This window comes from Plantibacter sp. MMLR14_011 (assembly GCF_001865025.1).
GTDB lineage: Bacteria > Actinomycetota > Actinomycetes > Actinomycetales > Microbacteriaceae > Plantibacter > Plantibacter flavus_A.
This window is the reverse complement of sequence record NZ_MJGW01000094.1, coordinates 97,712-155,382: the sequence shown is the minus strand read 5'-3', so window position 1 is coordinate 155,382 and position 57,671 is coordinate 97,712. Positions and strand designations below refer to the sequence as shown.

Genomic DNA, 57,671 nt, shown 5'->3' with positions numbered 1-57,671 from the left:
GACGTCATCCCCGCGATGCGCGAGCACATCGGCGTGGTCGGAGCCTTCGCAGCCTTCGCCGTCCTCATCGTCGTCGCCGCCTGGGTCGGTGGTCGACGTGTCGGCATTCTGGCGGGCTGCATCCTCCCGGTCATGCTCGTCGTGCCGGCGATCGTGGTCGCGAACGAGTGGTGGCCGCAGTCGCCCCCGGAGACGGTCTACCCGACCACGGCGACACACCGGTTCCTGGAGCGCGGACTCGGGGAGAGCCGGTACGCGTCCGTAGACCAGACGATGCTCCCGGGGACGAACACGATCGACCGGCTCCGCTCCGTCGGCGGGCACGCGTTCCACACGACCGAGTGGCAGGATCTCCTGGAGGCGGTCGAGCCGGACGCGTTCTTCAGCCGGACGTACTCCGCTCTGCGTTCCGGGGATCTCGCGACCTCGATCCGCTCACCGATCCTGGACCGGCTCGCCGTCAAATACGTCGTCGACAATCCGGAGGCCACGGTACTCGGCCAACCGGAAGGCACGATCGACCGCACCGGCCGGGTGCAGGTCGCCGACGGGGACCGAGTCCGTTCCGCGGTGCAGTCCGGCCCGGTGCGAGGCGTCGTGTTCGCGTTGCCGGACAGCGTCGTGGGGCAGGACGACCCCGACGGAGTGACCGTCACCCTCGACATCCGCGACGCGGTGACCGATGAACGGATCGCGACGACGTCGACCTGGTTTCCCGCGCTGACCGCCGACCAGTCGGTCGCGGTGGAAGGCGAGGACATTCCAGCCGACCGAGCCTGGGTGGCAGAGCTGCGGTTCGACGGCATCGGCATTCCGGCTCCGGTCGCAGCCGATCCCTCCGGTCGATTGGGGATCTCGCTCGTCCGTCCCGCCGACGACGGGCTCCGCGTCGCGCACACGGGCGACGCCACCGTCTATGAACGGACGACGGCACTCGATCGGATCAGATGGGCGTCGACCGCCATGACGGAGACTGACCCTGCCGAGCAGGTGGCGACGATGGCGGACGGCTCCCTTCCGAGCACGGCCGTCCTGCTGGAGCGTCCGGAGGATGCTCGGGAGGTCGCGAGCGACCGAGCGGCCTCGACCGCCGCGGTCACGGTCCTTCCCAGCGACACCAGTCGCATGGAGGTCGAGGTGGTCGCCGATGGAGCAGGCTGGGTCGTGGTCGCGGACTCGCTTCGCCGACCGGGCTGGGCGGCGACGGTTGACGGGAAGCCCGTCGAGCTGCTGCCGGCCGAGCATGCCGGCGCGGCCATCGCGGTCCCGACCGGCGAGCACCGTGTCGTCCTGCAGTACACGGTCCCCGGGCAGCAAGTCGGTCTGGGGGTGACCGCGGCGTCGTCGCTCGTCGTCGTGGTCCTCGTCGTCGTGGACGCGTTCCTCGTCCGCCGCCGCCGGCGATCGCTCCTGAGTGGTGACCCAGGACTTCTAGGTTAGATTGGTCAGCATGTCTTCACGCCCGACCCCCGGGGTGCGATGAGCTACGTCAAGGAGATCCTCGGATCCCGCGAGCTCCTCGCGAACCTCACCCTCCGCGACATCCGCGGCCAGTACAAGCGAACCATCTTCGGCCAGCTGTGGTCCTTGGCGAACCCGCTGGCGCAGATGCTCATCTACACCTTCGTGTTCTCGTTCATCTTCCAGGTTCCGCTGCAGACGGGCGACCCGAGTGGGCTGCACATCTTCGCGCTCTGGCTCCTCTGCGGGCTCCTGCCCTGGATGTTCTTCTCGAACGTGGTGAACACCGGCATGGGCTCGCTCATCGCGAACACCGGACTGATCCAGAAGGTGTACTTCTCGCGCATCGTGCTCCCGATCTCCGCGGTCGGTGCCATCGGCTTCAACTGGTTGTTCGAGATGGCCGTGCTCTGCATCGCGCTGAGCCTGCTCGGTGCGTTCGTCCTGCCGTGGCTGCCGCTCGTCGTGCTCACCATGGTCCTCCTGGCGATCTTCGCCGCGGGCCTCGCACTGATGCTGTCCATCGCCAACGTCTACTTCCGCGACACGCAGTACTTCATGGGCATCATCATGCAGATCTGGATGTACGCGACGCCGATCATCTACCCGATCTCGCTCGTGCAAGCGCAGTCCGACAAGTACGGCCCGCTGTTCGGGACGCCGATCACGATCATCGACATCTACCGCATCAACCCGCTCGAGCACTTCGTGGCCGTGTTCCGGAACCTCCTTTACGACAACCGGTTCCCCGACCCCGCCGACCTGCTCACCATCGCCGCCTGGGCGCTCGTGTCCTTCACCGTGGGCCTGCTCGTCTTCCGCCGGCACGAGAAGAGATTGGCGGAGGCCCTGTGAGCACCGCAGCAGTCGTCGTGGACGACGTCAGCAAGAAGTTCCGGCTCTACCACGAGCGCAACCAGAGCATCAAGTCGGCCATCATGCGCCGACGTCGTTCCGTCCACGAGGACTTCTGGGCCCTCAAGAACGTCGGGTTCGAGGTGCCTGAAGGATCGACCTTCGGTCTCATCGGGTCGAACGGCTCGGGCAAGTCGACGCTGCTCAAGTGCCTCGCCAAGATCTACTATCCCGAGCAGGGGTCGATCACCGCGCGCGGCAAGCTCGCCGCGCTGCTCGAGGTCGGCTCGGGATTCCACCCGGAACTCTCCGGGCGGGACAACATCTTCCTGAACGGGTCGATCCTCGGGATGTCGCGGAAGGAGATCGAGCGCAAACTCGACACGATCATCGACTTCTCCGGCGTCGAGCAGTTCATCGACCAGCCGGTGAAGAACTACTCGTCCGGCATGTACGTGCGTCTGGGCTTCTCCGTCGCGATCAACGTCGACCCCGACGTCCTCGTCGTCGATGAGGTTCTCGCGGTCGGTGACGCGGAGTTCCAAGAGAAGTGCCGTCAGAAGTTCGTCGAGTACAAGCAGCAGGGCAAGACGGTGATCCTGGTGAGCCACTCGATGGACACGGTGCAGCAGATGTGCGATCACGCGGCCTGGTTGCGGCACGGCGAACTCGTGGAGAGCGGTGAGGCCGCTCCGACGATCGCCGCCTACCTCAACAGCCTCGGTGAGAACGCCGGCTGAGTGGAGCGAGCGGCGGTCCGAACCGCCGCTCAGGTGCGGAACGATACACTCGGCAGGTCTGTCGAGGACAGGATATGTCGAGGAGCAAGAGTGAAGAACACACGTAAGAGACGTCCGGGCGTCGTATCCGTCATCCTGGTGAACTACCGCGGATCCGCGGACACGATCCAGTGCGTGCGGACGCTCCGCGAAATCGACTTCCCGCAGGACCGCCTCGAGATCATCGTGGTCGAGAACGGCTCCGGCGACGACAGCCTCGAGCAGCTCGCCACCCTGGGGGACCTCGCAACGATCGTGCCCTCCAAGGTCAACGGCGGCTTCACCGGTGGTTGCAACCTCGGCGTCTCGAAGTCGAGCGGTGAATTCGTCGCCTTCCTCAACAACGATGCACGCCCCGACGACCAGTGGATCAACGCGGCGATGGACACCTTCGCCGAGAGCAAGGACATCGGCGCCGTCGCGAGCAAGGTGCTCGACTGGGAAGGTGAACGCGTCGACTATGTCGGCTCGGCGCTCACGTGGTACGGCATGGGGTACAAACCGCACGCCGGTGAACACGACCGACCCGAATGGAGCGTCGAGAAGGACGTCCTGTTCGGCACCGGCGCGGCGATGTTCGTCCGGGCCGAGCTCTTCGAGCAGCTCGGAGGGTTCGACGACCGCTACTTCATGTTCTACGAGGACGTCGACCTCGGCTGGCGCTTGAACCTCCTCGGCTACCGGTTCCGGTTCCAGCCGAAATCGCTGGCGTTCCACAAGCACCACGCGTCGATGGAGAAGTTCGGCAACTACTTCGAGACCTACCTGCTCGAGCGCAACGCCCTCTACACGCTCTACAAGAACCTCGACGACGAGGCCCTCAGCCGCTCGTTCGCCGCGGCGGTGCTGCTGGCGACGCGTCGCGCCACGGGTCGGGCGAAGCTCGACACCACGGCGCTCGATCTGCGCAAGTCGAAGGACGACGACGGCAGTCCGGCATCGATGCTCTCGAAGCAGCTCCTCGCCGGCGTCAACGCCATCGACCAGGTTGTGGAGAACCTCCCGGAACTCGCGAAGGACCGCGAGCTGGTGCAGGCGACCCGTACCCGGTCCGATCGCCAGCTGCGGCTCCTGCTCGGCAACATCGACGAGCCCGCATATCCGATCGAGAGCTATCTCGAGGGGTACGACAAGATCGTCTCATCACTGAACGTCCTCGACGAGCCGCTTCGACGCCGCGTGCTGATCATCACCGGCGATCCGATCGGTGCCAAGATGGCCGGTCCGGCGATCCGTGCTTGGAACATGGCCGACACGCTCGCCGACGAGCACGACGTGCGCCTCGTGAGCATGACCGGCGTCTCGATCGAGAGCGAGCGGTTCGAGCTCGACGTCGTGTCGCACCACCGGCCCGCGAGCATGAAGCCGCACGAGAAGTGGGCCGACGTCATCATCCTGCAGGGGCACGCACTCGCACTGTTCCCGGCGCTCGAGACGACGACCAAGGTGCTCGTCATCGACGTGTACGACCCGCTCCACCTCGAACAGCTCGAGCAGGGCAAGAGCGACAACCTCGTCACCTGGGGCGATCAGGTCTCCGACGCCACCGACGTGCTCAACCACCAGCTGGCCCGCGGAGACTTCTTCCTGTGCGCGAGCGAGCGCCAGCGACACTTCTGGCTCGGCCAGATGGCCGCGCTCGGCCGGATCAACCCCTACACCTACACGCGCGACGAGGACCTCGAGACCCTCATCGCGATCGCTCCGTTCGGCATTCCGGCCGGCCGTCCCGAGCACACCCGTCCCGCATTGCGCGGTGTCGTCCCGGGCATCGGTGTCGACGACAAGGTCATCATCTGGGGTGGCGGCATCTACGACTGGTTCGACCCGGGAATCGTGATCCGTGCGGTCGGCGAGCTCGCCAAGCAGCACCCGGACCTGCGGTTGTTCTTCATGGGTACGAAGCACCCGAACCCCTCCGTCCCCGAGATGCCCGCTGTGGTGGCAGCCCGTGCGCTGAGCGACGAACTGGGCCTCACGGGGACCCACGTGTTCTTCAATGACTCGTGGGTCGCATACGACGACCGCCACAACTACCTCCTCGAGGCGGACCTCGGGATCTCGACCCACTTCCAGCACGTCGAGACCACGTTCTCCTTCCGCACCCGCATCCTCGACTACCTGTGGGCCGGACTGCCGATCGTGACGACCGAGGGCGACTCGTTCGGTGACCTCGTCCGCGAGGAGACACTGGGCGTTTCCGTTCCGGAGCGCGACCAGCGCGCGCTCATGGACGCGATCGAGCACGTGCTCTTCGACGATGCGTCCCGCGAGGCGGCGAGGGCGAACGTGCAGCTCGTCCGCGAGCGGTTCGTCTGGTCGAGCGCGCTCGCCCCGCTCGTCGAGTTCGTCCGGAACCCCCGGCTCGCCGCGGACAAGGCCCCCGCCGAGGCCGGTGCGAAACCGGTCGTCCTGTCGTCCTCGCGTCAGCAGCAGACGCCGCCGCGGCGCACCGGCATGCGGCGTGACGTCGACCGGGTGGCGTACTACCTCAAGAACGGCGGCCCGAAGGTCGTCGTCGAGCGGTTCGCCGCGCGTCAGCAACGTAAGCGCGACGCCGACAACGTGTAGATATCGGCGTCGTGACGGCGTCGCTCAGGAAGGTTGCATGGACATGGTTGACGAGACGGAACACGAGGCGGGGACCGCGGACGACGGCGCCCTGTGGGTGCAGCCCGCTGGGCGGAGCACTGAGGAGCTCGTGGCGCAGGTCAAGGCGCTCCAACATCGCGTGCTGCTCGACGCCGACCGCCTCGTCGGTCTGGCGGCGGAGCGCGACACCCTGCGTGCTGAGGTCGATCGGTTCGCCGAGACCGAGCTCGCCGTCGCCTTCGCGCGGGTGGACCAGCTCGAGGACGAACGCGAGGGGCTCGTGCACGAGGTGCACAAGCTGCTGCGAGACCACCGTCTCGCGCTCGAACTGCGCGACGAGCGGACCCGTACCGAGGTCGACCAGATCCTGGCGTCGACCACCTGGAAGCTGGGCTCCGCCGTCATCAAGCCCATCAGTGGCATCCGCTCGGTGGTGCGCCGCTCGTGACCGCTCCACTGTTCAGCGTCGTCACCCCGGTCTACAATCCTCCGATCGACATGCTGCGGCAGATGGTCGAATCGGTCCGGCGGCAGGCGTTCCGCGACTGGGAGTTCATCCTCGTCGACGACGTCTCGCCGGATCCCCGGGTCCTCGAGGCACTTCGCGGCTTCGCGGCGGAGGACGACCGGATCGTCGTCGTCACCCGTGAATCGAACGGCGGAATCTCCGCTGCATCGAACGACGGCGTCGCCGCGGCGACCGGGCGGTTCCTGGTCCTGCTCGACCACGACGACCTCCTCGGCCACGGGGCGCTCGCGCAGGTCGCGCAGGCGATCGCCGCGGACGATCGGATCGATTACGTGTACACCGACGAGGACAAGGTGGACCTCGACGGGTACCACTACGACGTCTTCAAGAAGCCGGACTGGTCGCCCGAGCGGCTCCGCTCGCACATGTACCTCGGGCACCTGTCGGTCATGCGTCTTGACCTCGTCCGAGCGGTCGGTGGATTCGACAGCACCTACGACGGATCGCAGGACCACGACCTCGCGCTGAAGGTCACCGAACGCGCACGGGTGGTGCACCACATCCCCGAGGTCCTGTACCACTGGAGGGCCCTTCCTGAGTCGACCGCCTCGTCGAGCGGGGCGAAACCATACACCTGGGATGCGGGTGTCCGTGCGGTCGATGCGCATCTCCAACGGGTCGGTATCGACGCGACCGCCGAGCGTGGTGACTGGCCGAACACCGCTCGCGTCCGCCGCGCGCTGGACCCGGCGACCTCGGTCAGCGTGATCATCCCCACGCGCGGCAGTTCGGGAGTCATCGACGACGTCGAGCGCGTGTTCGTCATCGGTGCCGTCCGGTCCGTGCTCGAGCATGCCGGAGACGTCGATCTCGAGATCGTCGTGGTCTACGACCTGACGACGCCGGCGACCGTCCTCGACCTCCTGCGCGAGATCGGCGGCGATCGGCTCACCCTGGTGCCGTTCGACCGGCCGTTCAACTACGGGGAGAAGTGCAACGTCGGGTTCGTCGAGAGCCGCGGCGAGATGATCGTCCTGCTCAACGATGACGTCGAGGTCATCTCGGACGACTTCCTGGTCGAGCTGGTCGCACCGTTGCTCCAAGCGGACGTCGGAATGACCGGCGCGCAGCTCGTGTACGAGGACGGGCTCATCCAGCACGCCGGTCACCGTTACGCGAATCGAGGGTTCTCGCATCCGCTCACCGCCTACCGCTTCGGTGATTCGGCGCCGCACGCCGCTCTCAAGATCGACCGCGAGGTTTCGGGCGTGACCGCCGCGTGCGCCGCGCTGCGCCGCGACACCTACGCTCGCGTCGGCGGCGTCACTGAGTCGCTGCCGTTGAACTTCAACGACGTCGACCTGTCCCTGAAAGTGCGCTCCCTGGGACTTCGTATCCTGTATCTCGCTCGGGTGCACCTCTACCACTACGAGTCGAAGACCCGGATCGCGATCGTGCACGAGTGGGAACTGAGGACGGTACGTGCTCGCTGGGGCGTGATCTACCGTGACCCGTACCTTCCCGAACACCCGGACGACGCCTACCACCCGTACGCTTCCCGACGTTCGCGATCGCGCTCGTGGACGCCCGATTCGGCCTGAGCACCATCGACGCGCCGACATTCAGGTCATCGACAGCTGTTTCGAACCCGGTACCCTGAAAGGGGCACATCCGGCGTGCCGAGGAGGACTGATGACCGAGTGGCGCATACGCCCAGCGGCCTGCGTGGTGACGGCTCTGCTCGTCGGCGTCGGTCTGACCGGCTGCTTCGGCGGTGATCCGGCCGAGTCGAGCGCAAGCCCGACCCCGAGCCAGACCCTGCTTCCAGGCGTCGAACCCACCTTCAAAACGGAGGATCCGGAACCGATCCCGCTCGACGCGGTCATGGTGTTCGCCGGTGTCGACCCCGACGGAACGACGGTCTCGGCATCCGGCTACATCGCCGGCGTCATCGAGAACGGCGGGACCTGCACGTTCACGTTCTCCGGCTCGGGCCCGGACGTGGTCGTCACCAGCGAGGGACTCGCCGACTCGAAGACCACCTCGTGCGGCACCGTTCAAACCCAGATCAGCGACTTCACCAGCGGGACGTGGACGGCCGTCCTCTCCTACCAATCGGACAAGACCGGAGCGCTCACCTCTGAGCCGCTGACGGTGGAGGTACCATGACGCGCCGCAGCCCACTCATCGTCATCGCGACGGTCTTCGCGCTCCTCGTCGGCGTGTTGACGGTCGCACCGGCCGTCGCCCCGAGCGCCGAGGCCGCCAACGGGTCCGACTTCCGAGCCGGTTCGATCATCAGCGACCAGCTCTTCTACGATGGCGGCGCCATGAGCGCGCCTGCGGTCCAGGACTTCCTGAATCGAGCTGTGCCGAGCTGTCGTGCCGGTTACACCTGCCTCAAGGACTACGCTCAGGCGACTCCTTCCCGGGCCGCTGTCTCCGGTCGCTGTGCCGCCTATGCGGGTTCCGGTCGGGAATCGGCGGCGAGCATCATCTCCAAGGTGGGAGCGGCCTGCGGGATCAGCCAGAAGGCCATGATCGTCCTCATCGAGAAGGAACAGGGACTGATCACCGACACCTGGCCGAGCGATCGGCAGTACCGCAGTGCAACCGGTTACGGCTGCCCGGACACAGCCGACTGTGACACGACCTACTACGGGTTCTTCAACCAGGTGTACGCGGCCGCACTGCAGTTCAAGAACTACCAGGCGAACCCGACCCGGTGGAACCATGTTCCCGGGCGCGTCAACGCCGTCCGGTTCTCGCCGACCGCCTCGTGCGGGTCCAGCAACGTCTTCATCGAGAACGCCGCGACCGCAGGGTTGTACAACTACACGCCGTACCAGCCGAACGCCGCGGCGCTCGCGAACCTCTACGGCACGGGCGACGGCTGCAGTGCGTACGGCAACCGGAACTTCTTCCGCATCTACACCGACTGGTTCGGACCGACCAACGGGGTGTTGAACCCTGCAGGCGCCTACGACGCGTTGAGCGTCAACGTCGGGGCGAATGATGCGACCATCTCCCTGTCGGGCTGGACCCTGGACCTCAACCGCACCTCCGCATCGCTTGAGGCGCATGTGTACTTGACCTACCCTGACGGCTCGACCAAAGGGTCGGTCATGCAGGCGAACAAGTCCAGACCGGATGTCGCGCGCGCGTACCCGGGCGCCGGTGAGGCCCACGGCTACAGCACCAACATCACCGTCACCCGTGGGGGGACCTACACCGCTTGCGTATACGGGATCGGTTTGAGCGCCAACCGGTTGCTCGGATGCAAGTCGGTGAGCGTGCCGCAGGATGCGCCGATCGGTTCACTCGACGCGGTCCGGGTTACCGGAAGCGGTTCGACGACGGCGCTCTACGTCGCGGGGTGGGCGATGGATCCTGACGCCAAGTCGGTTTCGAACGACGTGCACATCTACGTGAGGCAACCCGACGGGCAACGTCCGGGAACCGCCATGACGGCGTCCGCATCACGCCCCGATGTCGCCAACGTGTACCCTGGGGCGGGCGCTGCCCACGGGTTCAGCCAGAGCTTCCCGGTGTCTGCAGGCGGGCGGTATGAGGTCTGTGCTTACAGCATCGCCAAGTTCTGGCAGAACGTCGGAGTGAACACGGAGCTCGGCTGTGTGGCGGTCGACCTCGTGAAGGACTTCCCGGCCGGCAGCTTGGATCTCGTCGACGTCAGTCAGTCAGCCACAGGCGCGTCGATCAACGTGGGTGGATGGACGCTTGATCGTGGCGCACTCGGAACAGCGATCCCGGTACACGTCTACATCACCGATCCGACCGGGAAGCGCTCCGGCTATGTGCGCGGGTCCGGCGGCCAGCGTGATGACGTGAATCGTGTCTACGGGGCCACCGGACCGCATGGTTTCTCCGAGTCCTTCCCCGTCACGGCTCCCGGCGACTACCAGGTGTGCGCCTACGGCATCGCGGTGTCGCCGCTCAGCGTCGGGATGAACTCCACGATCGGGTGCCGCACCGTGACCGTGGGGACGAGTTACCCGGTCGGGTCGTTCGACGGAGCCCAGGTGTCCGGTTCGACGACGGCCGGGAACGCCTCGCTGTCCGTCTCCGGGTGGACGGTCGACGCACAGCTTCCGAAGACGCCGATCCAGATGCACGTCTATGTCACGGCGCCCGACGGGACGGTGAAGGGGTACGCGTTCCAGGCTGACAAGGTGCGTTCGGACATTGCACGGATCTATCCCGCCTACGGCGGTGCGCACGGGCTCAGCGAGTCCATACCGGTGACGGCCGCTGGTGATTACAAGGTCTGTGGCTACGGGATCGGGACCGCGGTGTTCAACACCGGCAAGAACGTGCTCTTCGGTTGCACCACGGTCCGCGTGAACTGACCACGCCGATGCGACGACGAAGGCGCCGACACTCTCCAGGGTGTCGGCGCCTTCGTCGTCCGCAGCGGGGGAGGGGTGTCAGCGAACGGTCACGAGCTCGTCCTCGGCCCGCGCGCGCAAGGCGAGTCGTGCTGCTCCGAAGCAGGCCGCTCCGATCGTGAGGACGCCGACGGCGAGCCAGAGCGTCATGCCGCCCGGCGGCGCCCACTCCGGCCGGGTGATCATCGCGAGCCAGCTCCCGCCGGTGTCGCCGATGCTGTAGCGGCGGAGCGCCCCGATGTAGCTGAGGAACTGCGCGAACCCGAGCGCGGCGATCAAGATCACGACGAGTCGCCGCTGGATCGAGCGGCCGAGCGCCGAGCCGTGCTCGGCGAGCAGTGCGCCGATGGTGAGGAGCATGAGCGCGAACAACGGCAACGTGTACCGGCCCTGCCAGATGATCCCACCCGAGGTCACCCACACGCCCTGGAGGAGCGCGGGGACGAAGACGACGGCGGCCATGAGGAGGACGGCGACGACCAGTCGACGCCCGCGGAGGAGGACACCGGCACCGAGGAGCAGCAGGCCGATGACGGCCGGCCAGATGAAGAACACCGCGTCGGGGGCGGGCGTGTCGAGCCAGCCGAACTCGCCGATCATCTGCGCACCGTAGTAGAAGGTGAGGTCGAGGATGACCGCGACCCCGACGATGGGCGCGTCACCGACGTGCGGGTACGGGGGAGGCGGCGCATTGGGGTCGACCGCCATGGCGAGCGAGTTCGAGCCGAGCAACCATGCGGCGGCGGCGGCGGTGCCGAGCGCGACGAGGACGATTGTCACCTGCACCGAACGGCGCTTCAACAGCGCGAGGAGGTCCCGACCGGGTAGCAGCACGAGTGCCGCCGCGATGGCCATCGCGAGCCACAAGGGAGACAGACCACGCGTGTTGGCTGCAAAGACGCCGCCGACCACGAGAGCGCTCAAGGGGAGCCACAGCGGGGCCGCGGACTGTCTCGTCGTGATCGTCAGCAGTCCGACGACGGCCGCCATCATCGCGGTGACCTCGAGGCCGTTCGGGTTGATCGTCCCCGCCAGGAACAGGGTGACCGGTGTCGCCGCGGTCAGGAAGGCGATGATGGGCAGGGCACGGTGGCGCCAGGTGGCGATGAGCGCGAAGCCGACGGCGAGGAAGAACGAGCAGACCAGTGCGCTCATGAGCCGCATGGCGAAGATGCCCGTGGAGTCGTCGAAGACGAGCGACGGCCACCCCACGAGGACGTAGTACAGCGGGTTGTAGAGTCCGGCCGTGGTGGTGATGTCGACGAGGGTGGTCGGGTCGCCCGGCACCTGCGTGACACAGTCGGCCGTGACCGTCTCGGTGAAGGCGGTGCAGGTCTGATTGTTGGTCCAGGCGATGTACGACGGCACCTGCACCACGTTGCCCTTCGGCGTCGAGGGTCCGACGAGCTGCCCGCGAGCCACCGAAGCGGCCTTGACGATGTGCGCCGGCTCGTCGGGTGCTGCCGCGAGCGGGGTCGTCAGCGCCCAGGCGCTCGTGATCGCCGTGCAGACGATCCACGCGAACGCGAACACGATGAGGAAGCGGCGGACGAGGCCATGAGCCTGGCGTGCCCCCCGTTCCCGGTCGTCGATCGGTGGGACGGAAGGGGCTGAGGCCATGGGCGGCTGGTCCAATCAGGGAGCACACGCTGCATCTGGCCGCGCGTTCGGTCTGGTCTGCTGCGTCAGTCTACCCGCCGACCTGGGCGGCGGCCGGTGCGGCGGTACCATCGAATGTCGTCCGTCCCAAGCGAAGGATCCCGCTCCGTGCCTCTCGTTCTGCACCCTCCCGTCGAGGACCGGCGTGTCGGCTCCCGGTAGCGCCACGCCCGCCGACGCCGCGCGTCGCGGACCCAACGGCGCCGTCCTCATCCTCGTGGCTACGGCTGTCGGAGGTGGCGCGGGCTACCTGTTGCAGATCGTGACCGGGGCGGCGCTCGGAACGGCGGCGTACGCGCCGTTCTCCGTCTTCTGGTCCGCGCTCTACCTCCTGGTCAGCGCCCTCTCCGGGGTGCAGCAGGAGGTGGCCCGCGCGACGCACCCGGATCCCGTCACGGTCGAGACGTCGACGCGCGCGCCGGTCGTGCGGAACTTCGCCCTCGCCGCGTCCGCGGTCGCTGCCGTGCTCGTCGCCGCGACCGCCTGGCTGTGGGTCGGGGCGGTCTTCCCCGACGCGGGGTGGGCACTGGTCCCGCAGCTCGTCGTCGGACTCGCCGCCTACGTGATCGTGGCTGCGACGGCCGGCGTCCTGTACGGCCTCTCGCTCTGGACCTCGGTTGCGGCACTGACGATCGTCGACGGGCTCCTGCGGTTCGCGATCGTCGGTGGCCTCCTCCTGGTGACCGACGACACGACGCTGCTCGCCTGGGGTGTCGCCGCGCCGTTCGTGCTGACACCGCTCATCCTGTGGCCCTTCGTCCGCCGCGGGGTGGTCGGCCGGTTCGGCATCGACGTCGGTCCGACGGCCCTCAGCTGGAACGTGCTGCGGACGGTGGTCGCCTCCGCGGCGACGGGCGTGATGGTGAGTGGGCTGCCCCTCGTCATCCAGGCCACGGGCGACACCGTCTCGCCGAACGCCTTCGGATCGCTCACCTACGCCATCACGCTGACCCGGGCGCCCATCGTCATCGTCGTCTTGGCGCTGCAGAGTTACCTCGTCATCGTGTTCCGTTCCCACGCGGACGCCGTGCTCGGGTGGGTCCTCCGGATGGTCGTCCTCGTCATCGTGGTGGCAGGGGTGCTGGGCCTGCTCGCGTGGTGGCTCGGTCCGTGGGCGCTCTCCATCGTGTTCGGGCGCTCCGATGTCCTCGCGGGAGGGACCATCGGGCTGCTCGTCGCGACGGCCGGGCTCGTCGGCGCACTGTGCGTGACCGGGTCCGCGACGCTCTCACGATCGCAGCACACCGCTTTCGCGGCGGGATGGATCGTCGCCGCGCTCGCGATGGTCGCCACCCTGCTGCTTCCGCTCGGCCTCCACGAGCGCACGCTCCTGGCGCTCACGGTCGGACCGGTCGCCGGGCTCGTCGTGCACGTGGTCGGACTCCTGCGCGGACGCCCGGTCGCTTCCTGAGGGGCGCTCAGGCGCTGCCGGCGTCAGGCGGTGCCGTTGCCCTCGTCCGGTGCGCCGTCGGCGAGTCGGCGTTCAAGCTCGGTGATGCGCAGGTCCTGCAGAGCGCTCTCCTCGGCGAGCGTCCGACTCCGCTGCTCGAGTGTGGTCAGTTCCGAACTGTGCTGGATGCTCACGAGGAACAGGACGAGGATGCTCACGAAGAACACGAGGTTCGTCGGGATCTCCACGCCGATCGCGACGGCGACACCGGCGAGCACCTGGGGGAAGACACCGATGATGAGCGCGAGGCAGCCGGCGACGAGCCACCACACGGCGTGGCGCTCGCGCATCCTGCGGCGTCGGAGCATCTCGATGACGACCCCGAGCGTGAACAGGGCGGCGACGATGCCCAGGATGTAGGTGCCGAGGGGCATCATGCGGTCACCACCTCTCCTTGGAGCGCGACCGGCGGTCGGATGAGTGCGAACACGAGCGCGAGGCCGGCGCGCGCCAGGTAGGTCGCGGCTTTGAACGGGTTGTGCGACGGGGTGCCGCCAGCGCGGGGCCGCATGGCCACGGGCACCTGGCGGATGACGCAACCGGCGCGCGCGGCGATCACGAGCGACTCGATCGTGTCACCGAGGTATTCGGCAGGGTAGTGCTCGGCGAAGAGCCGGACCGCCCGAGGTCCCGTCGCGCGGAAACCACTCGTCGTGTCGGTGAGCTTCGTCCGTGCGACGCGGCTGAGGACGCCGGAGAGCACGACCATCGCCCACTTGCGGGGTCCTCGCACCTCGTAGTTGCCCGCACCCGCGAACCGTGCGCCGAGGACGAGGTCGGCGGTCGCCAGTTCATCGAGGAGCTGCAGCACGCCGGCCGGGTCGTGCTGTCCGTCCGAATCGACCTGCACGACGTTGCGGTACCCATGCTCGAGCGCGTACTTGAAGCCGACCCGCATCGCACCGCCGACCCCGAGGTTGAACGGGAGCTCGGCCACGACGGCGCCCGCAGACCTCGCCTGGACGGTCGTGTCGTCGGTCGAGCCGTCGTTCACGACGAGGATCGCGACACCCGGCAGCTTGTCCTGGACCTCACGCACCACGGCGGCGACGGACGCCTCCTCGTTGAGCGCCGGCATGACGATGAGCGTGCGTTCGAGCTGGTGCGGCATGAGGCAATCCTACTCAGGGAGAGCCTGGTCGATCCGTGCGACGGGCTGATCAGACGAAGGTGTGCCGGAGCAGGATGCGCAGTCCCGCGGTGTCGCGGGCGAGCGCCGCCTTCGGGAGTTGCAGGGCCGCGTTCAGCCGCGAGGTGACGTGCGCGCGGGCGACGCGAGAAGCCCGGTTCCAACCGAGTGCCGCCTGTCGGGCGGCCTCCTCGGCGAACACCGTGCGCTCCTGTTGGAAGCGCTTGCCGTCCACGGCGGTGTAGGAGGACACACTCCCGCCGTGTCGGCGATACCGGAAGACCGTGGTGTCGTCGAGCACGAGCGTGCCGCCGCCGCGGAAGATCTCCATCATCAGGGCGAGATCCTGGACCACGTGGAGGTCGGCCCGGAACCCGAAGCGCCGAACCGAATCGACGCGCCAGCACACGGACGGGAAGTACGCCCAGTTGCCGCGGAGCAGGCTGGCCGTGAGTCGCTCGCCGGCGAGCCGGACCGGCTCGGGTGCGGCCGGTCGGAGGATCGCCTTGATCCGGTCGCCCAGTGGTCGGACGACCTGCCCGGCCTCGTCGATCACTTCCACACCGGGCTGGATGAGGTCGACGTCGGGGAATCTCGCCGCGATGGTCGCCATCCGCGCCACGTACTCCGGGAGGAGCTCGTCGTCGCACCCCATGAGGACACACCGTTCCGCGGTCACGAGTTCGATGCAGCGGTCGAAGTTGCCGCTCACCCCGAGGTTCCGTTCGTTGCGGAGGTACACGATGCGATCGTCGCCGAGCGACTGCAGCCACTCGCCCGGCGCCGTGTCCGGATACACGTCATCGACGACGACCAACCGCCAGTCCGGATCGGTCTGCGCGAGCACACTCAGCACCGCCGTGCGGAAGTGGTCGAAGCGGCCGTAGAAAGGCATCATGATGTCGAGCGTCACCCCGGTACGGTAGCAAGCTTCCGGAGCGGGAGGGCCGCCCGAAGGAGACCACGGCCCGGGTAGAGTGGTCTTCCATGACTGAGACATCAGCCCCGGCGGCCCCGGCCACGACAGGCGTCACCACCAAGAAGGCCGTCATCACCGGTATCACCGGCCAGGACGGCAGCTACCTCGCAGAACTCCTGCTGTCGAAGGGGTACGAGGTGCACGGTTTCGTGCGTCGCGCGTCGACCTTCAACACCGGGCGGATCGACCACATCTACGACCCCGAGGCGACCCACGACGGTTCGCCCAGGCTCCAGTTGCACTTCGCCGACCTGGCCGACGGCTCGCGCCTCGCGACACTGCTCGCGGAGATCCAGCCCGACGAGGTGTACAACCTCGCCGCGCAGTCGCACGTACGGGTCAGCTTCGACGAGCCGGAGTACACCGGCGACACGACCGGCATCGGGACGGTCCGGCTCCTCGAGGCCATCCGCCAGATCGGTCTCCACTGCCGCTTCTACCAGGCGTCCAGTTCCGAGATGTTCGGGGCGACGCCGCCGCCGCAGAACGAGGAGACCCCGTTCTACCCGCGTTCGCCCTACGGCGTCGCGAAGGTCTACTCCTACTGGATCACCCGCAACTACCGCGAGGCCTACGGGATGTTCGCGGTCAACGGCATCCTGTTCAACCACGAGTCGCCGCGACGCGGTGGCACCTTCGTGACCCGCAAGATCACCCGCGCCGCCGCGCGCATCGCCGCCGGCCAGCAGGACTTCCTGTACATGGGCAACCTCGACGCCGTCCGCGACTGGGGTTACGCGCCCGACTACGTCGAGGGCATGTGGCGGATGCTGCAGGCCGACGAACCGACCGACTTCGTGCTCGCCACCAACACCGCGTACACCGTCAAGGACTTCCTGCAGTTCTCCTTTGAGCGACTCGACCTCGACTGGGAGAAGTACGTCAAGTTCGACGAGCGCTACCTCCGTCCCACCGAGGTCGACGCGCTCATCGGTGACTACGCGAAGGCCGAGTCCGTCCTCGGCTGGACCCCGAAGGTGCTCCCGCCGCGCCTCGCGCAGATCATGGTCGACTCCGACGTCGCCGAGCTCGAGGCGTCGGGCAAGCCCTACATCGACACCGCGGAGGTCTAGGCGCGGTGCGCGTCCTCCTCACCGGTGGTGCCGGCATGCTCGGTTCGAGCATCGCCGCGGTCTGGCCCACGCTCCGCGCCGCCGACGAGCTGATCGTGGCGACGCGTGCGGACGCCGACCTCACCGATCGAGCCGCCGTCGCAGCCCTTATCGGCCGGACGGCGCCGGACGCGATCGTGCACGCCGCCGCCAAGGTCGCCGGCATCCAGGCGAAGCTGCAGCGTCCCACCGACTTCCTGCTCGACAACCTCCTGATCGACACCTCGGTCATCCGAGGCGCGATCGACGCCGGTGTCCCCGAGCTGCTCTACGTGTCGAGCGCGGCGATCTACCCCGAGGGGCTCCCACAGCCGATCGGTGAGGGCGCTCTCCTCAGCGGCATGCTGGAGGGCGCGAACGAGGGGTATGCGCTCGCGAAGATCGCCGGGACGAAGCTCTGCGAGTACGCGAGTCGGCAGTACGGGTTCGCCTATCGCGCAGCAGTGCCGTCGAACCTCTACGGCCCGGGCGACGACTACACCCACGGTCAGGCGCACCTCATCGCCGCCGCCCTCGGCAAGGTCCACGCCGCCGTGGCGAGCGGCTCCGACGAGGTCGAGGTCTGGGGCGACGGCACCGCCCGACGCGAGTTCACCTACACGCCCGACCTCGCGGCGTGGCTCGTCACGCAGCTCGGCTCACTCGACGCGTGGCCCGTCACGCTCAACCTCGGGCCGGGTGTCGACCACAGCATCACCGAGTACTACGAAGCAGCCGGTCGCGCCGCCGGCTTCACCGGTCGCTTCCGGTACGACGCCACCAAGCCTTCCGGCGTGCACCAGCGCCTGCTCGACTCAGCCGCAGCCCGTGCGCTCGGCTGGAACCCCACCACCCCGCTCGCGGCCGGCGTCGCCGCGAGCTACCACGCCTACCTCGCAGCTCAGGAGCCCCAGACAGCATGACCGACGACACCTTCGACTCCGGTTTCCCCCTCGCGACCTCCTCCTGGGACGCCGCGGAGTACGCCGCCATCCAGCGCGTCGTCGACAGCGGCCGCTTCACCATGGGGCCGCTGGTCGCGCAGTTCGAGCGCGATTTCGCCAGTGCGTTCGGCGCCGGCTTCGGCGTCATGGTCAACTCCGGTTCGAGCGCGAACCTCCTCGCGATCGCCGCTGCCGTCCTCGACGACCGGGTCGACCTGCAGGCGGGGGACGAGGTCCTGGTCCCCGCCGTGTCCTGGGCCACCACCTACTACCCGCTCCAGCAGTACGGCCTCATCCCGAGCTTCGTCGACATCGACGTCGACACCCTCAACATGGACCTGTCGCTCGCCGAGGCCGCCATCACCCCGCGCACCAAGGCGATCTTCGCGGTCAACCTCCTCGGCAACCCGAACGACTTCGCGGCGCTCACGGCACTCGCCGAACGTCACGGTCTCCTCCTGCTGGAGGACAACTGCGAGTCCCTCGGCGCGAAGGACGACGGTCGGTTCGCCGGCACGGTCGGTGCGATGGGGACGTTCAGCGCCTTCTTCTCCCACCACATCTCGACGATGGAGGGCGGGATGATCCTGACGGACGACGAGGCCACGGCGCAGATGCTCATCTCGCTGCGGGCTCACGGCTGGACCCGCGGACTCCCCGAGAAGAACGCCGTCCACGACAAGTCGGGCGACGAGTGGGACGACCTCTTCCGTTTCGTCCTTCCCGGGTACAACGTCCGCCCGCTCGAGATGTCCGGCGCGATCGGCATCGAGCAGATCCAGAAGGTCCCACAGCTCATCGCCGGCCGTCGGGAGAACGCCGTGTACTGGACGGAACGCTTCGCCGACCTCGATTCCGTGCGCATCCAGCGCGAGCAGGGCGAGAGCAGCTGGTTCGGCTTCTCCCTCGTGCTCGAGGGCGCGCTCGCCGGCCGCCGCAAGGAGGTCGTGCAGGCGTTCGCCGCCGCGGGGATCGAGTCACGGCCCATCGTGGCGGGCAACTTCACGAAGAACCCGGTCATGAAGTACCTCGACGCGAAGGTCCCGGCGGAACTCCCCGCCGCCGACAAGATCCACGAGGACGGGCTGTTCGTCGGCAACCACCACTTCCCGGTCCACGCCGGTATCGACCGCGTGTACGACGTGGTGGCCAAACTCTCCTAGGCTGGGTCTGCGCGGCCGCCCCACCGGTCCGCAGCAGCTTCCGTTCCACTGTCCACCTCTTCCCCCAAACCGACGAGGACCGTGCACCGTGACCCAGCCGATCAACGCGCCATCGAACGACGTCCTGACCCTCGACGAGGCGGCCGCGCGGCTCCTCGGCTGCCGGGCGGTGCTGTTCGACCTCGACGGCGTCATCACCCCGACCGCCGAGATCCATATGCACGCCTGGGCGAAGCTCTTCACCGACGAGCTCCTCGCCCACGGGATCACCGAGCCGTACACCGACGCCGACTACTTCCAGTACATCGACGGCAAGCCGCGGTACGACGGGGTGCGCGCGATGCTCGCGTCACGCGGCATCACGCTCCCTGAGGGTTCACCGACCGACGCGCCTGAGCTGGAGACCGTGTGCGGTCTCGGCAACCGGAAGAACTCGGTGTTCACGGCCGTCCTGGAAGCGGACGGCATCGCCGCGTACCCGGGATCGTTGACCTTCCTCGACACGGTCGAGCAGGCAGGGCTCGAGGTCGCCGTGGTGTCGAGTTCCAAGAACGCCGAGGTCGTCCTCCGAGCGGCAGGGCTCCGTGAGCGGTTCCCGGTCGTGATGGACGGCGTCGTCGCTGCGCGCGAGGGGATCGCCGGCAAGCCCGCACCGGACACCTACGTCGAGGCCGGTCGCCTGCTCGGCTACGCTCCGTCGGAGTGCGTCGTCGTCGAGGACGCGCACTCCGGGGTCGAGGCCGGCCGCCGCGGCGACTTCGGTCTCGTGCTCGGCGTCGACCGCGGTATCGGACACCAGGCGCTCATCGATGCGGGTGCGGACATCGTGGTCGATGACCTCGCCGAGCTCGTCGACCCACTGCGGTCGGCCTCGCGAACAGCCGGGCCGGACGCGCCGGCCGACTCACAGACCCCCACGGCACCCCACGACTTCTCCGAGGACCAGGCATGAACCACATCACCAGCGACCCGCTCGACCGTCACCGGTTCCCGCTCGACGACTGGGCGCTCGTCGAGACGCACGTCGACGCGGACGACGAGGGCACGACCGAGACCCTGTTCGCGCTCGGCAACGGCTACCTCGGGTTCCGCGGCAACGTCGAGGAGGGCCGCGACGGCCACGTCCACGGCACGTTCATCAACGGGTTCCACGAGACCTGGCCGATCCGTCACGCCGAGGAGGCGTTCGGCTTCGCGCGCGTCGGCCAGACGATCGTCAACGCGCCCGACACGAAGGTCGTCCGCCTCTATGTCGACGACGAGCCGCTGATCCTCAACGACGCCGACCTCCTGAGCTTCGAACGTCGCCTCGACTTCAAGACCGGTGTCCTCAGCCGCGAACTCGAATGGCGGACGCCCTCCGGGAAGCGGGTCCACATCCGTTCCCGTCGCATGGTGTCCTTCACCGACCGCCACCTCGCGGTCCTCGACTACGAGGTCACGTTGCTCGACGCGGACGCGTCGCTCGTGCTCTCCAGTCAGATCATCAACCGCCAGGACCGTCAGGATGACTACCTGACGAACGCACCCGAGCCGGGGATGGGCGACCCGCGCAAGGCGGAGTCCCTCACCGAGCGGGTGCTGCAGCCTCGCTACAAGCTCATCGACGGTCCACGAGCGATGCTCGGGTACCAGACGACGAACTCCGGCATGACGATCGTCGCCGGCGCCGACCACACGATCGAGACCGAGAACGAGTACGAGGTCTCGACGCACATCGAGTCCGACCTCGCGAAGCACGTGTTCACGATCCGCGGTCGCGCGGGCGTGCCCACGAAGCTCACCAAGATCATCAGCTACCACACCTCGAACGCCGTCCCGCCGAAGGAACTCGCCGACCGCTGCGCCCGCACGCTCGACCGTTCCGCCGAGAACGGCATCGAATCGGCGATCCGCAACCAGGAGCTGTGGCTGGAGGACTTCTGGGCGCGCTCCGATGTCGAGGTCCACGGACAGCCTGCCATCCAGCAGGCGACGCGCTGGAACCTCTTCCAGCTGGCGCAGGCGTCCGCACGCACGGACGGCGGCGGTGTCGCGGCGAAGGGTGTGTCCGGGTCCGGGTACGGTGGCCACTACTTCTGGGACACCGAGGTCTACGTCCTCCCGTTCCTCAGCTACACGGCGCCGCTCGTCGCACGGAACGCCCTCCGGTTCCGCCAGAACATGCTCGACGCCGCCCGCTCCCGCGCGACCGAGCTCAACCAGCACGGCGCCCTGTTCCCGTGGCGCACGATCAACGGGCTCGAGTCGTCGGCGTACTACGCGGCCGGCACGGCGCAGTACCACATCGACGCCGACATCTCCTACGCGCTACGGCAGTACGTCGCGGCGACGGGGGACGAGGACTTCCTCGCCCGCGGAGCCGTCGACATCTTCGTCGAGACGGCCCGCATGTGGGCCGACCTGGGCTTCTGGCGCGCGAACGGCAAGGACTCGTTCCACATCTACGGGGTCACGGGGCCCGACGAGTACACCACCGTCGTGAACGACAACCTCTATACGAACGTCATGGCACGGGCGAACCTGCTGTCGGCCGTCGAGGCCGTGGAGCGCCTCCGCGAGGACGACCCGGCCTCCTTCGAGCGCTTGGTCACGCGGCTGTCGCTCGACGACGCGGAGGTCCGCGAGTGGCAGCGCGCCGCCGAGCACATGCACATCCCCTTCGACAAGCGGCTCGGCATCCACCCACAGGACGCCCAGTTCCTCGAAAAGGAGTTGTGGGACCTCGATCACACGCCTCCGGAGCACCTTCCGCTCCTCCTGCACTTCCACCCGCTCGTCATCTACCGCTTCCAGGTGCTCAAGCAGGCGGACGTCGTGCTGGCACTGCTCCTGCAGGGCGACCACTTCACCGACGAGGAGAAGCTCGCCGACTTCGACTACTACGACCCGCTGACGACGGGCGACTCGACCCTGTCGGCGGTCGTGCAGTCGATCATCGCCGCCGAGGTCGGGTACCAGCGGCTCGCGCTCAAGTACTTCTGGTCAGCACTGTTCGTCGACCTCGCGAACCTGCACCGCAACACCCCTGACGGTGTGCACGTCGCCTCCACCGGCGGCGTGTGGAGTGCGCTCGTGCTCGGCTTCGCGGGCATGCGCGACCACGGCGGCGTGATCTCTTTCTCGCCGCGCCTGCCGGTCGACTGGCAGGGCATCACCTTCCGACTCACGGTCAAGGGCACGCGGGTGCGTATCTCCGTCCGGCGCACCGAGATGCGGTTCACCGTCGAAGAGGGCGATTCCGCGTCGTTCGTCGTCGGCGGCGGTAACGTGCTCGTCGAGGCAGGGACGACGGTCACCGTTCCGCTCGACAACCAGGGTCCGCACCTCGTCGGCGAGCCGAGCGCGAGCGACATCGAGGGCAGCCGCCGCGCCGACGGCTCGCTCATCACGGTGTCGATGCCGACGATCGCGCTCGGCCCGGCCGACACCGAGTCGATCCCGGTCATCCAGCCGCAGTCGGAGTAGCGCGACGCGGCTGGATGGCGGTCGCTCGCCATCCAGCCGCGTCGCGTCAGGCGAGTGTGGTCCGGAAGGTCTCGAGTGTGCGTGTCGCCACGCGTTCCCAGGAGAACTGCTTGGCGCGCTCCCTGCCCTGTTCGGTGAGTTCTGCCATCCGTGCGGGGTCGCTAACCGCCGTCGTCATGGCGTTGGCGATCGACTCCAAGGAGTGCGGGTCGAAGTACTCGGCCGCATCGCCCGCGACCTCCCGGTACACGGGGATGTCGGAGATGAGCACAGGGAGCCCGGCCATCATGGCCTCGAGTGCCGGCAGGCTGAAACCGTCGTGGAAGGACGGCATGGCGAGCGCGGTCGCCGTCTCGTAGAGGTGGCCGAGTTCCTCGCTGCTCAACCACGATCGCAGTTCGACCCAGTCGTGCATGCCGACCTCGTCGACGACGGCGCGCAGCGGGTCCTCCCCGTGGCTGCCGGTGATGACCACCCGAGGACGGATCGCCTCGTCCACGAGCGGCAACGCCCTGATGAGACCAGCCCAGTTCTTGTGCGGGCGCCGGTTGCCCGTCGCCAGGATGAAGGGGTGCTCCGTGTCCGGTCGTCGTTCGCCCATCGGCAGGGCGGTGCCGGCGAGGGGGATGAGGTCGATGCGGTCCGCCGGGAAGCCGAGGTAGGTGATGATCTCGCGCCGGGACACCTCACTGATGGTGATCATCCGGCTGGCGTTCCGTGCACCCAGGCGCTCCATGAACTTCACGGGTTCGGTGAACGCCGGGGTGCTCATCATCTGGGGCTGGCTCCAGTAGAGCATGTCGTGCATGGAGATCACGGTGGGCATGCTGCTCCGGGCGGGACCGAGCAGAGCCGGGCAGTGCAACAGATCCGCACGGTGACGCTTGGCGATGCGACCGATCGACCAGAGCTCGCCGATCGCCCACCGGAAGCGGTTCTCTCCGCTGATACCGGTGTCGATCATGTCCCCGGGGAACCAGGAACGGTCGAGCTGATATCCCTCCTTGCTGGCGAGTCCGACGAACTCGAACTCACTGCCGAGGCGGCCGATCTCGCGGTACAGCTCGCGGGCGTAGGTCTCCATACCGCCTTTCGTTCCGGTGTACGAGAGGAGGTCGACGGCTACGCGGGGCATAAGGCACGAGGATACCAGTGGGGCGGTCGGGATAGGCTGGTCCGCGGTCCATGAGCGGTGAGGGGCGGGTCCATGCCAGCAACAGCAGCAGTCGACGGACGCGTCTCCGTCGCCCTGTGCACCTACAACGGCGCCGTGTTCCTCGAAGAGCAGTTGGCCAGCATGCTCGCGCAGACCGTGCTCCCTGGGCAGATCGTGGTCAGCGACGACGGTTCGACTGATGGGACATCCGCCATCGTCGAACGCTTCGCCGCTGAGTCGTCCGTCCCGGTCCGCCTCCTCCGGAATCCGCGTCCACTCGGCGTGACGAAGAACTTCGAGGGGGCGATCCGCGCGACCACGGGGAGCCTCATCGTCCTCTCCGATCAGGACGACGTCTGGCGGCCTGACCGCGTCGAGCGTGCGTCGGCCGCCTTCGACGCGCGTCCGGAGCTCCAGATGGTGTGCTCCGACGCCCGTCTCGTCGGAGCCGACGGGGCGTCCCTCGGCACCACGCTCTTCGCGTCGCTGTCGATCGGCCCGCACGAACGAGACGGGATCCGGGCTGGCGACGCTTTCGGCGTGCTGTTGCGGCGCAATCTGGTCACCGGTGCGACCGCGATGCTCCGACGAGAGGTCTTCGACGCGGCCGTGCCGTTCCCGGCTCCATGGGTCCACGACGAGTGGTTGGCGATCGTCGCCGCATCGCGCGGACCCATCGAGCTGCTGGACGAACCGCTCGTCGACTACCGTCAGCACGGCGCGAACCAGATCGGGATCGTCGAGCCGACGCTGGCGTACAAGATCTCGAGACTGATGCAGCCGGGGCGTCAGCGCAATCGCGACATCGCGGATCGCGTCGCCGGACTCGCTTCCTGGCTCGACACCCTTGAGCCGGCGCCACTCGCCGATCGCTCGGCCGTCGACGCCAAATCGGCCTTCGAGCGGTTCCGGGCCGATCTCCCTCCGGCCCGATGGCGAAGGATCCTCCCTGTCCTGTTGCGTGCTCCCCGCGGCGAGTACCAGCGCTACGCGAGCCAGGGGGCCCTGGACATCGTCAGGGATCTGCTGCAGCCGGCCTAACCTCGGGTCAGATGCCACAGGGCCGCGCCGGCCACGACGACGCCGAGCGCGAGGAGGCCGCCCCGCCACGGCGCCCGATGACGCGCGGCGAGGAGGAGCAGTGCCATCACGACGAGCTCCCGGGCGTTCACGAGCCAGGCCGCGAACTGCAGGTCGTTGAGGGCGACGACGCCGACCGGGAGGGACAGCAGCACACCGACCGCCTTGATGGGACTCGCCCAGCGCATCCGGCTCTCGGCCTGGAGGACTGCCGTGACCGACCAGGCGACGACCGAGGGGGCGACCGACAGCGTGAGGACTGGGACGAGTGCCAGGGCGGGGTCCCAGTCGTCTGCGAGGAAGGGGCCCACGACCAGCTCAGCCCCGATGCTCGTCGCCATGGCGGCCACGACCGCCAGGACCAGGGATCGTCGAAGCGAAGCCTCCGTGAGCGCGACGATCTCGGACCCTCGGCCGTCACGTGCCGCTTCGGCAAGGACCGGCCGGAGGACGTTGATCGCAGCCAGCGCCGCCGCGTCGCCGATGCTCCGCGACAGCGACATGGCGAACGCGTACTGGCCCAGACGTGCCCCGCCGGCGAGAGCCCCGATCGAGAGGCGGTCGGTCTGTCCCTGTCCCCAGCCGAGCAGCGAGAACAGTGCCGTGTGGAGGTAGTCGCCCAGGACGTTCACGGTCGGTTCGCGGGAATGCGCGTCGGCGGCGGACGCGCGGGGGAGTCGCGCTGCGCGTCGCCGGTTGAGCAGGGCGAACCCCGCCTCCGCGAGCATCGCCTGCAGGGCGCTGGCGAGCAGCGATCCCGTCGCCAGGAGGGTCGGCACGCTGCAGAGCAGGGAGGCTGTCGACGACCACGCCTGATGCGATGCGATCTCCTTCCATCTCCCGGCTCGCTGCAGGCGGACCAGGGCGTCGGTGCCCACTGCTGATGCCGCCGGGACGAGGACGAACGGCGTGAGGGTGATCGCCTGCCATCGGTCCGGCCCGCCAGACGTCAGCAGCAGGGCTCCGACGGTCGCTGCGAGCACGGCGCCTCCGATCAGGGCGGACCAGACCCGGAACCGGTGGACGAACCGGTCCCCGGCCTCGGTGCCACCGTGGACGACGGCGGTCTGCCGGGCGGCCGTATCGCCGACGGTCTGGACGAGCGTGAGGGCGAGGACCATCCACGCGTACATGCCGACGAGGGACGGCGTGAGCCGGGCCGCGAGGACGAGCATGATGAGCGCCGACGCCACCCGGGGCAGGATCCGCTCGAGGATCGCCCAGGCGAGATGGATCATCGGCCGTTCACAGATAGCACGTGCCTCGGCGCACGCTCTCCCGGAGGCGTCCGATCCTGCCAGCCAACCGTTCGACGGCGAACCGTCTGCGGAGCGACCGGTGACCGCTCGTGACGATGATCAACAGGCACGCCGTGACCGAGAGGACCGCACGGATCGGCGATGATCGCGGCATCCCCGAGGAGCGGTGCCGGACATACAGATGGGTGACCCCGCGGCCGTAGTTGATGTGCTGCCGTATCACCTGTCGGAGATCGGCGCGGAGCGCGTACGTCACGACAGCGTCGGGCACGAGTACCGTCGTTGCTCCGGTCAGCGCGGCTCGCCAGAAGAAGTCCGTGTCGTCACCGCCGTCGCGGAACGTCTCGTCGAACCCACCGACACGTTCGTACACCTCCCTCGTGAACCCGCAGTTCGCACCGAACGGGCTCGCGAGATCCCAGCCGACGAACAGGAGCTCTCGCTGTCGCATGATGACGGTGCCGTCTGGCAGGGTGCGATCCAGCCCGCCACCGACGCACTCGGCGCCGGCTTCGAACGCGGCATGGTGCGCTGCCAGCCAGCCCTCGTGGACGATGTCGTCGGCGTCGCACAGCAGGATCCGGTCACCCCGTCCTGCTTCTACCCCTCGGTTTCGAGCGTGGTTGATGCCGGTCCGCGCGGAGGCGTCGATGAGACGCACACGGTCGTCGTTGCGGGCGACGGAACGGATGAGGTCGGCGGTCCCGTCGGTGGAGCCGTTGTCCGCGACGAGCACCTCGAGGTCGATCGAGGCATCCTGCTTCAGGACGGCGTTCAGCTGCGCGTTCAGTGTCGCTGCCCCGTCACGGCAGGGGATGACGATCGTGTACACGGGGGCCTTTCATGGGTGGAGAGGGGCGAAGTCCGTCGGGTGTCACGGGGTCCGTCGGAATGCTGACGGGATCGGGAACCGTTCGACGGTCGATGCGGCGGGACCGACGACGAGGGACCCTGGAGCGACGGACCGAGTGACGATGGCTCCGGTCCCGATCACGGACCCCCGTCCGATCGTCACGCCCGCCAATACGGTGACCCCGGCGGCCAGCCAGACGTCGTCCTCGATGACCACCGGCTCGACCTTGACGGGCTGCCCGGGCCGCACCGGATGGAAGTTCGTGTCGTAGATCCGCGCACCGTCTCCGATCGAGACGCGGTCGCCGATCACGATCGACTGCTCGGCGTGGATGCACGACCCCTGGTTGATGAAGACCCGGTCTCCGAGGACGAGCGAGCCGCCTGGGCCGGTGGATATCGACGAGCGCTGCGTGGTCGAGCGGAGCTTGAGGCGCACGCCCGCACGAAAGGTTCCGGGGATCACGAGGACGGGCGCGCGCCCTTCGAAGATCGCGAGGCGCGGACTCACACCGGCGCGGATCCACAGCAGAATGCCGGCACGGATGAGGCCCGAGGCGTTCACGGACAGTTTGCGGAGATGCAGGAGGGTTCGGCGCAGTGCTTTCGGCACGGGGTCCTTCGAATCGGCGGAGTTTGGAGTTCACTGGGTCGACCAGTATATTACAGATGCTCTTCGGTGATATTTCTCATGACAGAGCGAGACGTTCCGACAACCGAGTCCGTGAAGGCGTGCCATGACGACCGTGCTCCACGTCACCGACTGTTATGCGGGTGGCATCCCCGTGGCGATCGAGGCGTACGTGCGGAATTCACCGCCGGGTGTCGAACACCACCTGCTCGCGCAGATCCCGGACGGTGCCCCCGTCGACGACACGCTGTCCGACTGCTTCGCGTCCGTGACCGCCCTCGGACGGCGACCGCTCGCTGCCGTGCGAGCGATCCGCCGTGTGCGCCGTCGGACCGCGGCCGACATCGTGCACGCCCACTCGAGCTTCGCCGGCGCGTACGCCCGCGTGGCCCTGCGCAGTTCGCCGCGGACCCGCATCGTCTACACCCCGCACTGCTACGCGTTCGAGCGCGCCGACCTCTCGGTCTGGAGCCGCGGTACCTTCCGGGCCGTGGAGTGGCTGCTCTCGTTCAACGTCGAGACCATCGCCGCCTGTTCCGAGGGCGAGGCCGCAGCTGCGGAACGGCGCGGGCCCCTCCGACCGCGCGTCGTCCACGTGCCGAACGTGGTCGCGGTTCCGCTGTGCGATGCCCGCCGAGACGGCCTGGAGCGGCACCGGCCGCTGCTGGTCGCGAGCCTCGGGCGGATCGCTCCGCAGAAGGACCCGATGCGGTTCGCCGACGCCGCGGCGTCGATCCGTGCGCGAGGGATCGAGGTGGTCCCGGTCTGGATGGGTGGTGGCGCGGACGACGACGTCACCCGGTTGGAGGCCTCCGGTGTACACGTCACCGGGTGGATTCCGCACGCCGAGGTGGGCAGGCGGCTCGCGCAGAGCGACGTCTACCTCCATACCGCCGCCTGGGAGGGGTTCCCGCTCGCCGTCCTGGAGGCGGTGCAGGCTGGTGTCCCGACGCTCGTCCGCCCGATCGCCGCATTCGGGACGCTCCCGGAGGTCCTCACGCTCGACGGTGGTCTCGAGGCGCTCATCGCCAGCAGGCTGGCCGGACCCCGGGCCTTCGCCGCGTGGGCCGACACGAACGTCGCCCGCTGGTCGGATCGCCTTCGGGGCCACACGCCCGCCCATCAGCGGACGGCGCTCGCCGAGGCCTACCGGGTACCGCAGGTGGCCTGATGCGGGTCGCCGTGGTGCAGTGGGGCCGCACCGGTGCGGGCCCGCTCTTCGCCCAGGAACTGGCTCAGGCGCTTCAGGAGGACGGCTGCGATGTCGTCGTGTCCTATTCCCTCGACGCCGAGGTGGCCGACCGGTTCGTGGCACTCGGTGTGCCGCACTTCCCGATCCGCACGTATCGCGACAAGCGCGGCGCGGTGCTCGGTCTCCCGCGTCTGCTCTGGGCGGCGTTCCGGCTCGACCGGTTCCTCCGGCGGCATCGCATCGACGTCGTCGTCATCGCCATGGAGCAGCTCTGGCAGGGAGTGGTCGCGCCCGTGTTCCGCTTCGGCGGTCGTCGGAGCCTGCTCTGCGTCCATGACGCGACGATGCACCCCGGGGACTTCTCGCAGCTTGAACACCTCCTGCGTCGCGCCGAGCGTCGGTCGGCGGACGGAGCAATCGTGTTCTCCGCGCCGGTCGCCGATGCACTCACGTCCCGTGGTGAGTTCCGCGCGGACCGCGTCCACGAGACCGTCCACGCCGCGTACCGTGTCGAAGCGGGCCGTGCCGTGGTCCGGTCGACGTACCGGGAGGGTGTTCCGGTCGTCGGATGCTTCGGTCGGCTGTCTGCGTACAAGGGGCTCGGTCTCGGGGTGGAGGCGATCACCGAACTGCGACGTCGCGGGATCCGGGTCCGATTGCGGGTCGTCGGGTCCGGGACCGACGACGCTCTCGACCTCCTCCGACACGAGGACGACGAGCTCGAGAACCGCTGGGTCGGTCAGGAGGAGATCGCACAGGTGATCTGCGGGTTCGACATCGCCCTGTTGCCGTACACCGAGGCCAGTCAGTCCGGCGTGCTCGCCTACGCGATGGCGCTCGGGGTGCCGTCCGTCGTGACGCCGGTCGGCGGACTCGCCGAGCAGGCGATCGCGTCAGGATCGGGCATCGTGGCCACGGCGGTGACGTCGACGGCGCTCGCCGACGCGCTGGAGGAGATCCTTGCCGACGCCGGTCGCTACCAGACGCTCTCCGCGGCGGGTGTGCTTGCTGCAGCGGGTCCGTTCTCGTGGGCGCGCGTCGCAGCGGACGTGCGCGTCGCCGCAGCATCCGTCGTGTCCGTACGTCGCTGATGCGCGCGGGACGCAGCGGAGATCGGCCTCCGCGGGACCGGGGGTGCCGTCGCTCCGGGGCGCAGAGACAGGAGGAGGCACACCGCGACGATCAGCATCGGCGTGAGATGCCGGAGGAACGAGCCGTAGTCCGGCTCGAAGATCGACTGCACGATCAGGAAGGCGAGGATCGCCGCGAACAAGCGGTTCTGGAACGCTGTGAGGATCGGAGCGCCGCGGGGTGCTCGGAGCCTCGCCGACCGGATCGAGGTGATGAGCGATCCCCAGACGGCGAGGAGGACGAGCGCCACGATGAGGTAGATCGCCCCGCCGCGGAGCATCAGCGGGATCGGGATGATGAACGAGGCGAAGGTGAGGGCACTGTTGACGAACCCGGACACGGGGCCGGCACCGGGGAAGAACTGCACGATCAGGGTGTTGACCGATTCCGCGCTTCGGTGCTCGTTCACCGTGAGACGGTAGTGGTCGAGGTCGACGCCGACGACCAGTGGGAAGACGACGGAGAGCCCGGCGTACAGCACGAGGATGACCGCCAGCGTGGCTGTCCAGCTGCGCCGCGCCCGCAGGGCGAGACGGAGCGTCAGGTAGAGGCCGGCCACGAGGAACCAGTACGTGCGGAACCCCTGGGCGTAGAGCAGCATCGCAGCCACCGGCATCAGCTCGGCCGACAGGCCTCGTCCACGGTGGGCGATGAGCGCGAGTACCGCGCACACGGTCAGCAGGTCCTTCGTGTACGCGCCGTGGTAGATGGCGGCGAGCGCGACGCAACTGATGATGATGGCCCAGTCCACCCACTCGACCGTCGTCGTCGGGGTGCGGGAGATCGCCACCGTCAGGACGAGCAGGTAGCTCGCGACACCGACGAGGGCGGCGAGTGTCGGCAGCTCGGCCAGACCCATCCGGCGGTAGACCGCGGCGATGAGCTGGAACGACGAGTCGGCCTCGGTGAACGTCCCCCGATTCACGCTGATGATCGTGCCCTCGTCGTTCGCGAAGTGCCCGGGCAGTCCTGGTTGCTCGGCTGCCACCCAGGCGAGCGCGAGGAGCGAGGCGATCAGGAGGAGCGAACCGCCGACGAGCGGGCGGTCGTGTTCCCGCCCGCCGATACCGGGCGTCCGTCGTGTGAGTTGCCGGCGGCACGCGGCACGGTGGGCGCCGGCCTCCGCGCGGGCCCTGGCCGCGTCCCGACGCGTCAGGTGCGCGAAAGGCTGCCCGGAGGTCACGGACGGATCGTGTGCTCGAAGCGCAACCTCGGCTGGAGGTCGCCGAACCAGGTCTCCGCATAGTTGGACAGCTTGCCGTTGTTGTTGTCGAGCGCGACGACCCGGCGGCCCATCTGCAGCCCGATGAGCATGGCGTGGAGGCGATCGGTGACGACCTCCTCGCCGCGGGCGATCAGCCGCACGGCGGCGTCGAATCGACGTTCGGCTCGCCGCATCCACGCGGCATGATCGCGCTCCATGAGCGGTTTCAACACCGGGTGCTTCGCCGCCCGCCAGCCGAGCCACTCGTGCGCCCGGAGGTCCAGGGGGTCGGCCGGCCAGTCGGCGCTCTCGGAGCCCACGAGCCCACCCGCGCTCTCGCCGTCCGTCCGGGCGATGACGATGCGCCGCTGGGTCGGTTCGGGGGCGCTGATCGGGCCGAGGAGGTGCACCGCGTCCGGCGAGAGGCTGAGGTCCTCGACCTCGTCGCGGAGGAGGTCGTAGGAGGTCTGGTCGCGGACGGCGACCCGCAGGTTGAGCCGGGCGGCGAACCGTCGGGAGAACGCCCGGCGGTCCGCATCCGTGGGGAAGACGACCGACTGCGGTGCCTGGATGAGCAAGGTGTCGGCTGGGAGGCGCTCCGCGAGTTCGTAGCGAGCCTCGCTCAGCACCGGGTAGAGGCCTCCGAGGTTGCCGCCGCCCTGGATGAGGACCGGGATCGACGCGTCCCGGACCCGCTCGGGCATGCTGCCCGCGCTCGAGGTCGTGCGCACGTCGATGCCGTGTGCGCGCCAGAACCTGGCCTGTCCGAGGGAGATGGCTGAATCGCCCGAGTTCCGGTGATCGGGGAACTGGGTGTAGTGGAGTTCGGTGACGCCGCGATGCAGCTCGACGAAGGAGGTCTCGGCGCGCCGTCGCATGGTCTCGAGGTAGGGCATGGGTGCTCCGTCCGGATCGACACCGAGCGTTGCGCTGGAATCGGATACTTCAGTTGGTCGAATACATTATGCTCGATTGTCGCCGTGTCGTCTCGCACCTCGGCGATCGACCTCGCCCACCGCGCCTCGTGCGCGCCGAGGCTCGATCCGATGCACACCAGAACATCCCCAGGGAGGCCACCGTCATGCCCTTCGTCGAAGCCCGCCGCTGCTGGGAGCGACGGTGCTCGCGCATGGTCCTCGTCCTCGACCTCCTGGCCGTCACCCTGGCGCTCACCGTGACCCAACTCCTGTGGTGGGACGCGTACTGGCGCGGGACCGTGGAGGTCGTGGGGCCGTTCGGACGCCGAGACCTCGGCTACCCGGCGGTCACCCTCGCGCTCGCCGTCGCGTGGTGGTCGCCCCTGGCAGCGGCCCGATCGCGCCAGCCGCGGGTCCTTGCGGACGGTTGGACGCCCTATCGACGGGTCGTGGTGGTGACGACGACGGTCTTCGGCACGGTGGCGATGGCGTCCTATCTCCTCAAGCTCGAGATCGGACGCGGGTTCCTGCTCACCGCCATGCCGCTCGGGGTCGCCCTCCTCCTGGCGGTCCGATGGGGCGCCCGTCGACACCTCCGTGCGCGGCGACGCGGAAGCGCACTCGTCTACCGCACGCTGCTCGTGGGGGACCGCGACCAGGCGGTGCATGTCGCCGAGCGCATGCGCCGGGGCGACTGGGCAGGGCATCGGGTGGTGGGCGTCGCGACCCCGGGCATCGTCGACGATGACCGCATCGTGGGTGCCCCCGTCCTCACCGGGCGGCCCTCGATCGTCGATGCCGCCGAGGAGGTCGAAGCGGACACGGTGATCCTCGTCGGCCCCGTCGAACTCACCCCCGCCGAGCTCCGTCGCCTGGGTTGGGACCTCAGTGAGCGCGGGGTGAAGTTCATCATCGCGCCGACGCTCACGGGGGTGGCCTCGACCCGCCTGTACCTCCAGGCGGTGGCCGGCATCCCGCTCATCCATGTCGACCACGTGGAGCTGTCCCGGCTGGAGGCGGCGGCGAAGCGGGCGTTCGACGTCATCGGTTCCGCGACGCTGCTCCTGCTGCTCGCCCCGGTCATGCTCGCGGTCGCGCTCGCTGTGAAGACGACGAGTCGGGGGACCGTGCTGTACCGGCAGGAGCGCGTCGGCCTGCGTGGCCGCCCCTTCCAGATCCTGAAGTTCCGCTCGATGGCCGCCAACGCCGACACCGGAGCAGCCCTCGCGGTGCAGCAGCATGCGGGCGAACTGCTGACGAAGGCTCCGGACAATCCGCTCGTGACCCCGATCGGACGGATCCTCCGGAAGTACTCGCTCGACGAGCTCCCGCAGTTGTTGAACGTCCTGGGGGGTTCGATGAGCCTCGTCGGTCCGCGGCCGCACCGGGGGTGGGAGGTCGAACGCTACGACCTGCTCGCCCGGCGACGCCTCCTGGTCAAGCCGGGCATGAGCGGACTGTGGCAGGTCAGCGGGCGGTCCAACCTCTCCTGGGACGACTCGGTCGACCTCGACCTGTACTACGTGGAGAACCGGTCGGCCGCGATCGACCTGAAGATCCTCGCGCAGACGGTGCGAGCGGTCGTCGCCCCGGGAACAGATGCACGGTGATCCGGCGCCGCTCGGGGCCGGGTTCAGCGTTCCGGAAGCTTGTGCCGCCAGCTCAGTCCGCCGGCACCGATGACCGCGCAGACGACGAGGAGCAGCCAGCCGCCGCTCAGCAGCAGGCTGCTCTCAGCGGCGCCCGATGCGAGCAGGGTCACGACGATGAGGGCAGCCCAGACGTGCACGACGCTGCGCCGGTTGGTCGCGATGAGCCAGGTCCGCACGAGCGCCAGACCGCCGAGGAGGAGGAACAGGGCGAGCCCGATCAGTCCGAGCTGCAGGTACACGTCCAGGTAGGCGTTCAGCGCCGAGTCGTTCGTGCGGCCGAGGCTCGCGTCGATGAACCGGTACGGGACCGCATCGGAGACCCAGCCGCCCGTCCATCCCCAGCCGTTGAGCTCGCTCGGGGCCAGGCGTCGCAGGGTCTCCTGCCAGAGTGCGTAGCGCTGCTCGATTTCGAGCCCGAGACCGAGGGCGCGGAACACCTCGGATCGGAACAGGTACCCGATGAGGCCGACGAGCGCGAGGACGGCGAGGAGGACGAACTGCCAGGTGCGGCGCGGTTCCGGTCGGAGTTGCCGGAAGACGTAGAGCACGGCGGTCGCGATGCCGAGGGCCGCGGCGAGGAGCGCGATGCTCGGCGAGCGCGTGCCGAGGATGAGCCCGGCGGCGAGGGCGATGGACCCGATCGTCACCCCGTGCCGCACGGAGCGGGTCCGCCATTCGACGACGAAGGTGACGAGACCGAGCAGGGCCGCGATGCCGAGGGCGCTCCGGGTTCCGAAGACCCCCTCCAACGGGCCGCCGAAGGCGAGGTTCCCGCTGATCCCGAGGAACGGCAGCGGGGTGTCGATGAGCACGCCGCTCACGACCTCCAGCGCCAGGGAGGTGCCGAGGAGTGCGCGGAAGGCGGTGCCCGTCGCCCTGACGATCTGAATGGTGTCGCGGGTGAGCGCGATCACGATGGCGATGAAGGCCCACGCGAGCTGCCCGCCGATGGCGGGTAGGGTCGCGAGCGGCGTGGCGCTCCACACCACCGACACCGCGCTCCAGGCGAGGAACAGCAGGACCGAGATCGGCAGGAGGCCACGCCACTCGATGATGGGGAGGCGTGCGAGGAGGATGCCCGTGCCGATCGTCGCGAGGCCGACGAGCATCGCGCTGAACCCGGCGGCACCGATCAGGCTCGTGATGAGGTGCTCGCCGAAGGCGGTCGCGACGGCGATGGTGGCGAACGCGGCGGCCAGCGGCGCCGACGACAGGACGCGCGCGGCGACGGAGAACGCGTCGAAGTCCGCCGGTCTCACGCCGGGCTCATCCGCCGACGACGTCGCGGCGGTGCGCGGGTGCGAGGTCGGACGAGGCTGCGACGGTGGGAACAGGCCAGGCGGGTTCCTGCTTGGTCTTCACCACGAGGAGCACGAGGAGGACCCATCCGGATTCGATGAGCAGCCGACTCTCCGCGACCGATTGCACGACGAGGGAGACCGCGATGAGGACGGGGGCGAGCGACAGGGCCGTGTACGGCCGCTGTGCGTCGAGGTCGACGCGCGGACGGTCGACGGCCAGGAACCAGGTGCGGGTCAACATGGACAGGACGACCGCGGCGAAGAGCACCAGGCCGACGACGCCGAGTTGGAACCAGACGTCGAGCCAGGCGTTGTGCGCCTGGAGCTGTCGGACGCCGCGTCGGATGACCAGGTCGGTGAAGAGCGGCTCCCACGGTGCCCACGGACTCGAGAAGCCCCATCCGAAGACCGGCCGTTGTTCGATGAGGCGCCACACGGTCGCCCAGATGTCGAGTCGACCGGTGAGGTCCGGGCTCTTCCCGAGCAGGCCGAGGAGTTGCGTCCGGAAGACGACCGCTCCCATCGCACCGACGACCCCGATGCCGAGGAAGCCGAGGTACACCGGCGTCCTCGCCTCCGGGCGAGGTGCCCGACGGATCGCCAGTGCAGCGGCGAGGACCACCGCCGTCACCACGGCAGCGAGCAGGATGGTGGTCGAGAAGCTCAGGAGGAACATCACGACGGAGAGACCGAGACGGATGAGCAGGGTCCAGCGACGTTCCGGGCCGGCCAGCCCGGCTGCGCCGGGCTCGTCGCGGCGCGCCGCCAGCCGGAGCCCGAAGACGATGATCCCGAGCAGCGCCACCACGGCGAGGAGGTTGGCGTTCCCCGAGATGCCCTGGACACGTCCTCCGGAGAACAGGAGGTCCCTCGACCAATAGTCGAGCAGGGGCGGGTCCGCCAAGTCCCCGGCGTAGAAGTTCGGGAGCACCGGGTGCCGGATGATCGCCGCGACGACGAACTCAAAGAGGAGGGAGAGTGACAGCACCCACGTCACGGCACGGCCGAGGACGCGGATGACCTCGGGCCAGGAGAAACAGCCGGCGAGGGTCACGCCGAGGATGGTGCACAGCGCCGCACCGAGCAGGGTCGCGGCCGTGCCGCTGGGGTAGGCGGACCAGGCGAGCGAGACGACCGACAGCACCCCGTAGCCGACGAGTGACCACGGCACCCGGGTGCGCCGCCAGGTCGGGCGGACGACCATCAGGCACGCGAGGGCGGCACCACCTGAGACGAGTGCCACCGCCGTGTAGCCCCAGATGGTGAAGAGGTTCGTCCAGAACGTCCCGGCGAGCACCGCGAACGTCGCGAACACCGCGACGTGCCTGATGACGAGTGCGCGTGTCGTCAGCGCTGCCGGCGGGCGGGGCGGGGCGGGTTCGGTGGACAGCATCGTGCCCCCAGGGTAGCGGCTGCGGCCGCCGCCGAGGCCCTGGTCCAGCGCGGTGGTCAGACGAACGCCGCAGTGCCGGTGATGGCCCGCCCGACGATGAGCGCGTTCATCTCCCGCGTGCCCTCATAGCTGTAGAGGGCTTCGGCATCCGCGAAGAACCGGGCGGCGTGGTAGTCCAGCACGATGCCGTTCCCGCCCATGATCTCCCGTGCCCACGCGACCGTCTCGCGCATCCGCGCGGTGCAGAACGCCTTGGCGAGCGCGGAGTGCTCGTCGCGCTGGGTGCCCTCGTCGAGCATCTGCGAGACCCGGACGCACATCGCCATCGATGCCGTGATGTTCCCGAGGCACTTCGAGAGGAGGTCCTGGATCAGCTGGTGGCCCGCGATCGGCTTGCCGAACTGCACGCGCTCCTTGGCGTAGGCGACCGCCGCCTCGTACGCGCCGACAGCGACGCCGACACTCGACCAGGCGACGCCGGCGCGCGTGAGTCGCAGTACCTTCGCCGTGTCGCGGAAGGAGTTCGCGCGCTGCAGCCGGAGGCGCTCGGGGACCCGGACGTTGTCGAGGGTGATGTCGGCGTTCTGCACCATGCGCAGGCTGATCTTGCCCTCGATCTTGGTCGCGGAGTAGCCGGGGGAGTCGGTCGGCACGATGAAGCCCTTCACCTGACCGTCTGCCGTGTCCTTCGCCCAGATGATCGTGATGTCGCTGAAGGTCGCATTGCCGATCCACCGTTTCGAGCCGGACAGGATCCAGTCGTCGCCGTCCCTGGTCGCCGTGGTGCGAAGCCCCTGTGCGCTGTCCGACCCCGATTGCGGTTCGGTGAGACCGAAGGCACCGAGGACCTCGCCGGAGGCGAGCTTCGGCAGCCATTCGTCCTGCTGCTCCTGGGAGCCGCACTCGCTGATCGAGCCCATGGTGAGACCGTCCTGCACCCCGACGAAGGTGGAGATCGACGCGTCGATCCGGGAGAGCTCCATCGAGGCGAGGCCGCGGAACACGGCGCTGTTCTCGAACGGCGTCGTCTCCGGCCAGGCCCATCGGGCGACGTCGAGCTCGAGGAGCGGGGTGATGAGGTGCTTCGGGAACTCGGCTCGCTCCCAGTACTCGTTCACGATCGGCTTCGCCTCGGTCTCGGCCCAGGCTCGAAGGCGGGCGATGGCCTCCTGCTCGGGAGCCGTCAGAAGGCTCTCGAAGCCGTAGAAGTCGCTGGCGAGGGGTTCGAAGATCATGGTCCGTTGCTCCATTGCGTCCGCTGGCGCCGGATCGGCGTCCCGGCCAGCCTAGGCAGGTGCGCTCGGCGCGGACAACGGCTTGGTAGTTTGGTGCACGGTGCCGGGCGACCGCGTCGCACGGCTTGTAGGACGACGCCAAGCGGCCCCAGGGTCCGGCTGGCGCGTCACCCTCGTCCGTCGAAAGGGCCCCACCATGTTCGTGCCGCTCCGTGCCACTCCTCGTGACTACGCGTGGGGGTCGTCGACGGCGATCGCGGAGGTGCTCGGGTCCGAGCGCTCAGGACTTCCGGAGGCGGAACTCTGGCTCGGCGCACACCCCGGGGCGCCGACGCCGATCGCGGATCCGTCGACGGTGGGGGGACACGCCGACCTCGAGCGCTGGCTCGACGCCGATCCCTCCGCGCTCGGCGGGCACGGCTCGCTGCCGTTCCTCCTCAAGATCCTCGCAGCGGCCCATCCGCTCTCGCTGCAGGCCCACCCCGACCTGCACCGCGCCGCCGCGGGCTTCGCCGCCGAAAACGCGCGAGGGGTGCCGCTCGACGCTCCGCACCGCAACTACAAGGACGCGCTCCACAAGCCGGAACTCATCGTCGCCCTTCGGGACGGCTTCGAGGCGCTCTGCGGGTTCCGCGAGCTCGATGCGACCGATGCGCTGCTCGCCGAGCTGGTGGCCTCGGCGCCCGATCCGGCTGCTGCGGCGCGCATCACCATGCTCCGCGGGATGCTGGCCGCCCCCGACGGGCTCCGCGACACTGTGCGAACCCTGCTCGAGCAGCTCCCCGGCGGGCTGCTCGACGCCCTCGTCGCGTCCGCCGCTGCTCCCGGTTCGGGTGCATTCGACGCCGAGCGGACCCTGGTCGGACGGCTCGCCCAGGAGTATCCGGGCGATCCCGGCATCGCGGTCGCACTCCTCCTCAATCTCGTCACGTTGCGAGCCGGCGAAGCGCTGTACCTCCCAGCCGGGAACATCCACGCCTATCTCCGCGGCATCGGCGTCGAGCTCATGGCCGCGAGTGACAACGTCCTGCGCGGCGGGCTCACCCCGAAGCACGTCGACGTGCCCGAGCTGCTCGAGGTCCTGGAGTTCGAGCCGCGGCCGGTGCCGTGGCTCACCCCGACGGACCTGGGCGGGGGGCTCAGCCTCTTCGTCCCCGACGTGCCGGACTTCGAGCTGCTGCGGGTGGACCTGTCCGATGAGCCGTCCGAGCAGGAGTCGTCGTTCCGGCTCCCCGGCCCCGGGATCGCGATCGTGGTCGACGGTTCGGTGCGGATCACCGGAGCCACCTCGTCCATCGAGCTCGGTCGAGGTGGCTACGCCTTCATCACGCCCGACGAGGCGGAGCTGCGCTTCTCCGGGACCGGGACCCTGTTCCTGGCGACGACCCAGGACTGACCGCCCGGCCGGGTGGCCCGGTCCATCCAGCTCAGGCGCTCTCCCGCACCCCGAAACTCCGCCGGTAGGCGGCAGGCGTGGTGCCGAGGACGCGGTCGAAGTGGTGACGGAGGACGGCTGCGGTGCCGAACCCGGTGTCCGCCGCGATCCGCTCGACACCGTGGTCGGTCCGTTCGAGCATCTCCTGGGCTCGGAACAGGCGTTGCCGGTTCAGCCAGGCGGCCGGCGTGCTGCCGAGCTCCGAGCGGAAGCGGCGTGCGAAGGTCCGCTCGGACATGTGCGCCTGCCGCGCGAGGCGCCCGATGGGCAGGTCCTCGGCGAGGTGGTCGAGCATCCAGTCGACGACCGGTGCGAGCGACTCGCACTGCTGCGCCGCGACGGGGGAGAGGACGTATTGCGCCTGACCGCCGTCACGCTGTGGCGGGACGACCATCCGGCGGGCGATGACGTTCGCGCTCGCCGCGCCGTACTCCTGTCGTACCAGGTGCAGACACGCGTCGATGCCGGCAGCGGTTCCCGCGCCCGTGATGACCTTGCGGTCCTCGACGAACAGCACGTCCGGGTCGACGGTGGTGCCCGGGAACGTCGTCTGCTGCTCGCTCGTGTACATCCAGTGGGTCGTGCTGCGCCGACCGTCGAGCAGCCCTGCCTGACCGAGGACGAACGACCCGCTGCACACGCTGAGGACCCAGGCACCCCGTGCCTCAGCCGCTCGGAGGACGTCGAGGTAGGCCTCGTCGACCGCTCCGGCACGCGATCCACCACGACCGGTGATCACCACGAGGTCCGCCTCGGCCGCGAACGACAGGTCGTCGTCGACGATCATGTCGAAGCCCCGCGCACCGTCGTCGCTCAGGTTCATCCGGACCGGACCGGGGTCCTTCGTGACGATGCGGAGGTCGAAGGCGGGACCGCCCTGGTCCGACCGGTCGATGCCGAAGACCTCGCAGACGACGCTGAACTCGAACGGTTGCAGCCCCGGGATGGCGAGCAGGGCGACCTTCGACAGCATGGGACCTCCGGATGATCGATTTGGCAGGAATGTGCTCATTTGCGTCCATCCTGCCACTGGTGGCAGTTTTTCGCCATTCCTAGAGTTTCAGACATGTCCATCATCGCACTCGTCATCGGCATCCTCACCGTCCTCATCGCCGTCGTCGCTTCCGCCGCGAGCCTCCGTGCCGTCCTGACCGACGGCTATCGCCGTGTCCCCAGCCGTGCCGGCGCACGACGCACGCGCCTCCAGTAGTCTGGTCACTCCGTCTGCAGCACGGCAGGTGGAGGACTCCCTGGAGGAAGCATCGTGGCGTGGCTGGTGACGGGCGGAGCCGGATACATCGGAGCCCATGTGGTGCGGGCCTTCCAAGCGGAGGGGATCGACGTCGTCGTCCTCGACGACCTGTCGAGCGGACACGAACGCTTCGTTCCTGCGGGTGTGCCGTTCGTCCGCGGAACCCTGCTCGACGGCTCGGTCCTCGAGCGCACCTTCTCCGAGTTCGAGCTGAGCGGTGTCGTCCACGTCGCCGGGTACAAGTACGCGGGTGTCTCCGTGCAGCGCCCGCTCCACACGTACGCCCAGAACGTCACGGCCACCGCGATGCTGCTCGCCGCGATGGAGGAGCACCGGGTGGAGCGCATCGTCTTCTCGTCGAGCGCCGCGGTGTACGGGACCACGGACGTCGACCTCGTCACGGAAGACACCCCGAAAGCACCCGAGTCGCCCTACGGCGAGTCCAAGCTCATCGGTGAGTGGCTGCTCCGCGACCAGGGTGTCGCCACCGGGCTGCGCCACACCTCGCTGCGGTACTTCAACGTCGTCGGCTCCGGGACGGACGAGGTCTACGACACGAGTCCGCACAACCTCTTCCCGCTCGTCTTCGACGCGCTCCTCGCCGGACGCACCCCCCGCATCAACGGCGACGACTACCCGACGCCGGACGGCACCTGCGTCCGCGACTACCTGCACGTCGCGGATCTCGCAGCCGCGCACGTCGCCGCAGCCAAGCGGCTCGATGCGGGTGAGCCCCTCGAGGCGGCGTACAACCTCGGAAGCGGGGACGGGTCGAGCGTCGGCGAGATCATGACCGCGATGGCGGAGGTGACCGGGATCGACTTCACCCCCGAGATCATGCCGCGGAGGGCGGGCGATCCCGCACGGATCGTCGCGTCCGGCGCGCTCGCAGCGCGCGACCTCGACTGGCGGATGCGACACGATCTGCGCCAGATGGTGGAGAGCGCGTGGCGGGCCAGGCGCGCCGCCGACTGACGTCGCGCGGCCGCACGATCCGCCCCGACAGGCCCCGACACCCAGTTCGGGTCACACTCGGCGCGTCGCGAACCCTCACCTCGTGATTGAGGCTTTACGATATGCGACTTGACTCGACCATAACTACAAGGGTGTAATTATGTATCGCGCCGCGTGGCGCAGGGTACGAGTAGGTGGGGAGACGGTATGGCGATTCCTGAGTATCGTGCCGGAGTACCCGACGACTGGTTCGTCGATCCGGTCAATCTGGGAGTCCCCGGCGTCCGTCAGCCCGCTGCGGAGGGCGAGGACGACACCCAGCTCTCCTGGCAGACCGATGCGCTGTGCGCGCAGACCGACCCCGAGGCGTTCTTCCCCGAGAAGGGTGGATCCACGCGCGACGCGAAGCGGATCTGCACCAGCTGCGACGTCAAGTCGCAGTGCCTGGAGTACGCGCTCGCGAACGATGAGCGCTTCGGCATCTGGGGCGGCCTCTCCGAGCGCGAGCGCCGGAAGCTGCGCAAACGCGCCGTCTGACGCTCCTTCGAACGCCGACCGAGCCGCTCCCGGCTCACCGGAACGCCCCCGATTCGGGGCGCGCCCGCTCGGTTCCCGCTCTTCCGGCCGCACCCGCTTAGTCTGAATCCGATGTCTCCCCGAGTAACGGCGATTCTCGTGGTGCGCGACGGCTCAGAGCCGCTCGCACGCACGCTCGACGCCCTCCGTGCCCAGACCCGTCCGGCGGACGGGATCATCGCCGTCGCCACCCGCGCGAGTGAGGCGACGATCGAGGAACTCGGCCGCGTCCCCGGCATGAAGCTCGTGACCTCGACCGAGGATCTCAGCTTCGCGCAGGCCGTGGCCGCCGGCGTCCGCGTCACCGATCAGCCTGAGGACGCCGAGCAGATGCTCTGGTTGCTCTCGGAGGACACGGCTCCCGAGCCGACGGCGCTCGCCGCACTGTTGGGCGCCCTCGAGGTCTCACCGTCCGTCGGTGTGGCCGGCCCGAAGATCCTCGACTGGGACGACGCGTCGTTCCTCCGTCGCTACGGCGAGACGATCACCACCCTCGGTGCGGCGGTCCCGGTGGTCGAGGACGAGCTCGACCAGGCCCAGCACGACACCATGAACGACGTGATGGCGGTCGGTCCGGCCGGCATGCTCGTCCGCCATCAGCTGTGGGACCAGTTGGGCGGCTTCGACCAGGCCCTCGTGGCGGACGACGCCCTCGACTTCTGCATCAGGACCCGCCTCGCGGGCTACCTGGTCGCGGTCGTGCCGACGGCGCGGGTCGCCTCCGCGGGCGAAGGCATCGCCGGGCCCTCCTGGTCGAACCGGCTCGGCGCGCGTCGCCACCGCCACCGTCAGGCCCGCGCCGCACAGCTCCACCGCCGTCTCGTCTATGCGCCCGGGATCATGGTCCCGGTGCACTGGCTCAGCCTCGTGCCCCTCGCCATCCTGCGGGTCATCGGCCACTTCGTGAAGAAGCAGCCCGAGCTCGTGCTGGGCGAGCTCTCGGCGGCGTTCGCCGTCGCGTTCTCCGGGACGAAGGTCGGGAGCGCCCGGCGCCAGCTCGCGAAGAACCGGACCTTGGGCTGGTCGAGCATCGCCGGCTTGCGGATGCGACTCGACGAGGTCCGACGCAAACGCGCGCTCGCGCGGGAGGCGACGCAGATCGGCTTCATCGGCGAGGAACGCGACCTCCGCTTCTTCTCCGGCGGAGGCGCCTGGGTCGTCCTCGCGACGGCGGTCATCGGAGCGGCCATCCTCGCTCCGCTCCTCGGGGCCACGTACCTCACCGGCGGAGGGCTTCTCCCGCTCTCGGCGACGGTCGGCGACCTCTGGCAGCACATCGGCTTCGGCTGGCGCGACGTCGGTCTCGGGTTCGTCGGCGCAGCCGACCCGTTCAGCGCGGTCCTCGCGGTGCTCGGGACCATCACCTTCTGGCAGCCCTCGTTCTCCCTGGTCCTGCTCTTCCTGCTCGCGCTGCCGCTCTCCGCGCTCGGCGCCTGGTTCGCCGCCACCCGGCTCACGGAGCGCAGCGGACCCCGTGCGGTGGCGGCGCTGCTCTGGGCGCTCGCCCCGACGCTCCTGACTGCGCTCGCCGACGGTCGTCCCGCGGCCGTCATCGTGCACGTCCTGCTGCCCTGGCTGTTCTACGCGGGTGCGGTCGCGTCCCGGTCGTGGGCAGCAGCCGGCACGAGCGCCTTCCTGTTCGCCGCGATCGTCGCGAGCTCGCCCTCCCTCGCCCCGGCGTTGCTCGTCATCTGGCTCGTGGCGATGGTCTTCGCCGGTCGGGGAGTCGCGAGGGTGGGACTCGTCCCGATCCCCGCCATCGCGCTGTTCGCCCCGCTCATCTGGCAGCAGGGGATCCATCGCAACAACTGGCTCGGACTCCTCGCGGATCCGGGCGTCGCGACACCTGCGACCGCGGCGTCCGGCTGGCAATTGTCCCTCGGCTTCCCCGGCGGCAGCCTGGGTGGATGGAGCCAGCTCGGCGCGGCGCTCGGGCTGCCGGGTGCTGCTCCCGCCATCGTGGTGCCCGCGCTGCTCGCGCCGCTCGCGATCGTCGCTCTGCTGGCCCTGTTCCTCCCGGGCTCCCGACGGGCCGTCCCGTTGCTCATCGCGGCGTTCCTCGGTCTCGTGTCGGCGGTGTTCGCCACGCATCTCCTCCTCGCCTCCGCCGCCGGAACGGCCGTCCCTGTCTGGGCCGGTGCGGCGATCAGCCTGTACTGGCTCGGAATCGTGGGCGCTGCGACCCTCGGCCTCGACCGCATCCCACGGTTCCGGGCGGTCCCGGCCCTCGTCATGGTCCTCGCCGCTGCGGTGATCGCCCTCCCACTCGCCCTCGCCCAGCCCCTCGGCACCTCGGTGGTCCGTGAGAGCTCCGGCCGCCAGCTGCCCGCCTATGTGACGGCCGCGACGCAGACCGATCCACGGCTCGGCACCCTCGTCATCACACCCGGTGACGACGGCACCATCACCGCGATCGTCATCCGTGGCCAGGGGGAGACGCTCGACGGCCAGTCGACCATCGCCCAGACGGCCCCCGGCGTGTCCTCGGACGACCGCGCCGTCGCCGAGCTCGCCGGTAACCTCGCGTCGCAGAGCGGACTGGACCCGACGGAGACCCTCGTCGAGCACGGCATCGCCTTCGTGCTGCTGTCGCCGGTCGCAGACGGCGATGAGCAGACGGTGGCGGGTCAGACCGCCGGCCGCGCGGCGAGTGCGCTCGACGCCAACGCAGCGCTGGTCGCCGTCGGTGACACGACGAGCGGGACGCTCTGGCGCACCGTCGCGGACGTCGGCACCGGCCCCGAGCTCCCCACGTCCAACGTGCTCGGCACCCTCATCGGTGTCGGCCTGGGCGTCGTGTTCCTCATCACCCTGCTCCTGAGCATCCCCAACGGTGCGTCCCGCGACGGGTACCGCGCGGGATCCAGGAAGCCGGCGAAGCTGAAGGGCCGTGCCGCTCGCAAGGCGGCCGCGTCCGGGGCGACGGTCGCGGTGATCGACGACGACGGGACCGGCGCCTATGACGACGAGGAACCGACCGCCGATCTCGACGACGAGGCGGAGGGATCCGAATCTGCCGACACCGCCGACGCGTCGACCCGGCCCTCCAAGCCGCGTTGGTGGCGCCGGGGTCAGGCCTCCGCCGGGGCACCCGCTCCCGCGTCGGCACAGGCCGAGGCAACCGATGACGCCGTGTCGGTCGATGACGCTCCGTCGACCCCCGACGCCGCGTCGGCCGATGACACCGTCGCTCGCGATGGAACCGGGGTGGTGGTGGAAGACGCCGTCGACCCGGACCCCGACGTGACCGGATCGACGCCGGCCGCCGACGCCGTCGTGGACTCGAACACTACGGCCGACCAGGTCCCCGACGAACCGGCGATCGCCACGCGCGATGCCGTCGTGTCCGAGGCGGATCCGAGCGACGCGACCGAGACGACGCCGGATACCGACACCACCCGCCGGGACACCCCGGGAACGGAGCAGCCGCATGCCCAGTAAGCGCGGAGTCGCCATCACCTCCGGTCGGATCGTCACCGGCCTCGTCGGGATCGGGATCGCCGCGGTCACGATCGCAGCGGCCGGGCAACTGCCCCTCCCGACGGTCGAGATCGCCCCTCAGGACATCCGAGTCACCCCGGTGGCCGGCGACCAGTCGGTCGTGTGCCCTGGGCCGCTGCTCGCCCTGGCCCAGGACGCGACGGCCGCCACGGCAGCCGGCTCCTTCGGCCCGGCGAGTGTCGACTTCGGGGCGAACGGGGTGACGCCCACGACGCGTGAGCTGGCCGCACCCGACAACACGAGCGGCGCGGCGGACGGCGGACCCACGGTGATCACCGTCCCCGGCGCGACCGACGGGACGGTGACCCCACTGAGTGGCGCGCAGTCGCAGATCGCCGCCGAAGCCGAGGTCGCCGGTCTGGCGGCCGCCGCCTGCACGCCGGCCTCGGCCGAGAGCTGGCTCGTCGGCGGGTCGAGTGACATCGGTCGCACCACGCTGGTCCTGCTGAGCAATCCGTCGGCCGTCGATGCGAACGTGACCCTCGAGGTCTTCGGTGCTGCCGGGCGGATCGACGCTCCGGGTGCCGCCGGGATCGTCGTCGCCACCGGCACGCAGCGCGTGATCGCCCTCACCGGCCTCGCGCCCAACGAGCCGACCCCCGTCGTGCACGTGACGAGCGAGGGCGGTCAGGTGGTGGCCGCGCTCCAGCAGAGCACGGTCCGCGTCCTGACCCCCGGCGGCGTGGAGGTCCAGGGGCCGACCGCGTCGCCCTCGACCGACCTCGTCATCCCGGGCGTCGTCGTCACCGCCCCGGCGGCCGCAGGGGCGAGCTCCGACACCGCGTCCGTCGACGACCGGGCCACGGCCCTCAGACTGTTCGCGCCGGGATCCGATGCCGCCGACGTCGTCATCACCGCCACCCGCGAGAACGCGAAGGACGAGCCGATCGTCATCGACGCCACCATCCAGCCGGGCGTTCCCGGCGAGATCGCCCTGGCCGACCTCCCGGCCGGTGAGTTCTCGCTGGAGGTCACCTCGACCCGACCGGTGGTCGCCGCGGCCAGGACGAACTCGCGCGGCGGAACGCTCGAGGATTTCGCCTGGTTCGGAGCGACACCCGCACTCGACGACGCCGCGGCCTTCACCGTCCCGACCGGGCCGGGACAGAAGCTCCACGTCTTCAACCCGACCGGCACCGACGCCGAACTCACGTTGACGGGGGCTGACGGCAAGGAGACCACGGCGAAGGTCGGAGCCGGAGCCGCGGTGACGCTCGGCGTCGGCCCGGGTCAGAGTTACGTCCTCGCCGGGGGCGACGGCCTCCACGCCTCGATCAGTCTCGCTGCGGCGGGGCGGCTCACATCACTGCCGGTCACACCGCCGAACCCGCTGGCTGCGCCGATCAGCGTCTACCCGCGGTGACCGCGGCGGCCGCGGGTCAGAGGAACCGGTAGCGTTCCGGCCCGAGGTCCCAGGGGTCCTTGCCGAGGAGCTCGGCGACGGCGCGGAACACGCAGCTCTCCACCATCATGCGCTGATGCAGCTCGTCGTTCCGGTGGAGCTTGCTCATCCGCTGGATGGGCAGCCGGTACAGGATGATCCGTCGGCGTGCTCGGTCGACGAACCAACGGTCGACGCCGTCCGTCCCGGAGTTCTGCGCCGGCATCGCGCCGACCTCGAACCGGACGTCGGCGAGTTCGGCGGGCCAGGCTCCGCGGAGGTAGTCGGCGGTGGTGGCGACCGTCAGGTCGAACTGGTCGATCCGGGTGTCGATCGGTGGCACGTCCGGTCCGACGACGCTCGAACGACCGTTGCGACCGTGCCGTGATCGGCGGCGCGAGAGGGCGCCTCGCGTCTCCTCGTCAGCCTGCGCCATGCGTCCAGTCTAGGTGTCGTCGGCGGCCCGGTTCAGACCCGCTCGACCGGCGAGCCGGACGGTGCCGCCGGCGCCGCCGGGCTACGCTGGGGCAAATGGTGGACAGGATGTGTTCGAAGGTCGGCTGCTCGCGCGAGCCCGTAGCGACGCTGACTTATGACTACCGTGACTCGATGGCCGTCCTCGGGCCGCTGAGCATCGAGAAGAGTCCACACAGCTACGACCTCTGCTCCATCCATGCCGTACGGCTGAGCGTGCCGCAGGGCTGGAGCGTCGTGAAGCACAGCGTCCTCGGCGACGTCGGCTACGGCTCCTGACCAGCGGCATCCCACCGCGCCTTGCCGATCTCGGGGCCGACATGAAGGTCCACGACGCGTGACGGTCTGCGAGAATGGCGTCATGAGTTCTTCCGCACCGTCTGCCCCCACGACCACCCTGCCCTACAAGGTGGCCGACCTGTCGCTCGCCGAGGCCGGCCGACACCAGCTCCGCCTCGCCGAGAACGAGATGCCCGGCCTGATGGCCCTCCGCGAGGAGTTCGGCGCGAGCCAGCCCCTCGCCGGCGCCCGTATTGCCGGTTCGCTGCACATGACGGTGCAGACCGCGGTGCTCATCGAGACACTCGTCGCGCTCGGCGCCCAGGTGCGCTGGGCGAGCTGCAACATCTTCTCGACCCAGGACGAGGCGGCGGCCGCCGTCGCCGTCGGTCCGCACGGGACCGTCGAGGCACCGGCCGGTGTGCCGGTCTTCGCCTGGAAGGGCGAGACGCTCGAGGAGTACTGGTGGTGCACCGAGCAGATCTTCGACTGGTCGACCGAAGCGGCCACGGCCGGAGCCGAGTGGACCGGCCCCAACCTCATCCTCGACGACGGTGGCGACGCGAGCATGCTCGTCCACCAGGGCCGTCGGTTCGAGCTGGCTGGAGCGGTCCCCGACACGACCGACGCCGACAGCCACGAGTACAGCATCGTCCTCGACGTGCTCCGCCGTTCGCTCGCCGGCAGCAGCGACCGCTGGACGAAGGTCGCCGCCGACATCCTCGGCGTGACCGAGGAGACCACCACCGGTGTCCACCGCCTCTACGAGCTGGCGAAGCAGGGTGAGCTGCTGTTCCCCGCGATCAACGTGAACGACTCGGTCACGAAGAGCAAGTTCGACAACAAGTACGGCATCCGGCACTCGCTGCCGGACGGCCTCAACCGCGCGACCGACGTGCTCATCGGTGGCAAGGTCGTCTTCGTCGCGGGCTACGGCGACGTCGGGAAGGGCGCGGCCGAGGCCCTCCGCGGCCAGGGCGCTCGGGTCATCGTCTCCGAGGTCGACCCGATCTGCGCCCTCCAAGCGTCGATGGACGGCTTCCAGGTCGCGACCCTCGAGAGCGTCGCCGAGCAGGTCGACATCATCGTGACGTGCACCGGCAACTTCAACGTCGTCACCCTCGACCACATCCTCGCGCTCAAGCACCTCGCGATCGTCTCGAACGTCGGGCACTTCGACAACGAGATCGACATGGCCTCGCTCGAGGCGCTCGAGGGCGCCGAGAAGATCGAGATCAAGCCCCAGGTCCACGAGTGGCGCCTCCCCACGGGGCGCAGCGTCCTCGTGCTCAGCGAGGGACGCCTCATGAACCTCGGGAACGCGACGGGGCACCCCTCGTTCGTGATGAGCAACTCCTTCACGAACCAGGTGCTCGCACAGCTCGAGCTCTGGACGCGGATCGAGGAGTACCCGATCGGCGTGTACGTGCTGCCGAAGCACCTCGACGAGAAGGTCGCTCGCCTGCACCTCGACGCGCTCGGCGTGCAGCTGACGACGCTTACGGGCGAGCAGGCCGACTACATCGGTGTGCCGGTCGAGGGCCCGTACAAGGTCGACCACTACCGCTACTAGGCGGTGTCGCCGGTTCCCCGCCTCAGCGGTCGGGGAACCGGTGCGGCTGACCGCTCAGCACCGGCTGGAGGAGCGACAGTCGCTGACGGGCCGCGAGCTGGGCCTGGTACTCGCGCTCCCGGCGGATGACGGCGACCCCGACGAGGAACGCCTCCGGCGGAGCGATCGGCAGGGGCGACACGAATCGGGACACCTCTGCCGCGAGTTCGGCCGCCAATCGGGTCCTCGTGGCCGGGGTGAGCGAGCCGGCCTGCTTGAGGAACTGGGTGACGCGCCGCGCCAGCGGGTCGGGCAGTCGGGCGACGTCCGCACCGCCGGCCCAGGCGGCGAGCTGCGGCGGGATCATCGCCACGGGCTCCACCACCCGCGGCAGACGCTCACGTTGGCTGTAGGTCCCGGCGAGCACGTCGCCCAGGCGCTTCGAGCGAGCACTGAGCAGGCCGGTGAGTGCGGCGATGCCGCCAGCTGTGGCGTAGATCTCGAAGTACCCGGTGAGCGCACGGATGAACGCGTGCCGGAAGCCGGGTGCACCCCCGTCGTCTCGGACGATCCGCGCACCGACGACCAGTCTGCCGAGCGACCGTCCGCGGGTGGCGATCTCGACCGCTGCCGGCAGGACGACGAGGCAGAGCACCGTCAGGCCGAGCACGATGGCGGTGAACATCGCGGTGTCCATGGCGACTCCCGACAGGATCCAGGAGAACATCGCGAGCATGAGGCCGACGAACACGAGGATCGACACTACGTAGTCGATGATGGCACCCGCCGCGCGCAGGATGAATCCGGTGGGCCGCACGTCGAGGGCGACCGCCTCGCCGGTGATGAGCTCGGTGCCGTCGTCCAGCGTCGTCTCGTGCAGCGGGACCCTGGCCGGTTCGGACATGTGCTCCATTCAAGCAGATGCGCGGGGGACCGGCCATGGAGCGCCGCCACCGCGTAGCATGGCTGCGATGGACCTCGACGCCTACTCCGCAGCCCACCGCCAGGAATGGGACCGCCTCGACGCGCTCGGCAAGCAGCGGTTCTTCAGCGGGCCTGAGGCCGATGAGTTGATCGACCGCTATCAAGCCGGGGCGACCCAGCTCTCCGCGATCAAGACGACGGCCGGATCGACGCTCGTCGGCGACCGTCTCTCGGTGTCGCTGTCGCGGGCACGCCTCCGGTTCACCGGGGCCAGTGCGAACGTGTTGTCGAGTGTCCCGCGGTTCTTCGTCCTGGCGCTGCCGGCCGCGCTCTACCGGGTCCGGTGGGTGACCCTCGCGGTAGCGGTCGCGACCGTCGTCATCGCGACCCTGTACGCCGTGTGGATCGCCGGCAACCCACAGGTCCTCGCGAACCTCGGTACCGACGCCCAGCTCAAGCAGTACGTCGAGGACGACTTCGTCGCCTACTACTCCGACAACCCGGCCGCGAGCTTCGCCGGCCAGGTGTGGACCAACAACGCGTGGATCGCAGCGCAATGCGTGGCGTTCGGTATCAGCGGCGTCTGGGTCCCGTACATCATCGTCACCAACGCCCAGGGGGTCGGGCAGGCCGCGGGCGTCATGTTCGCCTACGGCAAGGGCGACGTGTTCTTCGAGTACATCCTCCCGCACGGCATGCTCGAGCTCACGGCGGTGTTCGTCGCGGCAGCGGCGGGTCTCCGCATCTTCTGGGCCTGGGTGGCACCAGGGCCACGGACGAGGGGCCAGGCCCTTGCCGAGGAGGGCCGAGCGCTGTTCACGATCGCCATCGGGCTGGTGATCGTGCTCTTCGTCTCGGGGCTCGTCGAGGGCTTCGTGACGCCGGCACCGTGGCCGTGGGCGGTCAAGATGCTCATCGGCGGGGGAGCGCTCGCCGCGTTCCTGACCTACATGTGCTGGTGGGGCGGTCGCGCGTACCGCTCGGGCGAGCGCGGCGACCTGGCTGCGTTCGAGGCCGGCGGGAAGCGGATCGTCGCCGGCTGACGGTTACTCGCCGGCTTCGGATCGTGCGCGGCGCTCGGCGTTCCTGGCGTTGACCCGGGCGTTCTCGGCGTTCACCTCGGCGTGGACGGCACGCTCCTGCACGAGCCAGGCGGGCAGCGTGCGGAGCAGCTCCTGGATCTGTTCGGTGGTCAACGCCTCGGTGATCTCGGCGCGAGCCAGACCGGAGGTCGACACGCCCAGCTTGCGGGCGACGACGTCGCGCGGGTGCGGTCCGTTCTTGCGGAGCTCGACGAGCCAGTCCGCCGGGTTCGCCTGCAGTTCGAGGAACGCCGACCGCGTGATCGGCTCCTCCTGGAACGACGCCGGGGTCGCCGGCAGGTAGACCCCGAGCTTCTTCGCCGCGGTCGCCGGTTTCATGATCTGTTCGCTCGCACCCATCCGCTCAGCGTACCTCGCTGCGGTGTCCTCGCCCAACCGGCCGGATCACCCGTCGACTGAGCTGCAGTAGTGTGGCAAGCCGAGCAGTGGAGGCTTCGATGGACAGGCAGGACGACCAGGTCGACGGGATCGAGGTCGGCGACGACGGGATCGGCGCCGACACGGTGCCGGAGATCGTCCCGCCGGCGCTGACCGTCGCCTACGCACGCGGCGTGAACCCGGGGAAGTGGGCGCGCATCTGGAGCGAGCGCCGTCCGGACGACGAACTCCGCCTGATCCGGGTGGACCTCGACGAGCAGCGAGCGGTCCTGGCCTCCGGTGCGGCGGACGTCGTGCTCGCCCGGGTCCCGATCGACCATGACGGGCTGAACACGATCGCCCTGTTCGAGGAGCTCCCCGTCGTCGTCTTCGCCAAGGGCGCTGCCCTCGGAGCCGAGGACACGGTCGGGATGGCCGCGCTCGCCGACGAGCAGCTGATCATGACGCCGCTCGTCCTCGAGTGGGCCGAACGTGCCGCCGCGCTCGGGTTCGAGGCCTCGGCGGCGCCGTTGACCGACGACCCGGAGGCCGCGGTCGAGCTGGCCGCGTCCGAGGTCGGAATCGTCGTGGTCCCGCAGTCGGTCGCGCGACTGCACCAGCGGAAGGACGTGGAGTACCGTCCGATCGTCGGTCTTCCATCCATCCCGGTCGTGCTGGTGTGGCCTCAGGACCGCGAGGACGAAGCCGTGGAGGAGTTCATCGGCATCGTGCGCGGACGCACGGCCAACAGTTCGCGACGGTCCGCCCCGACCGAGCAGGCCGCCGCTCCTGCACCGCAGCAGGCCGCGAGACGACGGAAGAAGCCGAAGGCCGGCTCGACCCAGGGCACCGCCGCCGGGACGAGCCGGGGCGCCCAGCTCGCCGCGCGGAAGGCCAAGCAGGAGGAGCTCGCCCGGGAACGCCGCAAGAAGCGCAAGGGCCGCTGATCCGTTCTCCCGGGTCCCGCCGGCACGCGGAGGGACCCCGTCGATCGGCGACGGATCGGGTCAGAGTCGACCGGAGGCCTTGAGCGCGATGTAGGCGTCGGCGAGCGCCGGAGGCAGGGTCTCGGGTGAACCGGTGACGACGTCGGCCCCGAGCTGTCTGATCGCCGCCGACACGCGTTCGATGTCGAGCAGGGCGCGTTCGGCCGCAGCGGCGCGGTACACGGTCTCGCGGTCGCCGCGGTCGCGCGTGGCCTCGAGGGTCGCCGGGTCGACGACGCTCGTCACGACCACCGTGTGGCGCTGTGTGAGCTGGGGGAGGACGGCGAGGAGCCCGCGCGCGGCCCCGGGGGCGTCGATCGAGGTCTGCAGGACGACGAGGGCGCGCTGGTTCGTGATCTGTCTGACCTGGCCGGGGACGGCGTCCCAGTCGGTCTCGATGAGTTCCGGGTCGACGAGCGCCATCGCGTCGACCATCCTCGAGAGGAGTTCGGCACCGGTCGCGCCCTGGACGCGACCACGCACCCGCCGGTCGTAGGCGAGATAGTCGATGCGGTCCCCGGCTCTCGTGGCGAGGGCGGCCAACAGGAGCGCGGCTTCGAACGCCGTGTCGATGCGCGGCTCATCGGCGATGCGGGCAGCCGAAGTGCGGCCGGTGTCGGTGACGATGACGACCCGGCGGTCACGCTCGGGCCGCCAGGTGCGGATCATGACGTCGCCGCGTCGTGCCGTGGCACGCCAGTCGATCGAACGCACGTCGTCACCTCGCACGTATTCGCGGAGGGAGTCGAACTCGGTGCCCTGACCGCGGACCATGACGCTCGTCGCGCCGTCGAGCTCGCGGAGGCGTGCGATCCGGCTCGGGAGGTGCTTCCGGGAAGTGAACGCCGGCAGGACCCGGAGGTGCCCGGTGCTGTTCAGCGTCGCCTGTCGAGCGAGGAGACCGAGCGGACCGGACGACCGCACCGTGACCTGGGACACCCGTCGCTCGCCCCGACGGAACGGGGTGAGCACCAGGCTGAGGCTCCGCCGCTCACCGGGCGGGAGGTCGACGCGGAGCCGCTCGGTGGGCGCGCCGGCCGATGGCTGCCAGGCGTCGCGCACCAGCGCCCGGACGCGGCGACCTCCGCGGTTCGTCAGGAAGAGGGTGCTCGTCGCCGAGTCACCGAGCCTGACCCGGGACGGCAGCTGCCGCTGCAGGACGATGTCACGAGGCGAACCGGCGACCGCGAGGTCGAGCGCTCCGAGCGCGGCGGCGAGCACGAGCCACGCGATGAACGCCGGAGCTGCGTCGCCCGTGAGCACGCCGAGCACCACGATCGGCACGATGCCGAACGCGACGAGCGCGACGAACCTCCCGGTGACGGCCATCTAGATGGGCACCTGCACCTGCTGCATGATCGAACGCAGGATCGCGTCGACCGAGACACCCTCGAGCTCGGCCTCGGGCCGCAGCTGCATGCGGTGGCGCCACACCGGGAGGACCATCGTCTGCACGTGGTCGGGGGTGATCGACTGGTAGCCGCTCAGCCAGGCCCAGGCCTTCGCCGCGGCGAGGAGGGCGGTCGTCCCTCGCGGGCTGACCCCGAGCCGGACGGACGGGCTGCGCCGCGTGGCGCGTGCGAGGTCGACGATGTAGGCGAGGACGTCGGCGCTGGCACCCACGCGTCCGACCTCGAGCTGCGCCGCCCGCAGATCGGCCGCGCCCATGACCGGGCGGACGCCCGCAGCCGTGAGGTCGCGTGGGCTGAACCCGGCGGAATGCCGTCGGAGCACCTCCACCTCGACGTCGCGTTCGGGCACGTCGAGGACGAGCTTCAGCAGGAAGCGGTCGAGCTGCGCCTCGGGGAGCGTGTAGGTGCCCTCGTACTCGATCGGGTTCTGCGTGGCGGCCACGATGAACGGGTCCGGGAGTGGGAGCGAACGGCCGTCGACGCTGACCTGGCGCTCCTCCATCGCCTCCAGCAGGGCGGACTGGGTCTTCGGGGGTGTGCGGTTGATCTCGTCGGCCAGCAGGATGTTCGTGAACACCGGGCCCTCGCGGAACTCGAACTCCCCGGTCTTGGCGTCGTAGACGAGGGAGCCCGTGACGTCGCCGGGCATGAGGTCGGGCGTGAACTGCACACGCTTCGTGTCCAGACTGAGCGCGTGGCTGAGTGATCGGACGAGCAGCGTCTTCGCGACGCCGGGCACACCCTCGAGGAGCGCGTGGCCCTTGGCGAGGAGCGCGATGACGAGCCCGGTGACGGCGGCGTCCTGACCCACCACGGCCTTGCCGACCTCGACGCGGACCTGGGCGAGTGCTCGCCGGAGGTCGTCCGGGTTCGGTGCGGTGGATCCTGGCACGGGGGCGTCGGTCATGGATGGTTCCTTCCGGTGAGGTCCGTGGCGCGCGCGACGGCGGCTTCGAGATCGAGCAGGTGATCGGACAGGGAGACGAGCTCGGCGTCGCTCGTCGGTACGGCGTCGAGCAGGACGGACCGCACGTGCCGAGGGTCGAGTCCGGCGAGTCCGGCGACCGTGTCGGCGACCTCGACGACCGAGGCGTGGCGGGAGAGGCCCGCGGCGACCGCGAGGCGGGACACGGTACCGATCCGCAGCGCGTCCAGCGCCCGCTGACGGTTGCCGGACCGCTGGTAGAGGCGTGCGCGCCCCTCCATCGTCTCGCTCGCGCGGACCGCGACGGGCAGGTCCTCGATGACGAGCGGGCCGAAGCGGCGCCCGCGCCAGAACATGGCCAGGATCGCCGTGATGACGACGGTGCCGGTGACCCCGGCGACCCAGCTCGGCGTCAGCGCGTCGAGGCTCGGGGGGCCGGTGACGGGCACGTCGGCGAGGCTCGGCAGGTACCAGATCAACTGCTCGGTCGAGCCGAGCAGGCCGAGCGCGAGGGCGGCGTTCCCCGCACGGTCGACGACGTCGTTCGTCAGCGCGTCGGCCGAGCCGAGGAGCACCCGTGCGCCGTCCGCCTGCGTCACGACCGCGCTCCCGCCGCTGTCGGCCGTGAAGCAGCCGTCGGCGTCGGCGTCGGTGGTCGTGTACAGCGTCCAGCCACCGGTGACCGTCCCCGCCCGCTCGGCGGTGGGGTCGCCGCAGTCGGACGAGAGGACGTCGGTGGCATCCGAGCTGCCCGCGAACGAGACGCCGGGGAACAGGGTGCGGAGCGCCGCGGCCCGGGGGGTGACGACGACGAGTCCGGCGTCGGCGTCGCCCAACCGCTCGAGCTGCGAGGCCTCGAGCAGCCCGCTGGGATCGAACAGGAGGACGGTGCTGTCGGTGTCCTCGACCGCCTCGAGCGTCGCATCGAGCGTGGTCGTCTCCGTCACGGTGACGCCCTCCTGACGGAGCACCTGCGCGAGCGCGCGTCCGCCGTTCGGGGTCTGGTTGCCCGGACTGAGCAGCGCCGCGTCGATCGACGCGCCTCGCGTCGCGAACATGAGCACGAGGGCGATCCCGACCGCGAAGACCGCCGCGATGATCCAGAACCGGTTCCGTCGCAGCCGGGTCCGCAGCCGTGGTGTGGCGACGTCGGGCTCGGGCTGCCCATGCCCCGTGGGCTTCGCCGTGAGCGTCACCGGACCAGCTCCTCGGGGTCGGCGAGGAGCTGCGGCGCGGCGACGGAGAGCCGCGCGTCGAGCGCTTCGAGCTCCCGGTGCTGCGCCTCGGTACCCGTCGCCTCGAGGTAGCGGACGGCGTCGAAGACGTCCGCGGCCTCCGCGAGCGCGCGCCCGTCCTGCGGGAACGCGGCCGCCGCCCGGGCGGCGAAACTGTGCGCCGTCGTGCCGGGGGTGACCACGACGATCGTCCGCTCGGACAGTCCGCGAGCGATCGCCCGATACAGCTCCTGGAGCGCGAGGGTCCAGTCGCCGGCCGCGGCGGCGGTCCTCGCGTCCTGGCGCAACCGCTCGGCGGTCCGATCGTCGCGTTCGCCGAAGAGGTCGAGCTGACGGGCGCTCCGCCGGTTGAGGCGGGGGACGCCCCACACGATGAACGCGATGACGATCCCGACGACGACCACGGTCATCGCGATGATCGGGAACAGGCCCGTGAAGGGGCCCTCACCCGGCACCCGGAGGGAGTTCACCCAGTCCCAGAACGCCTTCGACACGATGTCCCACAACGACGGTTGCGCCGTCTGGTACTCGGGCTTCGACAGCTCACGCTGCAAAAGGTCCCGGGCGCCCGGTGCATCCGGGACGAGCGGGACGTCGAGGCGCGACGCGAGGAACAGCGGGCTCATCGGGTCGCTTTGCCTCCGGCAGCGGCGGCGTCGAAGGGGTTGTCGACCGTCTCGCGGCCGCCCGCGCGTGCCTCGACGAACCGCGCGAGGTCGAGGTCGAGCCCCTCCTTGCGCATCCGCAGGTCCACATAGATGACCGCCGACGTGGCACTGATGACGACGACCGTGATCGCGCCGATGATGACGGAGACGAGCAATGACAGGCCCTGCGCGGCGATGGTGGCGACGATCATGGTCGCCTCCGAGTCCACCCCGACGAACAGCACGGGGACGAGACTCGCGAGCAGGCTGATCGGGGTCGCGACGACCTGCGACGCGACACTGACGACCGAGGAGACGAGGAACTGGACGCCGAAGGTCCGCCAGAAGTAGCCGTCGGTCAGGCGCCAGGAGCGAGCGAGCGAGGGGAACACCTTGCCGTTCTCGAGGACGATGATGCTCGGTGTGAGGGAGAACTTCGTCCCGAGCCACACGGAAGCGGCGATCAGGACGAGCAGGGCGCCGATGCCCATGACCACCGTCAGGACCACGCCCGTGGTCCCGCCGAGACCGGTCAGCACGAATCCGAGGCCCACGGCGACGGCGATGAACACCGTCACGACACCGATCAGGAGGAAGGTGTAGCCGATGAGCGGCAGGAATCGCGCTTTCGTGCGTCGCCAGAGCACGCCGAGTGGCAGCTTCTCGCCGAGGGTGCCGCGAGCGACCTCTTGCGCGATGATGCCCTGCAGGATCGCGCTGCCGGCGATCGAGACCGCCACCGGGATGAGGAAGGACAGGATGATGGCCGTGATGGCCCCGGCGCTGATGGCGTCCTCCTCGCCAGGGGCCGCCTGCGACAGCCGGCTCAGCGAGAGCCAGGTGACGACGCCGACGATGACGAGGGAGAGGACGGCGGTGAGACCCTGCAGCAGCAGGGCGCTCCCGAACGTCGCCTTCGGGTTGCGGCGCAGCACGAGGAAGGGCGCGCCGAACAGGTCGCTGAAGGACAGCGGCCGGAGCGGGATGAGCCCCGGCTTCGGCGGTGGTGCCCATCCCTGCTGGGGACCCGGTGCCCAGGACGCACCGGTCGCGTAGGGATTCGCGTCGTAGGCGGCGGTCGGAGCCGAGGGAGGGGTCCCGTACCCGGGCTGCTGAGCCTGGGGGTACGGCTTGGTGTACTGGGGCGGGACCTGCTGCGGATACGGCTGCTGGCCGTATCCCGGCTGTGGGTACGCCGCCTGCGCCGGATACCCGGGCTGCTGCGGGTAT

General features: G+C 69.5%; 50 protein-coding genes (1 of these 50 cut by a window edge). 28 read left to right on the top strand and 22 right to left on the bottom strand.

Going from position 1 to position 57,671, the window contains the following annotated elements:
• The 8 genes from BIU99_RS18650 to BIU99_RS18615 all read left to right on the top strand — a co-directional run.
• Nucleotides 1-1,440 carry the 3' portion of a hypothetical protein gene (locus BIU99_RS18650; protein WP_071262507.1) on the top strand. It extends 1,380 nt beyond the left edge of the window, so 1,440 of the gene's 2,820 nt are visible here — the last part of the coding sequence; its start codon lies off the left edge, out of view; its stop codon occupies nt 1,438-1,440.
• Nucleotides 1,441-1,479: 39 nt separating this feature from the next.
• On the top strand, nt 1,480-2,316 hold the full coding sequence (locus BIU99_RS18645; protein WP_064295194.1) for an ABC transporter permease: 837 nt from the start codon (nt 1,480-1,482) through the stop codon (nt 2,314-2,316).
• The gene (locus tag BIU99_RS18640; RefSeq protein WP_229939008.1) at nt 2,313-3,056 is read left to right on the top strand and encodes an ABC transporter ATP-binding protein; all 744 of its coding nucleotides are present in this window, start codon (nt 2,313-2,315) and stop codon (nt 3,054-3,056) included. The genes BIU99_RS18645 and BIU99_RS18640 overlap by 4 nt, the downstream gene beginning before the upstream one ends.
• 90 nt (nt 3,057-3,146) lie before the next feature.
• Nucleotides 3,147-5,666 (top strand): glycosyltransferase, encoded by a 2,520-nt coding sequence (locus BIU99_RS18635; protein WP_071262506.1) that lies wholly within the window; start codon nt 3,147-3,149, stop codon nt 5,664-5,666.
• A gap of 43 nt (nt 5,667-5,709) precedes the next feature.
• A complete protein-coding gene (locus tag BIU99_RS18630; protein ID WP_139205509.1) occupies nt 5,710-6,135 on the top strand; it encodes a hypothetical protein in 426 nt (141 codons plus the stop codon).
• Complete coding sequence (locus BIU99_RS18625) at nt 6,132-7,757, top strand: glycosyltransferase (RefSeq protein WP_071262505.1); 1,626 nt, start codon at nt 6,132-6,134, stop codon at nt 7,755-7,757. Before BIU99_RS18630 ends, BIU99_RS18625 begins: the two co-directional genes overlap by 4 nt.
• A 91-nt stretch (nt 7,758-7,848) precedes the next feature.
• Nucleotides 7,849-8,325: a hypothetical protein gene (locus tag BIU99_RS18620; RefSeq protein WP_139205508.1), complete on the top strand. Its 477-nt coding sequence runs from the start codon at nt 7,849-7,851 to the stop codon at nt 8,323-8,325.
• The gene (locus BIU99_RS18615; protein WP_064295199.1) at nt 8,322-10,523 is read left to right on the top strand and encodes a hypothetical protein; all 2,202 of its coding nucleotides are present in this window, start codon (nt 8,322-8,324) and stop codon (nt 10,521-10,523) included. The genes BIU99_RS18620 and BIU99_RS18615 overlap by 4 nt, the downstream gene beginning before the upstream one ends.
• A gap of 78 nt (nt 10,524-10,601) precedes the next feature.
• Here the strand turns inward: BIU99_RS18615 and BIU99_RS18610 are convergent, their stop codons facing one another.
• Nucleotides 10,602-12,182, bottom strand: coding sequence for a DUF2142 domain-containing protein (locus tag BIU99_RS18610; protein WP_071262503.1), 1,581 nt, complete (start codon nt 12,180-12,182; stop codon nt 10,602-10,604).
• A gap of 184 nt (nt 12,183-12,366) precedes the next feature.
• On the opposite strand from BIU99_RS18610, the gene BIU99_RS18605 reads away from it, so the two are divergent.
• Nucleotides 12,367-13,632 (top strand): hypothetical protein, encoded by a 1,266-nt coding sequence (locus BIU99_RS18605; RefSeq protein ID WP_071262502.1) that lies wholly within the window; start codon nt 12,367-12,369, stop codon nt 13,630-13,632.
• 23 nt (nt 13,633-13,655) lie between these two features.
• On the opposite strand, the gene BIU99_RS18600 is transcribed toward BIU99_RS18605, so the two are convergent.
• The 3 genes from BIU99_RS18600 to BIU99_RS18590 are packed head-to-tail and all read right to left on the bottom strand — an operon-like array spanning nt 13,656 to nt 15,713.
• Nucleotides 13,656-14,045 carry a DUF2304 domain-containing protein gene (locus BIU99_RS18600; RefSeq protein ID WP_071262564.1) on the bottom strand — a complete coding sequence of 130 codons (390 nt, stop codon included), beginning with the start codon at nt 14,043-14,045 and terminating at the stop codon, nt 13,656-13,658.
• Complete coding sequence (locus tag BIU99_RS18595) at nt 14,045-14,782, bottom strand: glycosyltransferase family 2 protein (RefSeq protein ID WP_064295202.1); 738 nt, start codon at nt 14,780-14,782, stop codon at nt 14,045-14,047. The genes BIU99_RS18600 and BIU99_RS18595 overlap by 1 nt, the downstream gene beginning before the upstream one ends.
• Before the next feature lie 49 nt (nt 14,783-14,831).
• Nucleotides 14,832-15,713, bottom strand: coding sequence for a glycosyltransferase (locus BIU99_RS18590; RefSeq protein ID WP_064295203.1), 882 nt, complete (start codon nt 15,711-15,713; stop codon nt 14,832-14,834).
• 74 nt (nt 15,714-15,787) lie between these two features.
• Between BIU99_RS18590 and gmd the strand changes: the two genes are divergently transcribed.
• The 5 genes from gmd (at nt 15,788) to BIU99_RS18565 (ending at nt 22,445) form a co-directional block, all read left to right on the top strand.
• Nucleotides 15,788-16,852 (top strand): GDP-mannose 4,6-dehydratase, encoded by a 1,065-nt coding sequence (gene gmd / locus BIU99_RS18585; RefSeq protein ID WP_064295204.1) that lies wholly within the window; start codon nt 15,788-15,790, stop codon nt 16,850-16,852.
• Between the two features lie 5 nt (nt 16,853-16,857).
• Nucleotides 16,858-17,793 (top strand): NAD-dependent epimerase/dehydratase family protein, encoded by a 936-nt coding sequence (locus tag BIU99_RS18580; RefSeq protein WP_083397466.1) that lies wholly within the window; start codon nt 16,858-16,860, stop codon nt 17,791-17,793.
• Nucleotides 17,790-18,977: a DegT/DnrJ/EryC1/StrS aminotransferase family protein gene (locus BIU99_RS18575; protein WP_064295205.1), complete on the top strand. Its 1,188-nt coding sequence runs from the start codon at nt 17,790-17,792 to the stop codon at nt 18,975-18,977. The genes BIU99_RS18580 and BIU99_RS18575 overlap by 4 nt, the downstream gene beginning before the upstream one ends.
• 124 nt (nt 18,978-19,101) lie before the next feature.
• A complete protein-coding gene (locus BIU99_RS18570; protein ID WP_082916052.1) occupies nt 19,102-19,929 on the top strand; it encodes a beta-phosphoglucomutase family hydrolase in 828 nt (275 codons plus the stop codon).
• Entirely contained in the window at nt 19,926-22,445 is a 2,520-nt protein-coding gene (locus BIU99_RS18565; protein WP_071262501.1) for a glycoside hydrolase family 65 protein, read from the top strand. The genes BIU99_RS18570 and BIU99_RS18565 overlap by 4 nt, the downstream gene beginning before the upstream one ends.
• A 46-nt stretch (nt 22,446-22,491) precedes the next feature.
• Here BIU99_RS18565 and BIU99_RS18560 read toward each other — a convergent pair whose 3' ends face one another.
• Nucleotides 22,492-23,580: a glycosyltransferase family 1 protein gene (locus BIU99_RS18560; protein WP_083397465.1), complete on the bottom strand. Its 1,089-nt coding sequence runs from the start codon at nt 23,578-23,580 to the stop codon at nt 22,492-22,494.
• A gap of 72 nt (nt 23,581-23,652) precedes the next feature.
• Between BIU99_RS18560 and BIU99_RS18555 the strand changes: the two genes are divergently transcribed.
• Nucleotides 23,653-24,642 carry a glycosyltransferase family 2 protein gene (locus BIU99_RS18555; RefSeq protein ID WP_071262499.1) on the top strand — a complete coding sequence of 330 codons (990 nt, stop codon included), beginning with the start codon at nt 23,653-23,655 and terminating at the stop codon, nt 24,640-24,642.
• Here BIU99_RS18555 and BIU99_RS18550 read toward each other — a convergent pair.
• From BIU99_RS18550 to BIU99_RS18540, 3 genes are read right to left on the bottom strand one after another with little or no spacing between them, the layout of a single operon-like run.
• Complete coding sequence (locus BIU99_RS18550; RefSeq protein ID WP_071262498.1) at nt 24,639-25,919, bottom strand: lipopolysaccharide biosynthesis protein; 1,281 nt, start codon at nt 25,917-25,919, stop codon at nt 24,639-24,641. The genes BIU99_RS18555 and BIU99_RS18550 overlap by 4 nt on opposite strands.
• Nucleotides 25,920-25,926: 7 nt before the next feature.
• A complete protein-coding gene (locus BIU99_RS18545) occupies nt 25,927-26,772 on the bottom strand; it encodes a glycosyltransferase family 2 protein (protein WP_071262497.1) in 846 nt (281 codons plus the stop codon).
• A 42-nt stretch (nt 26,773-26,814) separates the two neighbouring features.
• The gene (locus BIU99_RS18540) at nt 26,815-27,405 is read right to left on the bottom strand and encodes an acyltransferase (RefSeq protein WP_071262496.1); all 591 of its coding nucleotides are present in this window, start codon (nt 27,403-27,405) and stop codon (nt 26,815-26,817) included.
• A 124-nt stretch (nt 27,406-27,529) separates the two neighbouring features.
• Between BIU99_RS18540 and BIU99_RS18535 the strand changes: the two genes are divergently transcribed.
• Both BIU99_RS18535 and BIU99_RS19550 read left to right on the top strand, forming a co-directional pair.
• Entirely contained in the window at nt 27,530-28,594 is a 1,065-nt protein-coding gene (locus BIU99_RS18535) for a glycosyltransferase family 4 protein (RefSeq protein WP_071262495.1), read from the top strand.
• On the top strand, nt 28,594-29,706 hold the full coding sequence (locus BIU99_RS19550; protein WP_083397464.1) for a glycosyltransferase family 4 protein: 1,113 nt from the start codon (nt 28,594-28,596) through the stop codon (nt 29,704-29,706). The genes BIU99_RS18535 and BIU99_RS19550 overlap by 1 nt, the downstream gene beginning before the upstream one ends.
• Here BIU99_RS19550 and BIU99_RS19820 read toward each other — a convergent pair.
• Both BIU99_RS19820 and BIU99_RS18520 read right to left on the bottom strand, forming a co-directional pair.
• Nucleotides 29,592-30,929 carry a hypothetical protein gene (locus BIU99_RS19820; protein WP_071262493.1) on the bottom strand — a complete coding sequence of 446 codons (1,338 nt, stop codon included), beginning with the start codon at nt 30,927-30,929 and terminating at the stop codon, nt 29,592-29,594. The genes BIU99_RS19550 and BIU99_RS19820 overlap by 115 nt on opposite strands.
• Nucleotides 30,926-31,846 (bottom strand): polysaccharide pyruvyl transferase family protein, encoded by a 921-nt coding sequence (locus tag BIU99_RS18520; protein WP_071262492.1) that lies wholly within the window; start codon nt 31,844-31,846, stop codon nt 30,926-30,928. The genes BIU99_RS19820 and BIU99_RS18520 overlap by 4 nt, the downstream gene beginning before the upstream one ends.
• A 185-nt stretch (nt 31,847-32,031) precedes the next feature.
• Between BIU99_RS18520 and BIU99_RS18515 the strand changes: the two genes are divergently transcribed.
• Complete coding sequence (locus tag BIU99_RS18515; RefSeq protein ID WP_071262562.1) at nt 32,032-33,477, top strand: sugar transferase; 1,446 nt, start codon at nt 32,032-32,034, stop codon at nt 33,475-33,477.
• 23 nt (nt 33,478-33,500) lie between these two features.
• Here BIU99_RS18515 and BIU99_RS18510 read toward each other — a convergent pair whose 3' ends face one another.
• From BIU99_RS18510 to BIU99_RS18500, 3 genes are read right to left on the bottom strand one after another with little or no spacing between them, the layout of a single operon-like run.
• The gene (locus tag BIU99_RS18510; RefSeq protein ID WP_071262491.1) at nt 33,501-34,778 is read right to left on the bottom strand and encodes an O-antigen ligase family protein; all 1,278 of its coding nucleotides are present in this window, start codon (nt 34,776-34,778) and stop codon (nt 33,501-33,503) included.
• 7 nt (nt 34,779-34,785) lie between these two features.
• Nucleotides 34,786-36,213: an O-antigen ligase gene (locus BIU99_RS18505; protein ID WP_083397462.1), complete on the bottom strand. Its 1,428-nt coding sequence runs from the start codon at nt 36,211-36,213 to the stop codon at nt 34,786-34,788.
• A gap of 56 nt (nt 36,214-36,269) precedes the next feature.
• Nucleotides 36,270-37,448, bottom strand: coding sequence for an acyl-CoA dehydrogenase family protein (locus tag BIU99_RS18500; protein ID WP_071262489.1), 1,179 nt, complete (start codon nt 37,446-37,448; stop codon nt 36,270-36,272).
• A gap of 196 nt (nt 37,449-37,644) precedes the next feature.
• On the opposite strand from BIU99_RS18500, the gene manA reads away from it, so the two are divergent.
• Nucleotides 37,645-38,844, top strand: coding sequence for a mannose-6-phosphate isomerase, class I (gene manA / locus BIU99_RS18495; protein ID WP_071262488.1), 1,200 nt, complete (start codon nt 37,645-37,647; stop codon nt 38,842-38,844).
• A gap of 31 nt (nt 38,845-38,875) precedes the next feature.
• On the opposite strand, the gene BIU99_RS18490 is transcribed toward manA, so the two are convergent.
• Nucleotides 38,876-39,856, bottom strand: a complete 981-nt coding sequence (locus BIU99_RS18490; protein WP_071262487.1) for a GlxA family transcriptional regulator — start codon at nt 39,854-39,856, stop codon at nt 38,876-38,878.
• A gap of 93 nt (nt 39,857-39,949) precedes the next feature.
• Between BIU99_RS18490 and BIU99_RS20110 the strand changes: the two genes are divergently transcribed.
• From BIU99_RS20110 to BIU99_RS20105, 5 genes are all read left to right on the top strand, one after another.
• On the top strand, nt 39,950-40,093 hold the full coding sequence (locus BIU99_RS20110; protein WP_175484440.1) for a hypothetical protein: 144 nt from the start codon (nt 39,950-39,952) through the stop codon (nt 40,091-40,093).
• Between the two features lie 54 nt (nt 40,094-40,147).
• A complete protein-coding gene (galE, locus tag BIU99_RS18485; RefSeq protein WP_064295220.1) occupies nt 40,148-41,110 on the top strand; it encodes a UDP-glucose 4-epimerase GalE in 963 nt (320 codons plus the stop codon).
• A 186-nt stretch (nt 41,111-41,296) separates the two neighbouring features.
• The gene (locus tag BIU99_RS18480; RefSeq protein ID WP_079002812.1) at nt 41,297-41,626 is read left to right on the top strand and encodes a WhiB family transcriptional regulator; all 330 of its coding nucleotides are present in this window, start codon (nt 41,297-41,299) and stop codon (nt 41,624-41,626) included.
• A 111-nt stretch (nt 41,627-41,737) separates the two neighbouring features.
• On the top strand, nt 41,738-45,106 hold the full coding sequence (locus tag BIU99_RS18475) for a glycosyltransferase (RefSeq protein WP_083397461.1): 3,369 nt from the start codon (nt 41,738-41,740) through the stop codon (nt 45,104-45,106).
• A complete protein-coding gene (locus BIU99_RS20105; RefSeq protein WP_071262485.1) occupies nt 45,096-46,529 on the top strand; it encodes a DUF5719 family protein in 1,434 nt (477 codons plus the stop codon). Before BIU99_RS18475 ends, BIU99_RS20105 begins: the two co-directional genes overlap by 11 nt.
• A gap of 16 nt (nt 46,530-46,545) precedes the next feature.
• Here the strand turns inward: BIU99_RS20105 and BIU99_RS18465 are convergent, their stop codons facing one another.
• Nucleotides 46,546-46,983, bottom strand: coding sequence for a metallopeptidase family protein (locus BIU99_RS18465; RefSeq protein ID WP_064295223.1), 438 nt, complete (start codon nt 46,981-46,983; stop codon nt 46,546-46,548).
• A 95-nt stretch (nt 46,984-47,078) separates the two neighbouring features.
• Here BIU99_RS18465 and BIU99_RS18460 point away from each other — a divergent pair, with 95 nt between their 5' ends.
• Both BIU99_RS18460 and ahcY read left to right on the top strand, forming a co-directional pair.
• Nucleotides 47,079-47,300 carry a DUF3499 family protein gene (locus BIU99_RS18460; RefSeq protein ID WP_064295224.1) on the top strand — a complete coding sequence of 74 codons (222 nt, stop codon included), beginning with the start codon at nt 47,079-47,081 and terminating at the stop codon, nt 47,298-47,300.
• Between the two features lie 82 nt (nt 47,301-47,382).
• Nucleotides 47,383-48,873: an adenosylhomocysteinase gene (gene ahcY / locus BIU99_RS18455; RefSeq protein WP_064295225.1), complete on the top strand. Its 1,491-nt coding sequence runs from the start codon at nt 47,383-47,385 to the stop codon at nt 48,871-48,873.
• A 22-nt stretch (nt 48,874-48,895) separates the two neighbouring features.
• Here ahcY and BIU99_RS18450 read toward each other — a convergent pair whose 3' ends face one another.
• A complete protein-coding gene (locus tag BIU99_RS18450) occupies nt 48,896-49,756 on the bottom strand; it encodes an RDD family protein (RefSeq protein WP_064295226.1) in 861 nt (286 codons plus the stop codon).
• A 67-nt stretch (nt 49,757-49,823) separates the two neighbouring features.
• Between BIU99_RS18450 and BIU99_RS18445 the strand changes: the two genes are divergently transcribed.
• Nucleotides 49,824-50,819, top strand: a complete 996-nt coding sequence (locus tag BIU99_RS18445) for a stage II sporulation protein M (RefSeq protein ID WP_071262484.1) — start codon at nt 49,824-49,826, stop codon at nt 50,817-50,819.
• 3 nt (nt 50,820-50,822) lie between these two features.
• Here the strand turns inward: BIU99_RS18445 and BIU99_RS18440 are convergent, their stop codons facing one another.
• Complete coding sequence (locus tag BIU99_RS18440; protein WP_056012681.1) at nt 50,823-51,218, bottom strand: DUF5997 family protein; 396 nt, start codon at nt 51,216-51,218, stop codon at nt 50,823-50,825.
• Nucleotides 51,219-51,316: 98 nt separating this feature from the next.
• Here BIU99_RS18440 and BIU99_RS18435 point away from each other — a divergent pair, with 98 nt between their 5' ends.
• Nucleotides 51,317-52,183, top strand: a complete 867-nt coding sequence (locus tag BIU99_RS18435) for a LysR family substrate-binding domain-containing protein (protein WP_071262483.1) — start codon at nt 51,317-51,319, stop codon at nt 52,181-52,183.
• Between the two features lie 60 nt (nt 52,184-52,243).
• Here BIU99_RS18435 and BIU99_RS18430 read toward each other — a convergent pair whose 3' ends face one another.
• The 5 genes from BIU99_RS18430 to BIU99_RS20095 form a co-directional block, all read right to left on the bottom strand.
• Nucleotides 52,244-53,551 carry a DUF58 domain-containing protein gene (locus BIU99_RS18430; protein ID WP_071262482.1) on the bottom strand — a complete coding sequence of 436 codons (1,308 nt, stop codon included), beginning with the start codon at nt 53,549-53,551 and terminating at the stop codon, nt 52,244-52,246.
• Nucleotides 53,552-54,541: a MoxR family ATPase gene (locus tag BIU99_RS18425; RefSeq protein ID WP_064295230.1), complete on the bottom strand. Its 990-nt coding sequence runs from the start codon at nt 54,539-54,541 to the stop codon at nt 53,552-53,554. It lies immediately after the preceding gene.
• Nucleotides 54,538-55,755: a DUF4350 domain-containing protein gene (locus BIU99_RS18420; protein WP_139205506.1), complete on the bottom strand. Its 1,218-nt coding sequence runs from the start codon at nt 55,753-55,755 to the stop codon at nt 54,538-54,540. The genes BIU99_RS18425 and BIU99_RS18420 overlap by 4 nt, the downstream gene beginning before the upstream one ends.
• The gene (locus BIU99_RS20100; RefSeq protein WP_071262481.1) at nt 55,752-56,420 is read right to left on the bottom strand and encodes a DUF4129 domain-containing protein; all 669 of its coding nucleotides are present in this window, start codon (nt 56,418-56,420) and stop codon (nt 55,752-55,754) included. The genes BIU99_RS18420 and BIU99_RS20100 overlap by 4 nt, the downstream gene beginning before the upstream one ends.
• Nucleotides 56,417-57,671 (bottom strand): hypothetical protein (locus BIU99_RS20095; RefSeq protein ID WP_175484439.1); only part of this gene is annotated, 1,255 nt, incomplete at its 5' end. The genes BIU99_RS20100 and BIU99_RS20095, both read right to left, overlap by 4 nt.

Bases quoted from the DNA above. Each gene is read 5' to 3' on its own strand.
- BIU99_RS18615 (WP_064295199.1), top strand. From the start codon at position 8,322: ATGACGCGCCGCAGCCCACTCATCGTCATCGCGACGGTCTTCGCGCTC.
- BIU99_RS18560 (WP_083397465.1), bottom strand. From the start codon at position 23,580: ATGCCCCGCGTAGCCGTCGACCTCCTCTCGTACACCGGAACGAAAGGC.
- BIU99_RS18575 (WP_064295205.1), top strand. From the start codon at position 17,790: ATGACCGACGACACCTTCGACTCCGGTTTCCCCCTCGCGACCTCCTCC.
- BIU99_RS18565 (WP_071262501.1), top strand. From the start codon at position 19,926: ATGAACCACATCACCAGCGACCCGCTCGACCGTCACCGGTTCCCGCTC.
- BIU99_RS18480 (WP_079002812.1), top strand. From the start codon at position 41,297: ATGGCGATTCCTGAGTATCGTGCCGGAGTACCCGACGACTGGTTCGTC.
- BIU99_RS20100 (WP_071262481.1), bottom strand. From the start codon at position 56,420: ATGAGCCCGCTGTTCCTCGCGTCGCGCCTCGACGTCCCGCTCGTCCCG.
- BIU99_RS18440 (WP_056012681.1), bottom strand. From the start codon at position 51,218: ATGGGTGCGAGCGAACAGATCATGAAACCGGCGACCGCGGCGAAGAAG.
- manA (WP_071262488.1), top strand. From the start codon at position 37,645: ATGTTCGTGCCGCTCCGTGCCACTCCTCGTGACTACGCGTGGGGGTCG.
- BIU99_RS18630 (WP_139205509.1), top strand. From the start codon at position 5,710: ATGGTTGACGAGACGGAACACGAGGCGGGGACCGCGGACGACGGCGCC.
- BIU99_RS18520 (WP_071262492.1), bottom strand. From the start codon at position 31,846: ATGCCCTACCTCGAGACCATGCGACGGCGCGCCGAGACCTCCTTCGTC.
- BIU99_RS18645 (WP_064295194.1), top strand. From the start codon at position 1,480: ATGAGCTACGTCAAGGAGATCCTCGGATCCCGCGAGCTCCTCGCGAAC.
- BIU99_RS20105 (WP_071262485.1), top strand. From the start codon at position 45,096: ATGCCCAGTAAGCGCGGAGTCGCCATCACCTCCGGTCGGATCGTCACC.
- BIU99_RS18435 (WP_071262483.1), top strand. From the start codon at position 51,317: ATGGACAGGCAGGACGACCAGGTCGACGGGATCGAGGTCGGCGACGAC.
- BIU99_RS18475 (WP_083397461.1), top strand. From the start codon at position 41,738: ATGTCTCCCCGAGTAACGGCGATTCTCGTGGTGCGCGACGGCTCAGAG.
- BIU99_RS18535 (WP_071262495.1), top strand. From the start codon at position 27,530: ATGACGACCGTGCTCCACGTCACCGACTGTTATGCGGGTGGCATCCCC.
- BIU99_RS20110 (WP_175484440.1), top strand. From the start codon at position 39,950: ATGTCCATCATCGCACTCGTCATCGGCATCCTCACCGTCCTCATCGCC.
- ahcY (WP_064295225.1), top strand. From the start codon at position 47,383: ATGAGTTCTTCCGCACCGTCTGCCCCCACGACCACCCTGCCCTACAAG.
- BIU99_RS18430 (WP_071262482.1), bottom strand. From the start codon at position 53,551: ATGGCCGTCACCGGGAGGTTCGTCGCGCTCGTCGCGTTCGGCATCGTG.
- BIU99_RS18595 (WP_064295202.1), bottom strand. From the start codon at position 14,782: ATGCCGCACCAGCTCGAACGCACGCTCATCGTCATGCCGGCGCTCAAC.
- BIU99_RS18465 (WP_064295223.1), bottom strand. From the start codon at position 46,983: ATGGCGCAGGCTGACGAGGAGACGCGAGGCGCCCTCTCGCGCCGCCGA.
- BIU99_RS18445 (WP_071262484.1), top strand. From the start codon at position 49,824: ATGGACCTCGACGCCTACTCCGCAGCCCACCGCCAGGAATGGGACCGC.
- BIU99_RS18450 (WP_064295226.1), bottom strand. From the start codon at position 49,756: ATGTCCGAACCGGCCAGGGTCCCGCTGCACGAGACGACGCTGGACGAC.
- gmd (WP_064295204.1), top strand. From the start codon at position 15,788: ATGACTGAGACATCAGCCCCGGCGGCCCCGGCCACGACAGGCGTCACC.
- BIU99_RS18620 (WP_139205508.1), top strand. From the start codon at position 7,849: ATGACCGAGTGGCGCATACGCCCAGCGGCCTGCGTGGTGACGGCTCTG.
- BIU99_RS18555 (WP_071262499.1), top strand. From the start codon at position 23,653: ATGCCAGCAACAGCAGCAGTCGACGGACGCGTCTCCGTCGCCCTGTGC.
- BIU99_RS18515 (WP_071262562.1), top strand. From the start codon at position 32,032: ATGCCCTTCGTCGAAGCCCGCCGCTGCTGGGAGCGACGGTGCTCGCGC.
- BIU99_RS19550 (WP_083397464.1), top strand. From the start codon at position 28,594: ATGCGGGTCGCCGTGGTGCAGTGGGGCCGCACCGGTGCGGGCCCGCTC.
- BIU99_RS18600 (WP_071262564.1), bottom strand. From the start codon at position 14,045: ATGCCCCTCGGCACCTACATCCTGGGCATCGTCGCCGCCCTGTTCACG.
- BIU99_RS18460 (WP_064295224.1), top strand. From the start codon at position 47,079: ATGGTGGACAGGATGTGTTCGAAGGTCGGCTGCTCGCGCGAGCCCGTA.
- BIU99_RS18610 (WP_071262503.1), bottom strand. From the start codon at position 12,182: ATGGCCTCAGCCCCTTCCGTCCCACCGATCGACGACCGGGAACGGGGG.
- BIU99_RS18490 (WP_071262487.1), bottom strand. From the start codon at position 39,856: ATGCTGTCGAAGGTCGCCCTGCTCGCCATCCCGGGGCTGCAACCGTTC.
- BIU99_RS18500 (WP_071262489.1), bottom strand. From the start codon at position 37,448: ATGATCTTCGAACCCCTCGCCAGCGACTTCTACGGCTTCGAGAGCCTT.
- BIU99_RS18425 (WP_064295230.1), bottom strand. From the start codon at position 54,541: ATGACCGACGCCCCCGTGCCAGGATCCACCGCACCGAACCCGGACGAC.
- BIU99_RS18505 (WP_083397462.1), bottom strand. From the start codon at position 36,213: ATGCTGTCCACCGAACCCGCCCCGCCCCGCCCGCCGGCAGCGCTGACG.
- BIU99_RS18550 (WP_071262498.1), bottom strand. From the start codon at position 25,919: ATGATCCATCTCGCCTGGGCGATCCTCGAGCGGATCCTGCCCCGGGTG.